Origin of the sequence: Desulfobacula sp. (assembly GCF_014237455.1) — a bacterium.
GTDB lineage: Bacteria > Desulfobacterota > Desulfobacteria > Desulfobacterales > Desulfobacteraceae > Desulfobacula.
On the sequence record NZ_JABZFL010000111.1, the window covers coordinates 57,672 to 115,342 of the forward strand.

At 43.6% G+C, this 57,671-nt stretch carries 45 protein-coding genes (2 of these 45 cut by a window edge); 34 read left to right on the top strand and 11 right to left on the bottom strand.

Going from position 1 to position 57,671, the window contains the following annotated elements:
• Positions 1-1,127, bottom strand: the 5' portion of a protein-coding gene (locus tag HGJ91_RS16085; protein ID WP_291348863.1) for a DUF294 nucleotidyltransferase-like domain-containing protein. Its footprint begins 1,120 nt before the window's first position; only the first 1,127 of its 2,247 coding nucleotides appear in the window; it begins with the start codon at positions 1,125-1,127; its stop codon lies beyond the left edge, outside the window.
• Between the two features lie 303 nt (positions 1,128-1,430).
• Here HGJ91_RS16085 and HGJ91_RS16090 point away from each other — a divergent pair, with 303 nt between their 5' ends.
• The 12 genes from HGJ91_RS16090 (at position 1,431) to HGJ91_RS16145 (ending at position 14,183) form a co-directional block, all read left to right on the top strand.
• A complete protein-coding gene (locus tag HGJ91_RS16090) occupies positions 1,431-2,078 on the top strand; it encodes an ArgP/LysG family DNA-binding transcriptional regulator (protein ID WP_291348864.1) in 648 nt (215 codons plus the stop codon).
• Entirely contained in the window at positions 2,053-2,220 is a 168-nt protein-coding gene (locus HGJ91_RS16095; RefSeq protein ID WP_291348865.1) for a hypothetical protein, read from the top strand. The genes HGJ91_RS16090 and HGJ91_RS16095 overlap by 26 nt, the downstream gene beginning before the upstream one ends.
• A 9-nt stretch (positions 2,221-2,229) precedes the next feature.
• Positions 2,230-3,819, top strand: coding sequence for a DUF2868 domain-containing protein (locus HGJ91_RS16100; RefSeq protein ID WP_291348866.1), 1,590 nt, complete (start codon positions 2,230-2,232; stop codon positions 3,817-3,819).
• A gap of 2 nt (positions 3,820-3,821) precedes the next feature.
• Complete coding sequence (locus tag HGJ91_RS16105) at positions 3,822-5,219, top strand: DUF3482 domain-containing protein (protein WP_291348867.1); 1,398 nt, start codon at positions 3,822-3,824, stop codon at positions 5,217-5,219.
• A 141-nt stretch (positions 5,220-5,360) separates the two neighbouring features.
• Positions 5,361-7,286 (top strand): FAD-dependent oxidoreductase, encoded by a 1,926-nt coding sequence (locus tag HGJ91_RS16110; RefSeq protein WP_291348868.1) that lies wholly within the window; start codon positions 5,361-5,363, stop codon positions 7,284-7,286.
• 63 nt (positions 7,287-7,349) lie between these two features.
• On the top strand, positions 7,350-8,363 hold the full coding sequence (locus HGJ91_RS16115) for an alpha-hydroxy-acid oxidizing protein (RefSeq protein ID WP_291348869.1): 1,014 nt from the start codon (positions 7,350-7,352) through the stop codon (positions 8,361-8,363).
• 35 nt (positions 8,364-8,398) lie between these two features.
• Complete coding sequence (locus tag HGJ91_RS16120) at positions 8,399-9,103, top strand: PAS domain-containing protein (protein WP_291348870.1); 705 nt, start codon at positions 8,399-8,401, stop codon at positions 9,101-9,103.
• Between the two features lie 219 nt (positions 9,104-9,322).
• Complete coding sequence (locus HGJ91_RS16125) at positions 9,323-10,090, top strand: ABC transporter ATP-binding protein (protein ID WP_291348871.1); 768 nt, start codon at positions 9,323-9,325, stop codon at positions 10,088-10,090.
• A gap of 16 nt (positions 10,091-10,106) precedes the next feature.
• Entirely contained in the window at positions 10,107-11,243 is a 1,137-nt protein-coding gene (locus tag HGJ91_RS16130; protein ID WP_291348872.1) for a branched-chain amino acid ABC transporter substrate-binding protein, read from the top strand.
• A gap of 88 nt (positions 11,244-11,331) precedes the next feature.
• Complete coding sequence (locus tag HGJ91_RS16135; RefSeq protein ID WP_291348873.1) at positions 11,332-12,243, top strand: branched-chain amino acid ABC transporter permease; 912 nt, start codon at positions 11,332-11,334, stop codon at positions 12,241-12,243.
• Positions 12,227-13,453, top strand: a complete 1,227-nt coding sequence (livM, locus tag HGJ91_RS16140; protein WP_291348874.1) for a high-affinity branched-chain amino acid ABC transporter permease LivM — start codon at positions 12,227-12,229, stop codon at positions 13,451-13,453. Before HGJ91_RS16135 ends, livM begins: the two co-directional genes overlap by 17 nt.
• Before the next feature lie 7 nt (positions 13,454-13,460).
• On the top strand, positions 13,461-14,183 hold the full coding sequence (locus HGJ91_RS16145; RefSeq protein ID WP_291348875.1) for an ABC transporter ATP-binding protein: 723 nt from the start codon (positions 13,461-13,463) through the stop codon (positions 14,181-14,183).
• A 10-nt stretch (positions 14,184-14,193) separates the two neighbouring features.
• Here HGJ91_RS16145 and HGJ91_RS16150 read toward each other — a convergent pair whose 3' ends face one another.
• From HGJ91_RS16150 to HGJ91_RS16165, 4 genes are read right to left on the bottom strand one after another with little or no spacing between them, the layout of a single operon-like run.
• Complete coding sequence (locus HGJ91_RS16150) at positions 14,194-15,135, bottom strand: inorganic phosphate transporter (protein ID WP_291348876.1); 942 nt, start codon at positions 15,133-15,135, stop codon at positions 14,194-14,196.
• Positions 15,135-15,785, bottom strand: coding sequence for a DUF47 domain-containing protein (locus HGJ91_RS16155; RefSeq protein WP_291348877.1), 651 nt, complete (start codon positions 15,783-15,785; stop codon positions 15,135-15,137). Before HGJ91_RS16155 ends, HGJ91_RS16150 begins: the two co-directional genes overlap by 1 nt.
• A 31-nt stretch (positions 15,786-15,816) precedes the next feature.
• Positions 15,817-16,305, bottom strand: coding sequence for a prolyl-tRNA synthetase associated domain-containing protein (locus HGJ91_RS16160; protein ID WP_291348878.1), 489 nt, complete (start codon positions 16,303-16,305; stop codon positions 15,817-15,819).
• Positions 16,306-16,325: 20 nt separating this feature from the next.
• Positions 16,326-17,201, bottom strand: coding sequence for a MurR/RpiR family transcriptional regulator (locus HGJ91_RS16165; protein WP_291348879.1), 876 nt, complete (start codon positions 17,199-17,201; stop codon positions 16,326-16,328).
• Between the two features lie 226 nt (positions 17,202-17,427).
• Between HGJ91_RS16165 and HGJ91_RS16170 the strand changes: the two genes are divergently transcribed.
• From HGJ91_RS16170 to HGJ91_RS16210, 9 genes are all read left to right on the top strand, one after another.
• Complete coding sequence (locus HGJ91_RS16170; RefSeq protein WP_291348880.1) at positions 17,428-18,651, top strand: FAD-binding oxidoreductase; 1,224 nt, start codon at positions 17,428-17,430, stop codon at positions 18,649-18,651.
• Positions 18,652-18,680: 29 nt separating this feature from the next.
• The gene (locus HGJ91_RS16175) at positions 18,681-18,971 is read left to right on the top strand and encodes a sarcosine oxidase subunit delta (protein ID WP_291348881.1); all 291 of its coding nucleotides are present in this window, start codon (positions 18,681-18,683) and stop codon (positions 18,969-18,971) included.
• Positions 18,968-21,889: a 2Fe-2S iron-sulfur cluster-binding protein gene (locus HGJ91_RS16180; RefSeq protein ID WP_291348882.1), complete on the top strand. Its 2,922-nt coding sequence runs from the start codon at positions 18,968-18,970 to the stop codon at positions 21,887-21,889. Before HGJ91_RS16175 ends, HGJ91_RS16180 begins: the two co-directional genes overlap by 4 nt.
• 10 nt (positions 21,890-21,899) lie before the next feature.
• A complete protein-coding gene (locus tag HGJ91_RS16185) occupies positions 21,900-22,535 on the top strand; it encodes a sarcosine oxidase subunit gamma SoxG (protein ID WP_291348883.1) in 636 nt (211 codons plus the stop codon).
• A 41-nt stretch (positions 22,536-22,576) separates the two neighbouring features.
• On the top strand, positions 22,577-23,914 hold the full coding sequence (locus HGJ91_RS16190; protein ID WP_291348884.1) for an FAD-binding oxidoreductase: 1,338 nt from the start codon (positions 22,577-22,579) through the stop codon (positions 23,912-23,914).
• 49 nt (positions 23,915-23,963) lie between these two features.
• Complete coding sequence (locus HGJ91_RS16195) at positions 23,964-24,731, top strand: electron transfer flavoprotein subunit beta/FixA family protein (RefSeq protein ID WP_291348885.1); 768 nt, start codon at positions 23,964-23,966, stop codon at positions 24,729-24,731.
• Positions 24,728-25,687: an electron transfer flavoprotein subunit alpha/FixB family protein gene (locus HGJ91_RS16200; RefSeq protein ID WP_291348886.1), complete on the top strand. Its 960-nt coding sequence runs from the start codon at positions 24,728-24,730 to the stop codon at positions 25,685-25,687. Before HGJ91_RS16195 ends, HGJ91_RS16200 begins: the two co-directional genes overlap by 4 nt.
• Positions 25,680-27,125 carry a sigma 54-interacting transcriptional regulator gene (locus HGJ91_RS16205; RefSeq protein ID WP_291348887.1) on the top strand — a complete coding sequence of 482 codons (1,446 nt, stop codon included), beginning with the start codon at positions 25,680-25,682 and terminating at the stop codon, positions 27,123-27,125. The genes HGJ91_RS16200 and HGJ91_RS16205 overlap by 8 nt, the downstream gene beginning before the upstream one ends.
• A 306-nt stretch (positions 27,126-27,431) precedes the next feature.
• Complete coding sequence (locus HGJ91_RS16210) at positions 27,432-29,945, top strand: PAS domain S-box protein (RefSeq protein WP_291348888.1); 2,514 nt, start codon at positions 27,432-27,434, stop codon at positions 29,943-29,945.
• On the opposite strand, the gene HGJ91_RS16215 is transcribed toward HGJ91_RS16210, so the two are convergent.
• A complete protein-coding gene (locus HGJ91_RS16215) occupies positions 29,935-30,801 on the bottom strand; it encodes a MurR/RpiR family transcriptional regulator (RefSeq protein WP_291348889.1) in 867 nt (288 codons plus the stop codon). The two genes, HGJ91_RS16210 and HGJ91_RS16215, sit on opposite strands and share 11 nt — an antisense overlap.
• A gap of 338 nt (positions 30,802-31,139) precedes the next feature.
• Here HGJ91_RS16215 and HGJ91_RS16220 point away from each other — a divergent pair, with 338 nt between their 5' ends.
• The 4 genes from HGJ91_RS16220 to HGJ91_RS16235 all read left to right on the top strand — a co-directional run bounded on the left by HGJ91_RS16220 (position 31,140) and on the right by HGJ91_RS16235 (position 35,544).
• A complete protein-coding gene (locus HGJ91_RS16220; protein WP_291348890.1) occupies positions 31,140-32,624 on the top strand; it encodes an ABC transporter permease in 1,485 nt (494 codons plus the stop codon).
• A gap of 14 nt (positions 32,625-32,638) precedes the next feature.
• Positions 32,639-33,748: a betaine/proline/choline family ABC transporter ATP-binding protein gene (locus HGJ91_RS16225; protein ID WP_291348891.1), complete on the top strand. Its 1,110-nt coding sequence runs from the start codon at positions 32,639-32,641 to the stop codon at positions 33,746-33,748.
• A gap of 4 nt (positions 33,749-33,752) precedes the next feature.
• Complete coding sequence (locus HGJ91_RS16230; protein ID WP_291348892.1) at positions 33,753-34,517, top strand: ABC transporter permease; 765 nt, start codon at positions 33,753-33,755, stop codon at positions 34,515-34,517.
• 106 nt (positions 34,518-34,623) lie between these two features.
• Positions 34,624-35,544 (top strand): glycine betaine ABC transporter substrate-binding protein, encoded by a 921-nt coding sequence (locus tag HGJ91_RS16235; protein ID WP_291348893.1) that lies wholly within the window; start codon positions 34,624-34,626, stop codon positions 35,542-35,544.
• A 110-nt stretch (positions 35,545-35,654) separates the two neighbouring features.
• Here the strand turns inward: HGJ91_RS16235 and HGJ91_RS16240 are convergent, their stop codons facing one another.
• The 3 genes from HGJ91_RS16240 to HGJ91_RS16250 form a co-directional block, all read right to left on the bottom strand.
• Entirely contained in the window at positions 35,655-36,458 is an 804-nt protein-coding gene (locus tag HGJ91_RS16240; protein ID WP_291348894.1) for an ABC transporter ATP-binding protein, read from the bottom strand.
• Positions 36,446-37,210: an ABC transporter permease gene (locus tag HGJ91_RS16245; protein ID WP_291348895.1), complete on the bottom strand. Its 765-nt coding sequence runs from the start codon at positions 37,208-37,210 to the stop codon at positions 36,446-36,448. The genes HGJ91_RS16240 and HGJ91_RS16245 overlap by 13 nt, the downstream gene beginning before the upstream one ends.
• Positions 37,211-37,306: 96 nt before the next feature.
• Positions 37,307-38,323, bottom strand: a complete 1,017-nt coding sequence (locus HGJ91_RS16250) for an ABC transporter substrate-binding protein (RefSeq protein ID WP_291348896.1) — start codon at positions 38,321-38,323, stop codon at positions 37,307-37,309.
• 275 nt (positions 38,324-38,598) lie between these two features.
• Between HGJ91_RS16250 and HGJ91_RS16255 the strand changes: the two genes are divergently transcribed.
• Together HGJ91_RS16255 and HGJ91_RS16260 are read left to right on the top strand one after the other, a co-directional pair.
• Positions 38,599-40,641: a transporter substrate-binding domain-containing protein gene (locus HGJ91_RS16255; RefSeq protein WP_291348897.1), complete on the top strand. Its 2,043-nt coding sequence runs from the start codon at positions 38,599-38,601 to the stop codon at positions 40,639-40,641.
• Between the two features lie 7 nt (positions 40,642-40,648).
• The gene (locus HGJ91_RS16260) at positions 40,649-42,007 is read left to right on the top strand and encodes a sigma-54 dependent transcriptional regulator (protein WP_291348898.1); all 1,359 of its coding nucleotides are present in this window, start codon (positions 40,649-40,651) and stop codon (positions 42,005-42,007) included.
• 26 nt (positions 42,008-42,033) lie between these two features.
• Here HGJ91_RS16260 and HGJ91_RS16265 read toward each other — a convergent pair whose 3' ends face one another.
• Positions 42,034-42,966 carry a hypothetical protein gene (locus HGJ91_RS16265; protein WP_291348899.1) on the bottom strand — a complete coding sequence of 311 codons (933 nt, stop codon included), beginning with the start codon at positions 42,964-42,966 and terminating at the stop codon, positions 42,034-42,036.
• A gap of 247 nt (positions 42,967-43,213) precedes the next feature.
• Between HGJ91_RS16265 and HGJ91_RS16270 the strand changes: the two genes are divergently transcribed.
• From HGJ91_RS16270 to HGJ91_RS16300, 7 genes are all read left to right on the top strand, one after another.
• Positions 43,214-44,665, top strand: a complete 1,452-nt coding sequence (locus tag HGJ91_RS16270; RefSeq protein WP_291348900.1) for a trimethylamine methyltransferase family protein — start codon at positions 43,214-43,216, stop codon at positions 44,663-44,665.
• A gap of 64 nt (positions 44,666-44,729) precedes the next feature.
• Positions 44,730-45,362 carry a B12-binding domain-containing protein gene (locus HGJ91_RS16275; RefSeq protein ID WP_291348901.1) on the top strand — a complete coding sequence of 211 codons (633 nt, stop codon included), beginning with the start codon at positions 44,730-44,732 and terminating at the stop codon, positions 45,360-45,362.
• 15 nt (positions 45,363-45,377) lie between these two features.
• A complete protein-coding gene (locus tag HGJ91_RS16280; protein ID WP_291348902.1) occupies positions 45,378-46,178 on the top strand; it encodes a dihydropteroate synthase in 801 nt (266 codons plus the stop codon).
• Positions 46,179-46,322: 144 nt separating this feature from the next.
• The gene (locus HGJ91_RS16285; RefSeq protein WP_291348903.1) at positions 46,323-50,861 is read left to right on the top strand and encodes an SIS domain-containing protein; all 4,539 of its coding nucleotides are present in this window, start codon (positions 46,323-46,325) and stop codon (positions 50,859-50,861) included.
• A gap of 229 nt (positions 50,862-51,090) precedes the next feature.
• Positions 51,091-52,908, top strand: coding sequence for an aldehyde ferredoxin oxidoreductase family protein (locus HGJ91_RS16290; protein WP_291348904.1), 1,818 nt, complete (start codon positions 51,091-51,093; stop codon positions 52,906-52,908).
• A 31-nt stretch (positions 52,909-52,939) separates the two neighbouring features.
• Positions 52,940-54,421, top strand: coding sequence for a trimethylamine methyltransferase family protein (locus HGJ91_RS16295; protein ID WP_291348905.1), 1,482 nt, complete (start codon positions 52,940-52,942; stop codon positions 54,419-54,421).
• Entirely contained in the window at positions 54,422-55,729 is a 1,308-nt protein-coding gene (locus tag HGJ91_RS16300; protein ID WP_291348906.1) for an FAD-binding oxidoreductase, read from the top strand.
• A 19-nt stretch (positions 55,730-55,748) separates the two neighbouring features.
• Here HGJ91_RS16300 and HGJ91_RS16305 read toward each other — a convergent pair whose 3' ends face one another.
• Positions 55,749-57,671 carry the 3' portion of an ABC transporter ATP-binding protein gene (locus HGJ91_RS16305; RefSeq protein ID WP_291348907.1) on the bottom strand. Its footprint extends 180 nt past the window's final position, so 1,923 of the gene's 2,103 nt are visible here — the last part of the coding sequence; its start codon lies beyond the right edge, outside the window; it ends in the stop codon at positions 55,749-55,751.

The window sequence follows — 57,671 nt, forward strand, 5'->3', positions numbered from 1 at the left end:
TCTATATCTCTGATTTGAATCCGGCTTTCCGGTAAAACAGAAACCGGCTCAAAGGATTCTGAAGCTGAATAGTCATCAGCCGGGATCAAAAATCTTAAATAGGGCATATTGTCAAAGTCATTGTGTTCTGAATAAGTCCAGAGGGCGCTTTGGTGTTGCTCGAGGACATCCTTTAAACAGATATTTGAGAATTGGTTTTGGGTGTCAATATTCTGGGAGTCCCATTGTTTAATCAATTTCGGACTTATGGACTCTCCCTTCCAGCAGATATCAAGAAAAACAATCTGATTTTTCATATGAAACAAAAAATGAAATTCCGTCAGTCCTGTTTCGATTTTCAGCCGGTCCAATACAAAGAGCACTGCACTGATAAACGAGTAAGGATCTGCTTTGATTGAAATCTGTTCAGCATCAGAACCCTCTTTTATATGGCACAGGATACCAAGTTTGTCTTGGGACCGTCTTGAAATAGTTTGTATAAGATCCCTGATGAACAAAGGTTTTAAGGATCTATTAACATTAATCAGGCCTGTATATTCATCTGATACCCTGTTGAGGATATCACTGAGAACAATGGATTCCTCATGGATGATGTCTATAAACTGGCGTTGTTTTTTTTCATCCATGTGGGGAAATTCTTTCATCGCTTCAATGGCAGTCCTGATACTGGCCATTGGTGATCTGGCATTTTTTGATAAGGTTTTTAAAAGGGACTCCACCCTTTTTTCGCCCTGACTTTGCCGGGTGATATTATCAAGTATCAGCACAAACCCGGAAAATCTACCGATATGATTTAATACCGGCACAATCTGGACCTGTAATACCAAGTTGTTCTTTTGTAAAATAAAGGTTGAGACCCTGTTAGTGACATGTTGCTTTAATTGTTCATTGATTTCGTCCAGGGCATGTTCAATAAGGTTTTTGTCAATGAATGAAGTAATGGGTTTACCTGTCATGGGGGCAGCGATGGCAGGGGCGCTGTTGTCAGGCAGAAGATATGATTCTGACTGGCTGTCGTACAACAGGATGGCACCGTCGGAATCACAAATAATGATGGCCTCCGGCAGTTTTGAAATAAATGAGGCCAGAATCTGCTTTTCTTCCATGATATCATTCTTATGGCTCATGGTTTAAATAAAAGCCTTTATACTTTGATGTTTAAATGTACGCAGCTCTGAAAATTGCCTATAGAAGATATTTCTGTTTCTATTGTATTAGAATCAGGGCATATGTCAAGTCTTTGAAAAGATTGAAAAAAATGATGAGTTAAAGGGCTGTAAAAGATCGGGTCACCGGTCATAATTCTATGGTAGCCATTTATCATTCAGAATCCTGTTACAAGAAGATCAGACACCCGGATATTAAATCCTGAACTGTTTTAAACAGGATTAATTATTTTTTTATATTATTAGTTATGCTAATAGTACAATATGTTTGACTATAAGCTTTTAGAAGCACTGGCCTGTGTGGTCCATGAGCAGGGGTTTGATAAAGCCTCCCGGAAATTGCACATTACCCAGTCAGCCGTATCCCAGCGTATAAAATTATTGGAAGACCAGGTTGGACAGGTCCTGGTCACCCGGATGATTCCGCCACAGGCAACCCGGGATGGCAAACGGCTGTTAAAACATTATATGCAGGTGAAAAGCCTTGAGACTGATCTTGAAAGGACCATGGAAACAAAAGAAGGAAAAAACTTTCAGGTCTTTCCCATCGGTATAAATGCCGATAGTCTTGCCACCTGGTTTTTTCCTGCCATCGGCAGGTTCTTAAAAGATCATAAAGTCCTGTTGGATTTAAAGGTGGATGATCAGGATGAAACCCATAAAATGCTTAGAAACGGGGAGGTTTCAGGCTGTATCAGTTCTGAAAAATTATCTGTGCAGGGGTGCCGTGTCACAGCCATCGGGACCATGAATTATCGTCTGGCAGCCACAAAGAACTTTATCAAACAGTATTTCCCGCGAGGGGTTGATGAACAAAGTGTGAAAATCGCTCCTGCCGTCATCGGAAAAATTTGCCCGGATGATCATGGACGGACTGGCTTATGGAATGATACCCGATCTTCAGGGGCTTGAGCATATCAGATCCGGTCTCCTTGTTGATATTCTACCATCCTGTCATATCGGTGTTAAGCTTTACTGGCATCGCTGGAGTCTGAAGTCAAAACTTCTGGATGACTTTTCAAGATCAATTGTGAAAAATGGTGTGATCTGTTAAAAATAAATCATGAGAATAAAATTAAAAGATATCATTGATCTGGATTATCTCATCAGCATGGATGATACTCTTGATTTTCAGGAAGATATTCAGTCGAGGGCAATCAAGGATCGCAAGATTTACAATCAATGTAAGAGCGGGTTTCAAACCGAGAAAACCCTTTTGTTTTCATGGCTGGCTTTCAGGAAAGAGGAATTTTTTCAAGATGCGGATAAAAAGAGATTGACCCTGCTGCCGGGCAGAATTTTTTCTTCCCTTTACACCTGGATGGCCTATGCCATGGTTTTTTTAGGGGGTATTACAGGAATATCCCTGGCATATTCATTTCTTGCCTACCATGGAGCCCGTCCAATCAATGTGACAATTTTTATGGCTTTATTTGTTGTCTTACAGGTGATATTGGTACTTTTCACCCTGATACTGGTGGTGCGAAAGACAATAGGAACGGGAAACAGCAAAAACCGGTTTCGCAGTTCAATCGTTCATACGCTGCTGTCATCTTTGTTTTTTAATGTATTGCCCAACATTCTGAAAAAAGCAGGCGGGGGCAGTTTTAAAAAAAATCTTGATGCCATGGAATACACCTCATCTCTTATTCGGATGAAGAACAGGGAGTATAAGGCACTTTTCTTCTGGCCGTTTTTTCTTCTGACATCTGTGTTTGCCTTTAGTTTCTCAGCAGGCGCTCTTGGCGGAACATTTTTCAGGGTCGTTGTCAGCGACATGGCCTTTGGGTGGCAGTCCACGCTTATGGCGACAAGTGCGAAGGTCCATGATCTGGTTTCAATTATAGCCCTGCCCTGGTCCTGGTTTCTTCCGGATTCCCTTGTCCATCCGAGTCTTGAGCAAATAGAAGGAAGCCGGATTATTTTAAAAGACGGTATCTCTGTTCTGGCAACACAGGATCTGGTATCCTGGTGGCCGTTCATCTGCCTGGGAATTTTGTTTTATGCGGCTATTCCAAGAGGGATTCTTATCGTTGCCGGGGTGCTGGCCCAAAGACGAGCCTTAAAGAGTTTTAACTTTGACAGGCCCAGGTTCAGGCAGTTAATTATCAGGATGCAATCACCTGTTCTGGATATTAACGCCAATGAAGCTCCAGTGAGCAAAGCAATTGAAAAGAACTCGATCCTTCTTCATGACAGGGAGATGAAAGAAACGTCAACCTTTAAACCCGACCCTGACATTTTAGGTCAAAAGGCGTTGATCCTTGCCTCAAAAAGGATCTACTCTGAAAAAATAATTAAAAAAATCATCCAAGGGATTGAACAGCACTTATTTTTTGATGTGAAAGAGATGATCGGGGTCAGCTTTGATTATGAACAGGATACAGATGCTGTCCGTCAGATAAACGTCAGTGATGCGGATCAGATGATCCTGCTCCATGAAGTCTGGCAGCCGCCCATAAGAGGAGTACTCCATTATATTACACAGATAAAGGCAGCCATGCCGGAAGGCAAGCCACTGTGGGTATTGTTAACCCGGGATGCCGGGCAGGAAGATCTTGCAGTGGGTAACAATGATATTAATTATGATGTCTGGGAAAAAGCAATAGTTGCACTTGAAAATCCCGATATTCTGGCGAAAAGGTTTATTTAGCTATGATACCGGAATTTGCCGTGCTGGGCCATCCCAATGAAGGAAAGTCTTCCGTGGTCTCCACCCTGACCGAAGACGACCGGATAAGGGTCAGCTGTATTCCCGGGGAAACGACCGTATCAAGGCGATATACCGTAAAAATTGACGGGGAAGACATCATTCGGTTTGTGGATACACCCGGGTTTCAGGTGCCTCGGCAGACCCTTGCCTGGTTTAAAGCATTTGATGGCGATCCGGCCAAAATCGTTAACCGGTTTATCGATACGTTTAAAAAGGATCCTTTTTTTGCTGATGAGTGTGAACTTTTAAGCCCTGTGGCCAGGGGATCGGGTATTATTTATGTGGTAGATGGTTCCCGGCCGGTAAGAGATGACGATCTGGCGGAAATGGAAATTTTAAGGCTCACGGGACGTGCGAGAATGGCCATTATTAATTCCAAAACAGAAAAGAAAGATTATACTTCGGACTGGCAACTTGAGTTTAGAAAGCATTTTAATTCCATTCGTCTGTTTAATTCAAACACTGCCAATTTTACGGAACGCATTAAGATGCTCGAAAGCCTTAAAGCCATTGACCAGGAATGGGAATCTGTGCTTTCCTATGTTATCCTGGTGTTTAAAAAAGATTGGCAAAAAAGAAATCGGCTGGTGACAGCCTTAATGGTTCAAGCCATTGAGAAAAGCCTTTCATTTTTTGTGTCTGAAACCATCACACCATCTTCTGATCAGGAAGAGATCAAAGAAAGGCTCAATAAAAAATACCAGGCCCATATCAAGGAAACAGAGAAACAGATGTTCAAAAAGATCAGGGCCTTGTTTAAGCATCATCTTTTTGAGTATCATCTGTCGGACTATTCAATCCTTAAGCACGATCTGTTTTCAAAACAGACCTGGGAGCTCCTTGGCCTGACAAAGGAACAGCTGGCAGCAGCAGGTGCTGTCATTGGCGGCACCATGGGGGCTGTGATTGATACAGCTGCCGCAGGAATTACCTTTGGTGTCTTTACCGCCATAGGAGGGATCATAGGGGCAGGCTCCGCCTTGTTCGGTGGGAAAAAGATGGCGAAAAAGAAAACAGCCGGTATCCGGCTCGGCGGGGACAAGCTCCAACTGGGCCCCAATAAAAACCTTCAATTCCTTTATATCCTGATTGATCGGGCGTTGATTTACTATTCCCATATCATCAACAGACCCCATGGCCGAAGGGATTTGCAGGATCAGCCTGAGAAAATTAAGAGCAAAAAGAAAGGATATTCCACAGGGTTTACCACAAGCCAGAGAAATATTTGCGCAAAGTTTTTTAAAGTTGTGACCGGTCGCTTGTTTATCAAGGAGAAAAAAGCCATGTCAAATTTTGAAGAATTGATTGAATCCGTTTTAAATGAGATTTCCAAAAAATAACTGCGAGATAAAGGGCCGGTTGTTTTTGCAAAAGATTTATTGAATTTTTAATAAAAAACTTGTATCCGGATGGAAAATTCGCATATATTAACCGCTGGACCTAAAACTTGTTGACTGATAATTCAAAAGGAATTCTATCGCATGCTATCAAATCTTTTCAGGCCGATCCGGATCGGCAATATGACCTCAAAAAACAGACTTTTAATGTCTGCCATGAGTATAAATTTTGGTGTGGACGAAAACTGCTGTGTGACCGATCAATTAATTGAGTATTTTGTAGAAAGAGCAAAAGGCGGGGTTGGCATGATGCTGGTGGGGGGCGGAAGCGTCCACCCCGGAGGACAGGAGCTGCCTGATCTTCCCCAGATGTATAATGATACTTGTATCCCGGCCCTTAAAAAAATGGTTCAAAGGGTAAAGCCGCATAACACCCTTTTCGGGGTGCAGCTCATGCATGGCGGACGTCAGTCCTATCTTCCTGAAAAAGTGGCCCCTTCTCCCATACCCGCGCCTGCCGTTGTGAAGGGCGAAGTCAGAGCATTGGAAATCGATGAAATAAAAGAGCTGGTCTCCTGCTTTGGAGATTCAGCCAGGCGATGCCGGGAAGCAGGGTTTGATTTTGTTGAGCTTCATGGCGCTCACGGATACTTGATCAACCAGTTCATGGCACCCAATTGTAATATCAGGACGGATGAATATGGGGGAGCTTTTGAAAACAGAACACGGTTTTTGTTTGAAATCATAGAGGACATCCAGGCAAAGACAGGCAAAGACTTTCCCATCGGAATACGAATCAATGGAAACGATTATATCGAAAACGGATGGGAACTTAAAGATACGGTAAGAATTGCACCTGAGCTTGAAAAAGCCGGTGTTGTATACCTTCATGTTTCAGGCGGGGTTTACGGATCCACAGAGTTAACCATTCCTTCCATGTATACCCCGCATGGCTGTTTTGTCCATTTGGCGGAAGAAGTCAAAAAACACGTCAGCATTCCCGTGATTACCGTGGGCCGGATTAAATATCCGGACCATGCCGATCAGATTATCAAAGAGGGAAAGGCCGACATGGTGGCCCTGGGAAGGTCTGTCCTTGCAGATCCCTATTATCCTGAAAAAGTCAGGAAGGGGGATTTTTCACAGATTCGACCCTGCGTTGGCTGCTGTCTCGGGTGTATTCACGCCGTACTTGCCAAGGAGCCCGGCTCCTGCGTCGTTAATCCTGACGTGGGAAGGGAATATAAACTCAAGGATGAAAAAATACCTGAGAAATTCTTAAAAATACTTATCACAGGTGCGGGACCTGCCGGGATGGCAGCGGCACGGCAGTTTGCACTTCAAGGCCACCGGACCATTGTCTGTGAAAAAAAACAAGATCCAGGTGGCTTGTTGTCCCTTGCATCAAAAGCGCCCGGCCGCGGGGAACTTAATGATATCCTGGATTTTTTCAGACAGGAAATGGACAGACTTGATGTTGAGATTCGGTATGGCACAGAGCTTTCATTGGATCTGATCAATGAAATCAACCCTGACAAGGTGATTCTTGCCACGGGGTCAATGCCGGATATGCCGGTGATTAAAGGGCTTTTTCAAACAAAAATGGATCTGGTGACCAATGTTGATGTGATCAGTGGTAAAGAGCAGGTCGGAAAGAACGTTATCGTACTGGGTGGGGGCATGACGGGTTTGATCACAGCTGATTTTCTGGCAGAGCAGGGAAAACAGGTTGTTGTTTTGAATCGCAAAAAGAGCTTTGCAGAGGAAATGTCCAGCAATGATCGGTATTACTTGAGGGAACGGCTGAAAAATGGAAATGTCTCCCTGTATAAAAATGTGTCGGTTAAACTATTTGCAGATGACGGGGTTGTCTTTAAAGCCAATGGAGATGAAAGGACATTAACCGGTTTTGAATCAGTGGTGATTTCGGAAAAGCAGAGTTCTATCCGGGATGCTAAAAAATTTGAGAAAAAGGTCAAAGCAAAGTTTCATTTGATTGGTGATGCAAAATCTCCAAGGCATTTGATGTACTGCATCAGTGAAGCCGAAGAAATCGCCAGATCAATATGATATCCGATTAAAGAAATAAATATAATCTATGTGGTTTTGATGTGATGATAAGGAGAAAATATTATGCATAAGATATATGAAACTGCAAAGGATTTAATGAAAGGCTATTGCAGGGTATGCAAAGAATGCAATGGGAATGCCTGTGCCGGTGAAGTCCCTGGCATGGGAGGACTTGGGACGGCATCCTCATTCAAGGCAAATATTAATGCTTTAAAAAGGATTAATTTTAATATGCGCCTGGTTCATGATGTGGTTGAGCCCGATACCATGGTTTCTGTTTTGGGAAAAGAATTTTCGATTCCTGTTCTTGCGGCACCCATTGGTGGTGTGTCCTTTAATATGGGCGGTGGTATCTCTGAAGAAGCCTATATAAAATCCATTATTTTCGGGTGCCGGGAAAAAGGGATTATCGGGTGTACAGGCGACGGTGTGCCGGATTTTATTCATGAAACCGGATTGAGTGTTATCAAAGAGGCTGATGGCCACGGTATTCCGTTTGTCAAGCCCTGGGCGGATGAGGAACTTTTTGAAAAGCTGGATAAGGTGAAAGAAAGCGGTGCCGATATCATGGGGATGGATATTGATGCGGCAGGACTGATTACTTTAAAGAAAATGGGTCGGCCGGTCTCGCCTAAAACAGTCGAAAAATTGGGACAGATCGTTAAAAGCGTTTCAGCCAAATTTATCCTGAAAGGTGTTATGACCATTGATGATGCCCTGTTTGCAGTTGATGCCGGTGCGGATGCTATTGTGGTGTCAAACCATGGCGGAAGAGTTCTAGATTTCACACCGGGTGCTGCCACTGTGCTTCCGGATATATCTGATGCCGTTAAAGGAAAGATAACCGTTTTTGCCGATGGCGGGGTGAGAACGGGTGGAGATGTGTTAAAACTGCTTGCACTTGGCGCCGATGCTGTTATGATAGGACGTCCCTTTTCTGTTGCTGCTGTTGGCGGTCTTCAAGAAGGCGTGGAACTCTATATTGATAAAATCAGGACAGAACTTGAACAGGCAATGGTGTTGACGGGTGTGTCAAAGGCCTGTGATGTTTCAAGAACCATACTTCATGGTTTTTAAGTAAGATAGTTAATATATTTTTTTGGAAAAGTGCTATGGATCAAAAACCCACATATGAAGATCTTGAATTTCATATACAAGAATTAAAAAATGAGCTTTCAAGCATAAAACTTTCGGAAGAAAGACTTCGCCTGGCCATTGAAGCGGTGAATGACGGCATTTTTGATTTTGATTACCAAAGGAATGAAACCTATTTCAGCCCGCGGTATTATACCATGCTTGGATATGAACCCTATGAACTGCCTGCCACCAGAGAAACCTGGAAAAATTTGCTCCATCCTGAGGACAGGGAAAAAAATATCGCCTATGTGGATGAGCAAATTCGTCAGAAAAAGAGTTGGTCCCTGGAATTTCGCTTAAGAACCAAGAACGGAAAATACAAATGGATTCTTGGTCGCGGCAGGGTTTCCCAATGGGATGAAAATGGGAATCCGGCCAGGCGTACGGGGACCAATAAAGATATTACCGAACGGAAAGAGGCGGAATTTGAAAGAGAAGGGCTGATTAAGAAACTGAATAAAGCCCTCAAGGATGTAAAGACCCTTGGCGGACTTATCCCCATTTGTTCAAACTGTAAAAAAATCCGGGATGACAAGGGATACTGGAACCAGCTTGAAAGCTATTTTCAACAGCATTCTACAGCTCTGTTCAGCCATAGCCTGTGTCCTGGCTGCATGGAGGAACTTTATGGGAAGGAGAACTGGTATCTTGAGCTGAAAGAGAATAAAATCAGAGAATGATACGCTGCTGAAAATGAAAACCGTGTTTCATATGGTTGGACCATTTCAAATTTTTATCGCTTTACCAGTTTCGGATTTATGGCAATCATTATATAAACCGGGGCTTTTTTTGATTGACAACATATAGCATATGGGCTACAGAAAACTAAAATCAGGCAATGGAAGGGCTTTTAAAGCTGTTTGCGGGTGTTAAAAAAATTAATGGGTTAAGAGATCTGTATGGCACAACTAGAATTAAAAAATGTTACTGTAAGGTTTGGCGGACTTTTAGCAATATCCAATTTGAGCTTTGCAATAGGTAATGGTGGGGTTGTCGGGCTGATCGGGCCGAATGGTGCGGGGAAAACCACTGTTTTTAACGTTCTTACCGGTGTGTACCAGGCATCTGAAGGAGATGTGATCTTTGACGGGAAAAGTATCCTTGGCAAACGTCCCTATGTGATTTTTGACAAAGGGATTGCCAGAACCTTTCAGAATATCCGCCTTTTTTCCGCCATGACTGCTGTTGAAAATGCCATGGTGGCCAGGCACTGCCGGGCCTCCAAAGGGGTTGTGGGAGCCATCTTCAGAACCCCGTCCCAGAAGCGGGAAGAAGTCTTTATAAAAGAAAAAGCCATGGAAGCCCTGACCTTCATGGGTGTTGAAAAGTATGCCGATGATGTGGCATCCAGTCTGCCATACGGTCTGCAGCGGCGGCTTGAGATTGCCCGGGCTATTGCCTCGGAACCCAAAGTACTGCTGCTGGATGAGCCGGCTGCCGGAATGAACCCCTCTGAATCCTCAGAGTTAATGAAAGACATTACACGTATATCAGAACTGGGAATTGACGTTCTTCTTGTGGAACATGACATGAAAGTTGTGATGGGTGTGTGTGATCATATTGTATGTGTTGATCATGGTGTTAAGATTGCTGAAGGTGATTCTCATGAAATTCAGAATAACCCCAAAGTAATTGAGGCGTATCTTGGTCAGCCTGCTAACCAATAATTTTTAGGAGAAAAATATGAAAAAGAGAGTTTTATCAATTATGGCTATGGGCCTTATTCTGGTTCCATTTCTGTTTGCTACTGTTTCTGCGAAAACTTTGAAAATCGGTTCCATGAGCCCTTTAACCGGCCCCTATGCCTCTGATGGAACAGATATTAAAAACGGTGTCTGGACTGCCATTAAAGTATTTGAAGAAGCGGGTGGAATCCCGGGTTACGACAAAATTGAATTTTTCCCCCAGGATACAGCCTGTGACCCAAGACAGGCTGTTGCCGCAGCTAACAAGCTGCTCAACCTTGGGGTTGTCGGTGTGGTAGGCGCCTATTGCTCTTCTTCAACCATTCCATCATCTGAGGTGCTGGATGAAGAAAGTATTCCCATGATTACGCCTGCTTCTACCCATCAGGATGTTACGGATCGTGGTCTTGAATATATGTTCAGGATGTGTGGAAGGGACGATGACCAGGCCCCTGCAGCTGCCAAATTTATCAAAGAATCGCTGGGAGCCAAAACCATTTTTATTGTGGATGACAAAACCACCTATTCTCAGGGTCTTGCAGACGGTGTTCGTATAGCCATTGAAAAACTGGGTGTCAAAGTCCTGGGTCATGAGCATGTCAACCAGGGAGACAAAGACTTTTCTGCGATTTTAACCATGGCAAAACAGAAAAATGCCGATGTTTTCTACATGTCTCTCCAGGGATACTCTCCTGCCGCCATGATGACACTCCAGGCTAAACGTCTGGGTTTGAAATCTCAGATTGTTACCCAGGATGCCTGTTTCCAGCCCAAATACATGGGGGTTGCAAAAGCTGCAGCAGAAGGTGTTTACCTGACCTATGGGTTTACCGATCCCACAACGCCTGAATACAAAGCCTTTGAGGAAAGATATGTGCCCAAATACGGTGCGATTGCTGCCTATGCAACCTATGCCTATGACTCTACCACAGCTCTTTTGAAAGCGATCAAGGCAGCCGGTTCCACAGAACCGGCCAAAATCAAGGCTGAACTCATGAAACTGGATTACCAGGGTGTCGCAAAACATATCAAATTCGGACCTAAAGGGGATTCTGGATCTTCCTATATTGCCTTTAAAGTCGTTGATGGTAAATTTGTTCCCTATTGGGAACCGGTTAACGGTCTGATCAAGTAGTCCTGTAAAATGTGATGCGGCTGGCATTGTATTCCGGCCGTATCTTTATAGTTTACGTCACGAAGTAAAGTAAAGAAAATTAAATAAAATGGAATATTTTATTCAGCAGTTGATTAACGGTATAACCCTTGGCGGGATGTATGCATTGATTGCACTGGGGTATACTATGGTATACGGTGTGATCCAGCTTATCAACTTTGCCCATGGTGAATTTTTTGCCGCCGGCGGATATGTGGGCGCCATTGCCTTGGGGTATTTTTCCGGCCTTGGATATATGGAAACGCATCCGATAATCTGTTTGACAGCTTCCTTTGCCATGTCAATGGCCTATTGTGCCTATCTGGCCGTCGGGGTTGAAAAAATAGCATATAAACCCCTGCGAAAAGAGTCCAGGCTGGCTGCCCTTTTGTCTGCTCTGGGTATGTCCATTTTTCTTTCCAACGGTTTGATGCTCACCCAGGGAGTATATGATGCGGTTTATCCCAGTGAGCTCTTCCAGGGAAGATTTGATTTCGGCATGGTAACCATATCCTATCTCCAGATCATGATCGTTTCCCTGACCGCCTGCCTGCTGGTGGGCCTCAACCTGCTGGTCTTTAAGACCAAAGTGGGCATGGCCATGCGGGCCACGGCCCAGGACAAGACCATGTCAGCCCTGGTGGCCATCGGCAGCAACAGGATCATCTCCCTGACCTTTGCCATTGGTGCGGGGCTTGCCTGTGCCGCCGGTATTATGTATGGCCTTTACTATGGGTCTGTTCGGTATGACATGGGATTTGTCCCCGGTATCAAGGCCTTTGCCGCTGCTGTTTTGGGTGGGATCGGAAATATTACCGGCGCCATGCTGGGCGGTCTGATTATTGGAATGGTTGAAATATTCGGTGCCGGCTACATTTCAAGCGAGTACAAGGATGTGTTTGCTTTCATCATTTTAATCGCAGTACTTTATTTTAAACCAACTGGAATTATGGGCGAGAATATCGATGATACAAGAGTTTAAAAAAGTTTGGAAACCATATGCTATCGGAATGCTCTGGCTTTTAGGGCTGCTCTGGCCCTTGCTGGGTGTTCATCCCGACGGCACCATGACTTTCCAGACAACATTTATAGTCTGGCGTTATATACTGGCAGGCTCTTTTGTTTGCCTTATAATCTATCTGATTAAGGTCAGCGGGTCCTTAAAATTTATTGCAGATCCAATATCCCGGGCTGTGGGTAATATTAAGACCACTTCCACTGCCCTTCCCACCTGGGTCTGGATTACTGCAGTCCTGATATTTGCATTGATCTATCCCCAGTTCACAGGCCGGTACGGCACTGATGTGGCCATCAATGTGCTGCTGTATATCTGCCTTGGCCTTGGCCTCAACGTGGTGGTGGGCCTGGCTGGCATGCTGGATCTCGGATATATTGCATTTTACGGTGTAGGCGCCTATACTTATGCCATTCTTAATACCACTTACGGCCTGGGCTTCTGGGTCTGCCTGCCCCTGTCAGCCTTAACTGCATGCATTGCCGGCTGCATTGTGGGATATCCCACCCTCCGCATGAGGGGAGACTATCTGGCCATTGTTACCCTGGGATTCGGGGAAATCATCCGGATTATTCTCAATAACTGGATGGAGCTGACCAACGGTCCCAACGGGATCCTCGGGATTAAATCCATTGGTATCTTTTTACCGGTATTTGAAAACGGATTTACTTTTGAGCATTTCTGGATGAAAAAACTCCAGCTTTTTTATTATTTTGCATTGGGTCTGGCCATTGTGGCAGCCATCTGCGTTCAACGGCTGAATTTTTCACGGGTGGGCCGTGCCTGGGAATCCATCCGGGAAGATGAGACCGCAGCCGAACTCATGGGAGTTAATACGTTTATTTATAAGCTGTTGGCCTATGCCATGGGTGCCATATTTGCGGGACTTGCCGGTGCTTTCTTTGCTGCAAGGATGAGATTTGTCAGCCCTGAAAGTTTTACCTTCCTTGAGTCAGCCATGGTTTTGTGTATGGTGGTTCTGGGCGGGATGGGGTCCATTCCCGGGATTATCCTGGGTGTTGCCGCCTTGATTGCTCTGCCCGAAATTTTTCGTGAGTTTGAATCTTATCGAATGCTGATCTTTGGTGCCACCATGGTTATCATGATGCTCTTCAGGCCTGCCGGTCTGATACCGGCCAAGCGTGTGGGAACCCGATCTGAAGAAAAGGAGGGCTAAAAGACAGATGAGTACTCAACCGATTCTTGAATTGAAAAATGTCCACTCGGGATATGGATCCATCAAAGCCCTGAAAGGTATATCCCTCAAGGTCATGCCCGGAGAAATTGTGGCCATTATCGGCGCCAATGGAGCCGGAAAATCCACCACCCTCATGACCATCTGCGGTATTGTCAAAGTTGAAAAAGGAGAAATCCTTTACCAGGGAAAGGTGATTAATAAAGTCCCGCCGGAAAAACTTCCCACCATGGGACTTTGCCAGGTACCTGAAGGAAGACGGATTTTTCCAAGATTAACTGTTATGGAAAATCTAAGGCTAGGAGCCTTTTACAGGGATGATACCAATCAGATCATGAAAGATATCCAGTATTCCTATGAGATGTTTCCCATCCTGGGAGAAAGGAAAAGCCAGAAAGGCGGGACCCTGTCCGGCGGAGAACAGCAGATGCTGGCCATAGCAAGAGCGCTTATGACAAAACCCAAGGTTCTGTTGCTGGATGAACCGTCCCTGGGGCTTGCCCCCATCATTGTGCAACAGATTTTTGATATCATTTCCCAAATTAACAAGGAAGAAGGTGTCACCATCCTGCTGGTGGAGCAGAATGCTAATCTTGCACTTCAGGCAGCATCAAGGGGTTATGTCGTTGAAACCGGCGAAATCACCCTTGAAGATGAAGCCCAAGCGTTGTTGTCCAATTCAAAAATCAGGGAAGCCTATCTTGGCGAGTAGGGCTATTTAATCAATGCCCGGTATATTCCAGGTAAGATCCAAAAGTAATGAGAACAGCGATAAGACAGGCAATAAGAGGTGTGAGAAACCAGGCAAGAAGGATATTTTTTAAAGTTTGAACACGGACCGTACTTGCGCCTTTTATTATTCCAATACCTAAAACACTCCCTACTACTGCCTGAGAACTTGATACCGGCACACCAATAATCGTATAAATATGAATGGTGATACCAACGGCCATTGAGACCATCAGCGCTGAAAAAGGATCAAGCGATACCAGCTTTTTCCCTATGGTTTCCATTACCGGCTTTGAGAATGTAAGAATTCCAAAGGCAATGCTGAGGCCTCCGATAAGTGCTGCTCCAAAGATGCTTAAGGTTCCGGCGCCCACAAAAACGGCGGTTACATTGGCCACATTATTGGCGCCAAGGGCATACGCACCATATGATCCTGAAACAATAAGACACATTCTCAACAATTGATCCGAGCGAAACAAACTGATTTTTAAATGGTTATAACCAAAAGCCAGTAACTTGTACAAAATTATTGTGATTAATGTTCCTCCGACAGGTGTTGTAAACCAGCAGATAAGTACTTTACCAAGACCTGTAAAGCTCAGCTGGCCGTTTATTATACCGATGCCGATAATAGCTCCGACAACCGCCTGGGATGTGGATACGGGTAATCCTAAAAAAGTCATGGCACTAACCGTTAGCGCTGCTGCAATAGAAGATATAACTGCCTGGGAAATATCAAAAGAAGTTAAGCCTTTTAAGGTCTCTATACCTGCCTGGCCTGATATCAGTGCGCCTAAAATTACAAAGATTGATGCCAGCAAAGCAGCGGTCCAAAATTTAATCATTCTGGATGAAACCGCAGTCCCGAAAATATTTGATGCATCATTGGCTCCCAGAGACCACCCTAAGAATATACCGCCAAAAAGAGAATACATTAAACCATCCTCTTCATGCTTAAAATATTAACCATTTTTGATACTCGATCTGCCTGGTCGGAGATATCGCCCATACAAATAATCAACTCTTTGAGCTGAAGTTTAACAAAAGGATCAATATTTGAAGTAAAAGTTTTTTGTATCAGTCTTTTTTCAATGTAGTCACAATGGCTTTCGTGTTTATCAATGGTATTCATAAAATTTCGTGTGCCTGTTTCTTTTTTGATAAACCCTACCACCTGTTTTGAAAGGGTTTCACAGGCTTCCAGACTGATTTTAATAAGCTCTTGAATGTCTTTGAAAAACTTTTCAGGGATGACAAGCTTCTGGTATTTAATCATGAAAAGTACGATTTCGAGGTAACCGGGAATTTTATCCAGGGCATGAAGAAGTTTCATGATATCTTCCCTTGAGTCAGGTATTAATACCTTGCTATACATAAGGTTGTTTATCTCATCAATAATATCATCAGCTTTGGATTCGTATTTATCGGTCTGTTCTTTGAGAAAATTAAATTCCTCACAAAGGGGTTCTCTAATACATGAAAAGACAGCCTTTTCAAAATTTTCACAAATTAATTGAAAATTTTCAAGATACTTGTATATCAAGTCTTCTAGCCTGTTTTCTTGTTTGGAAAAAAATCTGAACATGCTGTCCTCCGCCATTTCCTTTTTATATCTGTTATAATTTGATGATTTCAACCTCTTGGTTGCAGTATTCCATAAATTTTACCAGATCTTTAGAAGCGATAGTGGTGGTTGCCGTATTTTCCAGGGGATGGAAATTGAGAAGTTCGTTCTCCATCATTTCTTCATCCAGTATCACTTTGACAGCATGATTTTTATCATTGATAACGGCAAAGGGAGTCACTGCACCCGGAATGACGCCTAAAACTTCAGCTAAAAGATCCGGCTTTCCAAAGGACGGGCTTTTGGCACCGATTTTTTTTGCCACTTCCTTGATTATAATAGGCTTGTCAGAAAGGGTGACCACCAAAAACAGGTTTTTCTTTTTATCTTTAAAGAACAGGTTTTTACTATGGACGCCGTCTATGCCGGCATGGTGCAGGTTGGCTTCTTCAACCGTATAGACTGCCGGGTGTTCATGGTTTATGTATTCAACGCCGATCTGAGTGAGTACATGGAGCAGTTCCTCCTGAGTTTGTAGCATATTTTCCTCTCTTTTCTTAATTATTTGGGTTCAAGGTTAAACAGGATATCGTTTTCCAGATAAACCTGTTCCAGCTGTTTTTGATACCGGGTCAGTTCCTCTCCTTTTCTATTGGCCAGTTCCTGGACAATAAACTGAATCACTGCCAGCATGCCTGATACATTGCCGATGAACGGAATGGACCTTGCCGGGACCACAAGGGACAGGTCCGCAAACTGGATGACCGGGCAGATGCTGCTGTCCGTCATGGTTAATAAGGTATGTCCACTGCGACGGATCATTTTGCTCAACTTGATCAGCTCGTTGGGATACCGGGTGGTGGCCATCAGAATTACCAGGCAGTTGGAATGGGCATTGGTGAGCATATCCATGGATGTGCTGTCGCTGCCTTTCATGATGTGAACGCCTTTTCTGATTTTTGTCAAAGACCAGCCCAGATAATAAGCAAATGTATAGGATAGTCTTGAGCCGACCACATAGACGGTATGGCTCTTATCCAGGCGGTCAACAAACTGGTTCATGGTATCAATGTTAATGTTTTCATATAAATATTTCAGGTTGTTCAGTTCTTCTAAGATACCTCGGTGAAGTCTGTCTGTCCCTGGTTCTTTAATGCCTTTGATGGCAGCTCTTTCAGGAAGAGAAAGGCCTGTGTTAACAAAATCCTTTAACGCTTCCTGGAACTCTGAATATCCTTTGTATCCCAGGGTGCTGACAAACCGGACCACCGTGGCCTCGCTGATCTGACAGGCTTCTGCCAGTTCTTTTGTGGTCATGAAAACTGCCTTGGAAGGGTTTTGCATGATATAGGTCCCAAGGGTCTGGGCCTTGGGAGTCAAGGAATCCAGTTTGGTTGAAATATCGTTTATTACAGGGTGTGTTGAAGAATCATTCATAATAGATTGTCTTTTTTATGATATATTGTCAAAGTAATTAAATCATTTTTTTTGTTGTAAGTCTCTAAATTTAAGAAAAATTTATAACAAGATGAAAAGCTTGTCAAGTATTTATGAAAGAAAAACTATCATTTTAAAATAAAATTCTTGACAGGATTTCTTTCGCATTGTATTTGCAATGACAGGGAGCAAAATAATATAAATCTTAAATTTTAAGAGAAGGCCAATGTTTTTGAAAAGCAAACCCATGTGGGGAAAAAAGACCAAGCTTAAAACAAGCTATGACATGGTTATCATTGGAGGTGGGCTTCACAGCCTGGCAACGGCATATTTTCTTGCAAAGGAGCATGGCATTACCGATATCGCGATTATTGAGAAGAACTATATCGGATTTGGCGGTGCTGGTCGGAATACGGCAATTGTCCGCGCCAACCAGCGGACACAGTATAATGTCCCCCTTTATAAGGAAGCCCTTGATCTCTGGCCGGTTCTGACAAAGGACCTGGATTACAACCTGATGTTTAACAATTGCGGGAATCTCAACCTCATGCACAGCGAGGCTGCCATGAAGGCGGCAAGAATGACTATTGCCACAGCCCAGTTCCATGGGGTGGAAAGTCATCTTATTGATGCAAAAGAGGCTAAGGAGCTCGTTCCTGCGCTGAATATCTCAGAGGATATTACCTTTCCCATCCACGGGGCAATGTTTCACCCGCCGGGCGGTGTTGTCCGCCATGATGCCGTGGTCTGGGGGCTGGCAAGAGGCGCAGCCAAAAAGGGCGTTGAGATCCATCAGCAGACCGAAGCCCTGGATATTGGCACCCAAAACGGCAGGGTTGCATCCGTGACCACCAACCGCGGGAAGATCAATACCAAGCAGGTTTTGATATCTGCCGGAGGGTATTCTGCCGCCCTGATATATGACATGATGGGAATCAAACTGCCCATCAGTGTTTTGACCATTCAGGCAATGGTCACCCAGCCCTTGAAGCCGGTATTGGATCATGTTGTTTCATCAGGGGCATACCATTGCTATGCCAACCAGACGCTGAAAGGTGAGATTGCCACCGGAGCCCACATGGATCCATGGCCAAATTACACCACATTGAATACTGCTCACTACATCAAACATCAGGCTGAAGCGCTGTCTGAATTTCTGCCCTGTTTGAGAGGGGTCCGCTTTATGAGAATCTGGGGGGGGCTTGCAGATATGACACCTGACATGGCACCAATCATGGATGGTAACGAACAAGTCGAAGGATTTTTCATGGACTGCGGCTGGGGGTATTTTGGATTCAAGTCCTGCTCTGCAGTCGGTAAATATATGGCCCAGTTTATGGCAACAGATCAATGTCCTGACATGTTGAAACCCTTTGCCCTGAACCGATATCAAGAACACAGGCTCATGGGTGAGACTGCGGCGCTAGTAAATTACAGCCCTGATAATTAGCCGGCAATTAGACATAAGGAGAAAAGAAAATGGCATTAACTATCACATGTCCAATTTGCGGGAAAAGAAACGGATATGAATTCAAATTCGGCGGAGAGGAAAAGGGTCCCAGACCTGATGAAAAAGATCTGACTCCTGAAGCCTGGTGCGAATATGTACACATGAATAAGTGTGTCGCAGGTGTACAAGAGGAGTGGTGGTTTCACAAAGACGGATGCGGATCATGGTTTAAGATTCACCGGGATACGACCACAAATCTGGAGAAGGAAGTCAAAGATGAAAACAGAGTTCAGAAGGCAAAATCAGGAGGGCAAAAATGATGAACAGGTTTAATCATTTGCCGACATTGAAAATTGACACAACGAAAAAACTTGCCTTTATATATAAAGGGAAAAAACATTATGGCGTAGAAGGAGACACCGTTGCCAGCGCTCTTTTTGCAAACAAAGTAAGAATTTTTGGGCGAAGTTTGAAATACCACAGACCAAGGGGGCTTTACAGCCTTGATGGAGAATGCAGCAATACCTGCATGGAAGTGGACGGTATCCCCAATGTCAGGTGTGAAAACACTTTGCTTAAAGACGGTATGGTGATCAAAGAGCAGAACGTTAAAGGCTCGGCTGAAAAAGATTACCTGGGTTTTCTGGACAAAATGGACTGGATGATGCCGGCAGGGTTTTACTATAATGTCATGCATAAGCCCGCTAAAGTCTGGCCAATTGCAATGAAGCAGATCCGAAAAGCCGCAGGCCTGGGCAAAATCAGTCCTGATTATGAAATGCCCGGCAAATTTGATGAGATTTTTCTGAACACGGATGTCTGTGTAATCGGTGGCGGGCCCTCGGGAATGACGGCAGCTCTTTGTGCAGCTCAAAAAGGGTTGCGGGTTATCCTCATGGAATCCCGTCCCTGGCTGGGAGGATTTTTTGAATACAGGTCAGGGGAGTATAAAGACGGCCAGAACCTCCACGAAAGAGCCCAAGACCTTGCAAAGGAAGTTGCAGCACAGGATAATATCAGGGTGTTTACCCATACTTCTGCTGTGGGAACCTATAACAACAATCTTGTTACTGGATTTCAGATTGGGAAAAAAGAGGATGTCTTTGATGAGCGGTATCTTGAAATAAGAGCTAAAAGTGTTGTTGCTGCTGCCGGGTGTATTGAAAGGCCCCTGATCTTTGATCATAATGAAAGACCTGGTGTCATGCAGATAGGCTGTGCATTACGTATGGCCAAGACCTATGGGCAGCTGCCCGGCAAAAAAGCAGTTTTCAGTATCGGTCATGACCTGGGACTGGAAGCAGCCCTTGAACTCCATGACCTTGGCCTTACCATAGCCTGCATTACCGATATCAGGGAAGACGGCCAGGATGCTGATCTTTTGAGAAAAATAGAGGATAAAAAAATTCCATTCCTTAAAGGATGGGTGGCCACAAAAGCCCATGGGGCAAAGATCGTGAAAAAGATCAGCATTTCAAGCCTTGATGGCCAGGTTTCTAAAACCCTGGACTGTGATCTGATTGTGGCATCGGCAGGTATGACCCCGGTCACCGGCCATATCACCGTGGCGCAAGGGACCCTCAAGTATGATAATCATACAGGTTTTTTTCTCCCGGACAAAATGCCTGAAAAAATGCATGCCGCAGGGCGTATCCTGGGGCTGAATGATCCCTTATCCATTGAAGCGTCCGGGAAGCTTGCCGGTTTACAGGCTGCCTTTGACTGTGAAAATTGTTCCATCCAGGAAATCGGCGAGGCAAAAAAAGCTTTGGAAAGCCTTCCCGGGCCGGTTCGGGGAAGCAAGCTCGTGACCGCTCCTGTTAAAGGTCGTAAGAGTTTTATCTGTTTTGATGAAGACGCCACCATTAAAAATATCAAACAGGCCATTGAAAAGGGGTTTGATGTGCCCGAACTGATTAAGCGGTTTACTGCTACTGGATTAGGGCCTGGGCAGGGCGGTATCCCCGGGCATAACCTGCCCCTGTATGTCGCCAAATATCAGGCTCTGTCGGATATTTCCATCAGACCCACCAATGTGAGACCCCCTCTGGTCCCCACATTGATCTCCACCTATGCCGGCGTCAATCATAAGATGTTCAAAATAACGCCCATGGATGAGATGCAGAAAAAAGATGGCGGTGTTTTCAGAAATATCGGCGTGTGGCAGAGAGCCCGTTATTTTTCCAATGACTTTACATGCAGAAAAGAGATAGAAAATGTTCGGAACAACGTAGGGATGCTGGACGGGTCCACTCTTGGAAAATTCAGGATTCACGGCCCGGATGCATTAAACGCACTCCAGCGGGTATTTGTATCAGACATGACCAAGGTAAAACAGGGAAGGGTCAAATATTCAGCCATGTGCAATGATGACGGCTGCGTGATTGATGACGGCATTGTTGTCAAGCAGGGAGAAAATGACTACTATTTCACTACGTCAAGCGGCCGGGCGGGACAGACCGTTGAATGGATCAGATACCATGCCCGGTATGACGGATGGGATTTTGCCCTGGTCAACCTGACTGATTCTCTGGGCGTGATCAATCTGTCCGGACCCAATGCAAGAAAGGTACTTGAAAAGATAGTGGATATTGATCTCTCCAATGAAGCCTTTGGATTCTCGGAATACAAAACCTTTGATATCCAGGATACTGTTCCAGTCAGAGCCATGCGCCTAGGGTTTGTGGGTGAGCTTTCCTATGAACTGCATGTGCCGTCTTCATATATGAAGTCTGTCTGGCTCATGCTCAGGGAAGCAGGAAAAGAATTTAATATTCAAAATTTTGGTGTAGAAGCCCAGAACGTGCTTCGCATGGAAAAATGCCATATCATTCTGGGCCAGGAATCTGAGCAGAGAACCAATCTTCTGGATGTGGGCCTGGGGTTTTTGTGGGACCGCAAAAAGTCTGATGCAAAGACTGTTGGTGCGGTAGCGCTTCACCAGGCCGAAGGCGATCAAACCCGTCTCAAACTGGTGGGGTTTAAAACACAAAATAATTCACGGGCTCCTAGAGACGGTGCCTTGGTTGTGGATGACAAGGTTAGAGGTTATATCTGTACTGCCAGGGATAGTTTTTCCTTAAACGAGGCAGTGGGCATGGCCCTGGTTGAAGCTGAGCTTTCCAAGATCGGTACTCGGCTTGAGATTTATGAAGATGAGTGCGGTGATGACCGGATTTACGGAAAAGTGGTCGCCATGCCGTTTTATGATCCTGAAGGTAAACGGATGAAAATGTAAGGGAATAATCATGAAAGAGATACAAAGAATTTCCCCGGTTGTATTTAAAAGCAGTCCTTTAAAAACTGAGAAAAGGGATAACTGGGATGTGGTTATGGAGTATAAGGAAGAAGGTGATGGGCCCTTTCTGGTTGATTTGAGCCACCGCCCCAGGTTTGATCTGCAGGATTCCAATCTTGCAGACAAAAAATCGTTTGAACTTGAACTTCCTGAAACACCCGGTAATAGTGTTCTTGAAAACGGTATTCTTGCCAGCCGCATGAACCGTACCCAGGTATCATTGTTTGATCTTGACGGGCAGGACGATGTCAGCATGCCGGGTGAGTCCTATTACACAGATGTGACTGAATCCACCGTATGTGTGGCATTGTTTGGAAAAGAGATATTTTTAATTTGCGAGAAACTGACAGCACTTGATTTTACTGATCCTCAAAGGAAAGCACCCTTTTTCTTCCAGGGGCCTTTTTCCCATGTGCCGTGCCAGATTGTGACATTGAACAAAGAGGGTGAGAGCTCAGGCATTGTTCTGACCTGCTCAAGGGGATATGGAAGGGATATGATAGATTCCATACTCCATGCAGGAGAAGAATTCGGATTGAAACCTGCCGGAGAAAGCAGGTTCACCCACTGGATTAAAAGCTTATAAATAATGGCCCCGGCCGTTAAATTTAATTTAAAGGAGATAAAATGAACAAAAAATATGATGCAATCATCATTGGTGCAGGAGTCATTGGAACACCCATTGCCTATGAACTTTCTAAAATGGGATATAAAACCCTTAATGTTGACAAGCTTCCCGATGCAGGAGAGGGGTCCACTGCCGGTTCATGCGCCATCGTAAGGGCCCATTACTCTACAGCCGACGGTGTGGCCATGGCTTATGAAGGATTCAAATACTGGTTGGACTGGGAAAATTACCTGGATAATGTAAAAGATGAAAAAGGCCTTGCCAGGTATATGAACACAGGCTCAATCCTTCTCAAGTCCCAGGGGCATGACTGGAAAAAAGTGCAAAAAAATTATGACGAAGTTGGGGTTCAGTACGAAGAATGGGATAATGATAAAATTAAAGAAATGGTTCCCCCTGCAGATCTGCATGAATTCTGGCCGGTAAGAAGGCCTGAAAACCCTAAATTTTTTGATGAGCCGACCAAAGAGCTTGAAGGGGCCATTTTTTGCCCTGAAGGTGGGTATGTGAATGACCCGGCTCTCTCTGCCCATAACATCATGAGGGCTGCCGAAGCCAAAGGCGCCGAGTTTATTTTTAATACAGAAGTGGTAGACGTCAGAAGCGAAAACGGCAAAGTTACCGGCATTACATTGAAAGACGGCACAATGATTGATGCACCAATTGTTGTCAACGTGGGCGGGCCTCACTCATTTATGATAAATAAGATGGCTGAAGGTGTGTGGGAAGGCTGCAATATTAAAACCAAGGCCTTAAGACATGAAGTCATGTACTGCCCCTCACCTGATGAATATGATTATCTCAATGACGGGTATCACATGTCTGATGGAGATATCGGCTGTTATGTACGCCCGGAAGTGGGAAATACATTTCTCATAGGCAGTGAAGACCCGGAATGCGATCCCCAGGAATGGGTTGATCCGGATGAATTCTATGCAGGAAAGGGCGGACATGGCAAGGACAACGTGCTGAGCGAAGAACAGTGGAAAGCACAGTGCTACAGGCTCGGTAAAAGAATTCCAACTCTTCAGGTGCCAAACCAGCCCAAAGGGGTTGTTGATCTCTATGACTGTTCTGATGACTGGATTCCTGTTTATGACAAGTCAGACCTTCCTGGATTCTATATGGCTATTGGAACCAGCGGCAACCAGTACAAGAATGCACCGGTTGTCGGACGCATGATGGCTGAGTTGATTGATGCCTGCGAAAAGGGCCTGGATCATGACAAAGAGCCCCTGCAATACAAGTTCAAATATACTGACAGGTCCACCGATGTGGGTTTTTTCTCAAGAAAACGGGAAATAAATTATAATAGTTCCTTTTCCGTCAATGGATAGGAAGAGGATTCCTAAAAAAAGAAAGGTTAATTTTTAATGGTGAAAATTTATGCAACTCTATATCTGTGTTAAACATGTTCCTGATTCTGCTGCTAATATTACCATTGTTGAGAAAAACCGTATTGATGAAAATTTAACCTTTCTTTTAAACCCCTATGATGAACATGCGGTTACTGAGGCTGTCAGGATTAAAGATAATTTGCCGGGTTCTGAAATTATTGCGGTCTGCCTTGGAAAGGATGATGCAGAAAAAACCCTTCGGTCTGCCCTGGCCATGGGAGCTGACAGAGGGCTTCTGATCGCAAGTGACAAAAATCACGACAGTATTGAGACGGCACAAGCCCTTAAGGCTGCCATTGAGCAGGACGGAAACCCCGGACTGATTTTTACGGGCAAGGAATCCATTGATGCCGAAGGAATGCAGACCATGTTCCGTATCGGGGCCTTGTTTGATTTTCCGGTTGCAACAAACGTGGTCAGGCTGGATATTGAGTCGGGCAGGGCAGTCGTTGACAGTGCGCTATCCGGGGGCACTGCCAATACCTATGAATTGTCTTTTCCCTGCGTAATCGGTGCCGGAAGGGGATTGAACACCCCCAGATATCCGACCTTTCCCGATGTGGTTAAATCCAAAAAAAAGCCAGTCAAAAAAATTGCTTTCCCCGATCTGAAGATTGAACCCTCAACAGCAGGTATGAACATTGTTGAGCTTGAACCCCTGCTGCAATCCCGTGACCCAAAAGAGATAACAGGGGACGCTGGTGAAATTGCAGAAACAATAATGAGAATCCTTAAAGATGAAGCAAAGGTCATATGATGAAAAATATCGGACTCATCATAGAACTGGATAACGGAAAAATCAAAGAGACCAACTTCGGTATGATCACTCTGGCAAGGGAGAAAGACACGGAACTTTTTGCGGTTGTCATGGATGCAGATGCTGCAAGTGTAAAAGAGGACCTGGAATCATTTGGTATCACAAAGATCGTTGAAGTCTGCCTTCCAAAAGACCGGCAGAGCAATCCGGTTGTCAGGGCGAAAGCCATTATAAAGGTCATTAAAACGTATAATATTTGTGCGATTTTTGGCCTTTCAACTGCAATGGGCAAAGACCTTCTGCCCCGGATTGCAGCCTTGCTTGAAGCTCCTCTGGTCATGGACTGTTATGCGGTTGATCTTGAACAAAACCTTGTCAAGACATCTCAGTATTCAGGCAAAACCATTGCCACGATAAAAATAACAGGAGATGTCCTGGTGTTTGGTGTAAGGCCCAATGCAGTTGAGCCGGTGAAGGCCCAGGCTTCGGCCCGGATATGGATATTGAAATTAGATGAAACTAGTCTTGTTTCTAAAGGTTTCAGGGTTATTAAAACAAGCGAAGTTGATGAAAGTACAAATATCAACCTTGCTGAGGCTGATGTGATCATTGCTGGAGGAAGGGGGATGAAAAACGGTGACAATTTTACACTTCTTTCCAAATGTGCAGAAAAGCTCACTGCTGCTGTCGGGGCTTCACGGGTGGCTGTGGATTCAGGCTGGGTGCCCTATTCCATGCAGGTGGGGCAGACCGGTGAGAAGGTAAGCCCCCTGGTCTATATTGCCTGTGGTATCTCAGGATCTATCCAGCATTTTGCCGGCATGAAAACCTCGGGCATGGTAATTGCCATAAACACGGATAAAAATTCAGCTATAATGTCCAATTGTGATTATTATGTTAAGGCGGATGCATTGGAAATTATACCGGAGCTGACCAAATTATTGGAAAATGACTGATTCAAAAAAAAATAAGCCGGGAAGATTTTTGCGGGATCTGGACAATGCAGATTATCTGTCTATTTTTGATGATTTCAGCGATGGTGTGATTGTTACAAATGCTGATGGTGTGATTGTGTATTACAATCGTGCCATGTCACGCATTGACGAACTGCATCCAGATAGTGTTATCTCGTTTAAAATTACAGATGTCTATGATCTTGACAACTCCACCAGTATTATCATGCAGTGCCTGGCAAAACAAAAGTCCATCATTGATGAGCCCATTTATTATCGCACAATCATGGGGAAATTTGCAAATACCATTCACAATGTGATGCCGATCTTTAACAAGAATAAGCTGGTCGGGGCCATCTGTTTTGTAAGGGATTATCATGCCCTTGCTAACACCATTTCATCCATGCCGCTGCCGGGAAAAGACCAGCAGTTTGACAGCGCATCCATTACATTTGACAGGATCATTGGGAAAAATCTGGTTTTTGTTGATGCTATTAATTCCGCACGAATGGCAGCAGGCACCCCCTCTCCCGTGATGCTTTTTGGTGAGACCGGTACCGGTAAAGAGTTGTTTGCAAGGGCTATTCACAACTATAGCTCACGAAGTGCAAAAAAATACACTCCTGTAAACTGTGCGGCTATTCCTGAAAATCTTCTGGAAGGCATTCTGTTCGGTACCTCTAAAGGCGCTTTTACCGGTTCAGTGGACAAAGCGGGGTTATTTGAAAGAACCAGCAGGGGCACTATTTTTCTTGATGAGATCAATTCAATGCCGGTGGGGCTTCAGAGCAAAATATTGCGAAGCATACAGGAAAGCAAGGTCAGAAGGGTAGGTGCCCTCAAAGAGATTGAAACCGATTTAAAAATTATCAGCTCAGTGAATAAGGACCCCCATATCTCCATTTCCGACGGAACATTGAGATCTGATCTTTTTTACCGCCTGGGTGTGGTGTTCATCCATATTGTGCCCCTGCGGGAACGGATGGATGACCTCGGCCTGCTGGTGAAGCATTTTATTGAAAAACATAATGCCATGCTGCGTAAAAATGTGAAAAGAATTTCTAAAGAAGTGATGGAGCTTCTCAAAATTTATAACTGGCCGGGTAATGTCAGGGAACTTGAGCATGTGATTGAGGGGGCAATGAATATTGTGGGCACAGATGAGGTGATCCGGATTAAGCATCTGCAGACCCATTTTTCAAACTGGTCTGTAAAAGCTGTGCCTGCAAGATCCAAAAGAAGGCAGGGGGAGGCATTTTCAGACGACCGCAACATCAATTTGATTAAAAGCAAGTCAGACCATGAAAAAAATATTGTAAAAAACACCCTTTTTGAAAACAAGGGAAATATCACCAAAACAGCCAGGTCCCTTGGGATTTCACGGCAACTCCTCTATTATAAAATCAAGAAATTCAATATCAGTCGAAACAATACAAAGTAAGTTTTATTGTTTTACAAGCACGGGTCACCCATTCCATCATGGCCTTTATCATGGCGGTATTTGACCGTGAAATCAAACCAGACAGGCTTCGAACTGATCCTTCTTTGAAAAGAAGAAATATTAGTTTGGAATTGAATTTGCAAAGGATCACAATTTATTGTACTGTTATTTTAAATGAATTGACCGGAATACCGATAGCATTCTGATGGTTTTATAGTTTGGGATGTGTGTGGAATATGTCAAGTATTCTGATGTCGCGACCTCATCAGACCCCAAAGCTCATTTTCATAATAAAAGAGAATTTATATGACTGAAAAACCAACGTATGAAGAATTGGAAAAAAGGATTCAGGAATTAGAGAGATCAGAATCTAACCGCAAGCAGGCAGAACACGAGCGAGAGCATTCGATGTCCTTGCTGAAAGCAACTCTGGAATCCACCGCAGATGGTATTCTTGTGGTTGATAAAAATGGGTCATGGTCGGGTTTTAATCAGAAATTACTTGATATTTGGAATATCCCGACACACATTCGTGAAAGTGGTAATGACAAAAAGGCATTGGATTATGTGACCGGTTCTCTGGCTGACCCGGAAAGCTTCATCGCCAAAGTTCAGGAGCTTTATAATAACCCTGAGGCCTATTCGTTTGATATGATCGCATTGAAGGATGGAAGAACCCTTGAACGTTACTCCCAGCCACAGTGGTTAAGGGAGGAGATAGTTGGAAGGGTCTGGAGTTTTAGAGACATCACCGAGCGAAAGCAGGCTGAAGAGGTTAACAAAGCTTTGTTTGCCATTTCAAATGCGGTGAATACCACCCAAAATTTGAAAAATCTTTACCCCTCCATCCATCATTCATTAGGCACTGTCATGGATGTTACCAATTTTTTTATTGCCATGGTGGATATCAAAGAACACACCCTGCATTTTCCATATCACGTGGACACAGCGGGTGATGATTTTTCTTCACTCACAAATTTTAATGTTGATAATTCCTTAACCGGTTTAGTCATTTCCCGGCGCAGGCCTGTTTTATTGAAAAAAAAGGAACTTGAAAAACGAGCAGGGCAAAAGGGTGTGTGGGGTGCGGTCCCCCTGATTTGGATGGGAGTTCCATTAATGATTAAAAATGAGGTTATCGGAGTGGTTGCTGTCCAGAGCTACTTGGATTCCAACCTTTACAATGAACAAGATCTGCAGGTCCTTTCGGGGGTCTCAGGTCAGATAGCCATTGCTGTTGACCACAAACGTACTGGGGATGCATTACGGGAAAGTGAGAAAAAATACAGGCAGCTTTTCAAGAATGCCCCATCAGGGATTTACGAGATCGATTTTGAAAAACTCAGATTCATTAACGTGAATGATATAATGTGCAAATATAGTGGTTATTCAGAAAAAGAATTTTTATCCATGAATCCCCTGGATTTTTTAACGGAAGACAGTAAAAACTTATATATCGAAAGACTTGGGAAGCTGTCTGCAGGAGAAAAGCTTTCTGACAGCGTTGAATATAACATTCTTAGAAAAAATGGCCAAAAGTTAAGTGTCCTTTTAAGCAATGATTTTGTTTATAAAAATGGGGAATTGACAGGCGCAAGGGTTGTTGCCCATGATATTACCAAACTTAAAAAGGCTGAAGATGGAAAAATAAAGGCTCAGAAAATTGCAGGAGAACAAGAAAAACTTGCATTGATTGGTCAGGTTGCAGGGAAAATGGCCCATGATTTTAATAACATTCTGGCAATTATTATGGGTAATACTGAGCTTTCGCTAATGGGTTGTAAGGATGCAAAAATTAAAAAGACACTTGAGTTAATTGTTGAAGAGACCATACGAGGTAAAAATTTAACAAAAAATTTGGTGGCATTTGCTAAAACTCAGGAACCAAAACAGAAATTTTTCAAGGTCAGTGACAAAATCACTTTTGTTTTGAATTTGATGAAAAAGGATCTGGAAGGCATTGCACTAGTTAAGGACGATGAAGCTAATGTGCCAGAGCTGCTTGCTGATCCTGGAATGATAGAACATGCTTTAATAAACCTTGTGCAAAATTCAATCCATGCCATAAGCAGGGTTGAACAGCCCAGAATTATTACTCGAACATACTGCCTTGATGGTAATATCTGTTTTGAAATTGAAGATAACGGGTGTGGTATTCCGGAAGAGAGCCTGGATAATATTTATGAACCCTCTTTCACTTTAAAAGGAAGTAAGGATGTGACAGGTTCATATAAAACCGGTATTAAAGGAACTGGCTATGGAATGTCCAATTTAAAAAAATATATCGAGCAGCACAAGGGCAATATTTCAGTTAAGTCAAAATTGGGTTCCGGTACGAAATTCACCATCAGTCTGCCAGTCATTAAAAAAGAATTAACAACTCAAGAAAAAGCAGAAATCCGAAAAGAAACAGCCCATTTTCAAAAGTATATTCTTCTTGTTGAAGATGAGGTCGCTATTTCAGATGTGCAATACAGGATACTCTCGCAAGAGCCCTGTAACCATAAAGTTGATATCGCTAATAATGGGCGGGTTGCAATGGATTTGATTAAAAGGAATGAATATGACTTAATAAGCCTGGATTATATTCTTCCGGGAGATATCAACGGGATGGATGTTTACAATTATATCAGAAAAACAAACGAAAGTATTCCAATCCTGTTTATTTCCGGGAACCTTGAATTCTTAGAATCCATAAAAGAGTTGAACCAAAAAGATCCCAATGTTGATCATTTATCAAAGCCCTGTCAGAATAAAGATTATGTAAACGGGATAAACAACTTACTGGAAAGTTCCTTGACTGCACAACTTAATAGTTAAATAAAATATCATTTTCCAGATAGGCCTGTTCCAGTTTTTCCTGATGATTTTTCAGTTCTTTTCCCATATCTGCAGCCATGGTATGGACCAGATAATTAATCAGGCTGATCAGGGATGTCGGGTTTCCCAGGAACGGAATCGTTTCCAACGGCGCGATAAGGACATGATCGGTGAACTGGACCAGTGGGCATGATAAACTGTCTGTCAGCAGTATCATTTTCAGTTTATAGCGATTTACAAGCTTTCCCATTTTGATTAATTCGTTTGGATATCTTGAAGTCGCAATAATTACCACAGCAGATTTTTGAGAAGCAAATATCAGCCGGTCAATTGTTGTTCTGTCACTCCCTTTAAAAATGTTAACATTCTTTCTTATTTTGGCCAGAGTCCACCCCATGTAGTATGCCGGGGTATAAGAAAGCCTTGAGCCGATAATATAGACAGCCTCTGAATCTTTTAAGATTTTCCTGATTTTTTTTACTTCTGCCAAATTAATATTTTTAGTCATGGCCCTGATATTTTCAATATCCTGGTTGGTTATCCTTTCAAGCTCCGCATCTTCGCTGCGAATAACAGAGTTGGATAGCCTGCTTCTTTCAATCAAAGTCAGTTCGGTATCAATGAGCCCTCTTAAGGCCTTGATAAATAATGCATAGCTCGCATAATCCAATTGCCGGACGAACCTGACAACCGTGGCTTCGCTGGCACCGACGGCAGCGGCAAGTTTTCTTGTTGTCATGAAAACGGCTTTGTCCGGATTGGACAATACAAATTCAGCCAGCACTTTTCCTTTGGAAGTCAACTCAGAATAGTGTCCATTAATAATTTTATGCAGAGAAGTTATTTTTTTGCCCATCGGATTCCTCGTATATTAAAAAGGTGAAAGCCTGGAAAAGCTTGTTACATTTTTACCCTTTCCTGTCAAGTTTTTGCCCGATTTTGACTTTTATAGTTATCAAAAGACGTCAACTAAATTAATTTTCAAGCGTTATTTGATATCTGTTGTTTGGTTGATAGTTTGCTGCTAAATTAGCTAATCTGCAATAATAGATCGAAAATAAACAAAAAAATATTAATTTTTGATTCAGGTTATCGAGAAATTTGTAACAAAACCTATCAAATTTAGTTTTTCCTTGACAAGCATTGTTGATTATGAAAGATTTTGTTAAATTTATTACAAACAAGAGGTGAGAAATGATGATCAAAATTCCAATATGTCCTGAATGTAAAAAGGAATTGCCTTTAAATTCAACCCGGTGTCATCATTGCTCAAAGTCTGTTTCAGCAGTGAAATTCCGGTCGGTTTTCAGCTGGAATTGGGCTGACAGGGCATTCCTGCTTTTTTCAGTTTTAATTTTTGTTTCATTTTTTATGCCCTGGTTTCCCGGAAAATTTCTTTCCAGGGAAAATCCTTTGTCACCGCTTAACCTGCTCCTGCATCTTGTGGACCTGGATGTGGAGTTCCTCGTATCCTATGATGTTTTGAGAATGGTTTTAATTGTCCCTTTGTTTTCTTTTCTTCTTTTTTTAATGGTTTATCTTGGTGACGGCCTGAAAACAACTCCTTTCCCCGGTATATTTCTTATCGTCTGTATACTTGTATCTGTGTTTACGTTTATTTTTCAAACCCTTGGGGGTGTTTTTCAATGGGGTGCGGCTTTTCTTTTTTCCGGTGGATTTTTATATTATCTGCAGCAATGTTACAAAAAAGGAACGCTTGGCAGGATATCTTCTTATCTTTTATTTATCTTTATCCTGGCCTCCATTTTTTTATATCTTTTTGATCTTTCAATTAAATTTTATGCCAGGCTTGATCTCATTATACTGGGCGAAACCTGGGGGTTCTTTATGGCCTGGACAGTTTCATGCCTGCTTGTCCTTCTGGCAGTTCTGTATCATATGCGATCGATTGAGGATTTCTGGATGGTAATCTTTGCCCTGGGTTTTTCTGTTATTGCCTATTCAACTCTGGTTCATCCGTTTTTTGTATCCGGCCCGTTAAAGTTTTTTGCGGATAACCTTCATGAAACTTTTGTCCAGCTTGCCGCCCATATTCGCATTGTCGGTATTGCCCTGATCATAGCCATTGCAACTGGTGTTCCTGTGGGTATCTATATTACACGCCATCCGGGTGCAGCAGGAATTGTTCTTTATATATCAAGTATTCTCATTACCATACCCAGTATTGCCATGTTCGGGTTTATGATGCCGATTCTTTCAACCATTGATAATGCATGGGATGGGGTCAGCGGTATCGGAATCGGGGTTGTCCCTGCAGTCGTGGCATTGTCTCTGTATTCCCTGCTTCCGATTGTCAGAAATACTTATATTGCATTAAAAAGTGTGGACCCTGCCACGATTGAAGCAGGCAAAGGGATGGGAATGACAAATTTCCAGCTTCTTATCCAACTACAGCTTCCTTTGTCAGCACCCATCATTATGGCAGGTGTCAGGACAGCAGTGGTTATGGGGATTGCCATTGCTGCCATTGCCGCCTACATCGGTGCAGGAGGGTTAGGGCTTTTTGTCAGTGAAGGGCTTCAGATGTCAACCAATAACTCGGTTATTGCAGGTGCCATTGCCATGAGTCTTCTTGCCATTGTGGCGGATATTTTTCTGGCAAAAGCTGAGGACTGGATTACACCGACCGGCCTGAAAATCAAACAGGCAACAGAGTAATAAAGGAAAAAATTATGGGAACCATGCTAAGCCTTCAGAAAGTAACAAAAATATATCCCGGAGCCGGGCATATCAAGGCTGTAGATGAACTCTCCTTTGATCTGGAGGAAGGTGAGATCTGTACACTTGTCGGACCTTCAGGATGCGGCAAAACCACTGCAATGAAAATGATCAACCGCTTGATATCCATTACCAGCGGAAAGATCATTATTGACGGCAAGGATATTTCCAGGCTCAACACCATAGAACTTAGAAGAAGCATCGGATATGTGATTCAAAATATTGGCCTGTTTCCCAATATGACCATTGGTGAGAATATTGCCATTATCCCGAAACTTCTAAAATGGGACAGGGCAAAAATTGATGAAAAGGTGCAAAGACTTCTTGAAATCGTTAATCTTGACCCTGACGAGTACAAGGACCGGTATCCAAAAGAACTTTCAGGAGGCCAGCAGCAGAGAATCGGGGTTGCCAGGGGAATGGCGGGTGATCCGCCCATCATGCTCATGGATGAGCCCTTTGGCGCAATTGATCCCATTAACAGGGAGCATCTCCAGAACGAGTTTTTAAAAATACAGGAAAAGGTTAAAAAAACCATTGTATTTGTAACCCATGATATTGATGAGGCCATAAAAATGGGAGATAAGATCTGCCTGCTAAGAGACGGCCACCTGGTTCAGTTCGCATCCCCGGAAGAAATGCTGACCCATCCGAAAAACGATTTTGTCGCTGATTTTGCGGGGGGTGACCGGACCCTCAAACGTCTCAACCTGTTTACTGTAAAACGGGCGATGAAGGACAACCCACCGATTATTAATCAGGATGAAACCATTGAAACCGCCCGTAACCTGTTCTCAGAAATCAACACCCGATACCTGATTGCAGTAAATTCAGAAGGTAGGCTCACAGGGATGATTGACAAACAGGATATTCCTGGTAAAGCACTCTTGGTTAAAGATGCAGTTGCACCGACCAATGCGTGGCTGACGTCGCAGTCGAGTCTCAAGGACGGTCTGTCTGAGATTTTCAGTCATGATTACGGATTCCTGATTGTGGTGGATGACGCGAAAAAGGTGCTTGGGTGGCTTCACACAGAAGATATCAAAGAGACCTTGAAAGGATAGAATCATGATTTTACGGATTTTATTTCAACTGGTCAAAAGGCTGGCGCCGATCTTTTTAACGATTTTTTTTATTGTGTGGCTTTATACTTATTACGGGGCATGGGACTACACAATTAAAAATCTTTCAGAATTTTTCAGATTGATTCTTGAACACTTTATTCTGGTCATCATCAGCATGTTCTGTGCCGTCATTGTGGGGGTGACCCTTGGTACCATAATGACACGAAAAAGCATGGAAAAGGCGTCTTCGGTCATAATGGCCGTGGTTAATGTCTGGCAGTCGGTTCCTTCGCTTGGTGTGCTTGCCCTGGCTTACGGATTTCTGCCCTTTATCGGTCTTTCAGGCATTGGTATGGTACCTGCACTGATTGCACTTTTTTTTCATGCAGTGGCACCCATTGTCAGAAATACCTATGCAGGGATTGAATCGGTGAGCAAAGATGTCATCGAGGCAGCCACAGGGATGGGAATGACCAAAAAACAGATCCTGTTTCAGATTGAACTTCCCAATGCCATGCCTGTTATTGCAGGCGGAATAAGAACATCGACCGCCATTATTGTCGGAACAGCCCCTCTGGCATTTCTCATCGGCGGCGGCGGACTCGGGTTCTGGATATTTACCGGAATTGCCCTGGTTGACATGGGCATCATGATGGCAGGTGCCGTACCGGTTGCCCTTATTGCCATGCTGTTTGATTATTGCCTGGGTGTTTTTGAAAAATTTCTTGTTTCAAGAGGAGTCCGGACTGATGAAATAGAACTGGCTTAATCGTTAAAAGGCTGGGCATAAATCAATTGATATCCGGCCATATGATGCTGTGTGCATTTTGTCCACGGCAATTAATATTAAATAATATTTTCCTGGAGGTTTTATTATGAAAAAATTGATTCTTTTACTGGTAGCACTTACATTTATTGCGCTCCCTTTGTCGGCTTTTGCAAAAGCCCCTGTAAGGGTAGCATCCAAGGGTTTTACCGAACAGGTAATTCTGGGTAAAATCATGGTCAATCTGTTGAAAGACAGGGGAATTCCTGTTGAAGATCGTACCAGCCTTGGTGGGACAAATGTGAATCGTGAAGCCCTGGAACAGGGGCAGATTGATGTTTACATGGAGTATACGGGAACCGCATGGCTTTCATTTTTCAAAAAAAAAGAAGTGGTTCGCGATGCAGATCAGCTCTATGCCAAGGTAAAGGCAGAGGATGAAAAAATTGGTCTCACGTGGCTTGCACCTGCAAAATTTAACAATACCTATGCCATTATCATGAAAGCCTCGACTGCTGATCAACTGGGCATCAGTACCCTGTCCCAATGGGCTGCATGGACAAAAAACAATCCCGGCAAAATGAGCGTTTCCACCAATGCAGAGTTTTATTCCAGGGTTGACGGGTTCAAGGGAATGATGGGATATTATGGTCTTGAATTCGGTAAAGATATCCCGGATGCAAAAGTCATGAAAATGGAAACTCCTCTCGCTAAAAAGACGGTCAGGGATGGTCAGGCCATGTGCGGAATGGCATTTGCCACTGATGGTGAGATCAAGGATTATAACCTGACTGTGCTTGATGATGATAAAAGTTATTTTCCCATCTATAATCCTGCACCGGTTATCAGGGCTGAAGTGCTTAAAGCATACCCTGAAATCAAACTCATTTTAAGCGAGATCGGAGCTTCCCTGGACACTGCCACCATGACAAGACTTAACTACAGAGTTAATGTGAATGGCGAAAAACCAGAAGCTGTGGCTAAAAGCTGGCTTGCAGGTGTTGGGCTTATTATCAAAAAACAAAAATAAACCAGTCTCACTTTAAATGCCCGGGTTTAAAATATCTCCCGGGCATTTAAAATTTTTCAGATTTAATATTTTACAAACTCCAGATGTTTTCTGAAATTTTATTCTCTATTTCAGCCTGTTTCCACTTCCATGCTTTTCAGGACTTCAGCCTGTACACTATCCCAGATTTTTCGTTTGAGTGTCATATAATTGTCTGAGAGCTGAACATCGGCATTGCGCGGGTGAGGAAGATCATTTACAATTTCCTGGGCAATGCGGCCCGGTCTGGCAGTCATTACAGCAATTCGTGACGACAGCAGCAAGGCTTCGTCTATGGAATGGGTGATGAATATGATGGTTTTTTTATGTTTTTCATAAATGCGGACCAGCTGCTCCTGAAGAACCTGACGTGTCATCGCATCAAGGGCTGCAAAAGGTTCATCAAGGAGCATGACTTCGGGATCGTTTGCCAGAGCCCTTGCTATGGAAACCCGCTGCTTCATACCACCGGAAAGATGGTGGGGATAGCTTTTTTCAAATCCATTGAGCGCAACCAGATCAATAAATTTAGCAGCTATGGCTTTTCGTTCGGATTTTGGAATTCTTTTCATCTTCAGTCCGAATTCCACATTCTCCTGCACTGTTTTCCAGGGAAATAAAGCGTATTGCTGGAAAATCATTCCGCATTCCGGTGTTATGCCGGTGACCGGTTTCCCGTCCAGAAGGACTTTTCCGCTGCTGGGAGTGTCAAACCCGGCTATCATGTTAATCAAAGTAGTCTTCCCGCATCCGGACGCACCGACAACAACAAGAAATTCTCCATCCCTGATGTCTAAGGACAGGTCTTTAAGTGCAGTTACTTCACCCTGTTTGCTGGAAAAACATTTGGTAACATTATTAACACAAATTTTGCTTTGGCCGTTTAACGTGTCCACGGCAGCAGTCTCCTTTCGAATTTTTTAAAAACAACATCAATGACCATAACTGTAATGCTGATCATCACCATTCCTAACATAACAGTATCCGTTTGAAAATATTCCTTTCCATTCATAATCATAAATCCCAACCCTTCACGGGCTGCGACAAGTTCTGCAGATATGATACATGTCCAGGCAATCCCCAGCATTACTTTCAGACCTGAAATAATCTGGGGAAGTGCGCCCGGTAAGATAACTTCACGCATTACATCCAGCTTTGAGGCTCCAAGATTACGTGCTGCTCTGATCAGTAAGGGATCAATACTTTTCGTGGCCTCAATAATATATAAAAGAGAAGGCGCAAAAGATCCCATAAATACTATTGAGTATTTTTGTGTTTCCGTAATACCGAGCCAGAGAAGGGAAAGCGGTATCCAGCTCATGGACGGCAAAGGGCGCAACAGTGAAATAAAAGGATCGCATATGGCCATGAATAGCCGTGATGAACCAAGAAAAATTCCAAATGGAATAGCCACCATGGATGAAATCATGAATCCCACCATCACGCGTCGGGTTGAAGCAAGGGTATGCGCCATAAGCTCACCATTACCAATAAGTTTTACAGCTCTTGCAAAAATTTTGGAAGGTGCCGGCATAAAGACCGGGTCAATCAAACCACCTCTGCAGACAAGTTCCCAAATGCCAAGAAAAAGAGTTAGAGAAATGATGCTTATAATAATCGGTTTACTTGAATGGTTTTCTTTATCCATTTGGTTTTAACTCCTTGATCTTGATCAGGCACACCTTAAGAATATTCCAATGGGGAAATTTTTATTCGCCTGGTATGCCTGATCATTCATGCATGTTTATGGCAGCATGTCTGTTGTAACCCAGTCTTTAACCATAGGTGACTGATCGATCTGTCCATGTCTGGTGAGAAAATCTCCAAGTTTCTGCATCCCTTTAACAAAATCTCCGGGATCACTCATGAGTGCTTTTTGTTTACTCCCCGGAATCCATTCAATATCCTTGAGTACGGTCATCTGGTCTTCCATATTCAGGTTGGTCAGCTTGACAAGTACTTGAGCACACTCTTCAGGTTTGTTAATCAACATGTCAATCGCTTCAAAATAACCTTTGACAAAAGCGTTACACGTATTGGGATATTTTTGGGCAAAGTCTTTGCGAACTACAAGCAGATCAGGGCCAGGACCAAGCTTATATTTTTTATATAGACTGAACTCGGTATCGTTGGCAAGAAGATGGTTGCCTTTCATATTAAGAAGTTTGTTAAAATGGGGTGTCCAGGCAGCGCAAGCATCAATCTCGCCGGAACTCATGGCAGCAGGCATTTCATTTACTTTCAGGTTAAGTAAGGTAAGATCTTTTTCAGGGTCCAATCCGGCCTGTTGCAGTAAATCCAATACCAGGACATGGGCGCTGGATGCAAAAGGAGCAGCAAGCTTTTTACCCTTAAGATCTTTCAAGGAATTGATACCGTCCCTTGCAATTATCCCTTCTACTGTTGCATAGGAATCTTGTGTGCCAAAGGCAAAAAAACTTTTGTTACCGACTGCCATCAATGCAATTGCTGAAATACTGCCAGTTGAAGCCACGTCAAGATCACCCGCAATAAGTGATCCCATGCGCCCGGATGAAGCATAAAAATTTTGAAATAAAACTCCCAGACCGTGTTTTTTAAACAACCCTTTTTCCATGCCGACCCAGGCCGGGTAGTGTCCAAGCCAGGAAGAACCGCCATAAATAACTGTAACCTTTTCAGGCTTGTTATCAGCACTTGCAGTGCCGGGTGCCAATGTCAGCATGACCGCCATGGTCAAAGCCAATAAAAGGGTACTAATGTTTACTTTTTTCAATTGCATCCTGTTACCTCCTCGTTATATTTGATTGTAAATTATACTTCCTCGGCCTCGGTACGGCAAAGCCGGGAACGTATCCCAATGAAATTAATAATTAGCAAGAAATGCGCCACTCTCCATACATACTTAAAAACAATGACCTTGCATATAATTGTTGCTTGATAACGGATCTGTCTTGTATATTGCAAGTGCCGATTTCAGCACACTTAGAGCATGGCATGTGTTTGTTTTGGCACAGGCAGAAGATAGGATAATAACAACAAATCAGAGGCTTGAGGATGTTTCAACCCGGGAAATATACCAGTAATACTATTAGAAGTAACGGGTATGGAACTTGCTATACCTTAATAAATATCATGGATAATAAAAGATTCAAAATTTATCAATGCCTGGGGATGTTATTCTTTTGCCTTTTCCTTGTTCTTAAGCCCGGAACAGGTTTTGGTAATGATTCAAAGGTGCTTTGTGTCGGCGTGCCAACCGGATTCCCTCCATTTTCTTTCAAGGGAAAAGGAGAGTATCGTGTTCGGGGTTATGCTGTTGATGTTATCACAACCATCAGTGATATGAACCATAGAAATGTACGATTTCTGGTGGGTGATCCGGAAGATTTATTGGCCGCACTCCGTTTTGGAGAAATTGATGTTGTCAGTGGTATAGTGTTGTCGGAAAAATTAAAGCAGGATTTTGATTTTCTTGAACTCAATGTTTTTGTAAAGCGGTTTTTTTATGTTAAAAAAACAAAAATTGATTCGATAAAACAAGAAGACCTTCCGGGCAAAACAGTTGTGGTGGCAAGGGGGCAGCCGTATATGGATTTGGGCCTGGACTGGCAGGGGTTGACTATTGTCCAGGCAAGAAACTTGCTGGAAGCCTTACAGATGCTGAATAGCAACCATGCACAGATTATGATCGGGACGTCAGAAAGGGTGGTCAACTATCTGGTTGAGAAACACGGGCTGACCGATATCCACCAGGTCGGGGTGACCATGGGGCGCCTCCCTCTGGCCATTATTGTTTCTAAAGGTAATACCAAGCTTTTAAAACAATTGAGTGTCGGGCTTGGAATGGCCATCAGTGACGGAAGGCTTGGAAAAGTTGAAGCAAAGTGGTTCAGCAGCAGAGACTGGGCTTTTGTCTGGTCACAATATAGAATATATCTATTAGGCGGCGCATTTTTTTTACTCATACTTATGATAGGCTTCATCATATGGAACTATATGCTTAAATCTCAAGTTGCCCGTATCACCCGGGATCTACACATATCGGAACAGCGTTACAGGGAACTTATCGAATCCTCACCAGATATGGTTTTTTTAATCAATCCACAAGGATATATACACTTGGCCAACAACACGGCCTATGAAAAGCTTCCCGTTGACCGTGATTGTGAAAAAAAACTTCACATGGAGTCTATTGTTGATCCGCCCTGCATTCAAGCGATGACGGATTTTCTTAAAATGCTGTTCAAAACCGGTTATGGTTCCAATGAAACAAGACTTATATCTTACGATTTCCGATTAATTCGTGTCGAAATGATTGCTGCAACTATTAGACTTGGGAGCGAGGGTGAACAGCTCGCCTGTTGTTTTGCCCGTGACATCACGGAGCGAAAACGGCTGGAGGCGGAACTGGTCCAGAGTGAGAAGCTTGCTATTATAGGGAAAATGTCAGCATGCCTGGCACATGAAATCAATAATCCCATAGGCATTGTACTGGCCCACACCGAAGATATCATCAGTGGGGAACTGGACCTGGAAGAAGTCAACGAAAGCCTGCATTCAATACAGAGAAATGCCATACGGGCAGGACAAATTACCGAAAGTCTTCTGACCCAGGCATCTTTTAAAGATAATGCCTTTAAAAACCTGGATCTCGCTGATGTGTTAGAAGTGTGCATCCATTTTATTAAGCCGAAATTAAAGAATATTTCAATTCATAAAAACCTTTCATCCTGCCAATATTTTGTACATGGAGATGAAATCAGCTTGCAACAGGCTTTTATCAATCTCCTGCTTAACGCAATTGAAAGTATTCCAGGCACCGGAGGTCAAATCAATGTTCAAATAGAACATAAAGCCATTGAAGGACATTTCTTTGTTGAGGCCTGGATAAAAGATACCGGTAAAGGAATTGTAAACAAAGATATCAAAAGAATATTTGATCCTTTTTTTACAAACGGCAAGCACCGCGGATTTGGAATCGGGCTTTTTGTTGCTTATCACATTATCAAAAAACATGGGGGGGAAATTATTCCCATATCTGTTGAAAAGGCCGGAACTGTCATGCATGTGAGGTTGCCAGCAGCCAAAAAGGAGTAAGTCGCAAATGGTGGAAAAAATTCTCATAGTTGAAGATGAACTGGAAATGTTACAGTTTCTGGAACGTTATTATTCCAGGAAGGCGTATAAAATAACGGCGGTTGATTCTACTGAAAAAGCATGGGCAGCCCTTTGTGAAACAGAATACGATCTGGTTATTTCCGATATGGCTTTTGATGGAATGAGTGGTATTGATCTGCTGAAAAGAATCAGAGAGGTTGACAAGGATTTGCCATTTATCATTATTACCGGACAAGGGTCTATAGAAAGTGCGGTTGAAGCAATAAAAATCGGAGCCTTTCACTATGTTACAAAGCCGTTTAAACCTAAGGAACTTGAAATTATTGCCGGTCGTGCCATTGAGTTTGGAAAAATTCATAAAAAATTTGAACGGATCCACAGGGAAGAAGCAGAACGTGAAAATCAATCAGTGGTTTTCGGCAATAACCGCCAGATAAAAGAAGTCATGCAGGTAATCGACAAAATATCTGCTTCTCAGGCACCCATCATTATAGAAGGTGAAACCGGTACAGGTAAGTCTGTCTTTGCACATCATATTCATCAGATCAGTGACCGGAGCAATGGTCCTTTTGTTACCATTGACTGTGGAGCGCTTTCTGAAAATTTACTGGAAAGTGAGTTGTTCGGCCATGTTAAAGGTGCGTTTACAGGAGCTGTCAGGGCGAAACGGGGATTGTTTGAAGATGCTTGCGAAGGGACGGTTTTTCTCGATGAAATCGGTGAGATGACATTAGCGACCCAGGTGAAACTGCTTAGGGCATTACAGGAATTTGAAATCAAACCCGTTGGAGGAAACCAGAGCATTAAAATTGATGTCAGGGTTATTTCTGCCACAAACCGTAATCTTCAAGAAAAGATTGCTAAAGGAACTTTTCGTGAGGATTTGTATTACCGTCTTGCTGTCATCCCTTTATATCTGCCTCCTCTTCGTCAGCGTCCCGAAGATATTCTATTATTTGTCGGTCATTTCGTGCAAAAATTTAATAAACGACATAACCAGAAGATTGTCAAGATCGAGCCAAGAGTTCTTCAGGCATTCAAGGAATCTCCATGGAAAGGCAATATACGGGAATTAAAAAATGTTATTGAGCGGGCAGTCCTTCTTGCTGAATCCCAGGTGATAACATATGATTGCCTGAATCCAACATCATATCAAAACGTTGTGGGAAAAATTGAAATTCCTGAAGAACCGGTTTCCCTGAAAGAGACCCTGGAAATAACTGAAAAAAAAGCCATTCAAACCGCCCTTGCCATTGCAAATGAAAACCGGTCAAAGGCAGCAGATATTCTTGGAATCGGCCGTCGCACCCTTTATACAAAAATGGCTTACTATCGTATCGAGTAAGGTGTTAATTGGTGTAATTTTTTTTGTTAGTATTTTACAAGCCCAAAGTATTTTCTGAGTTTTCCCCGGAGTTTCCGAAAGGGATTGGAAAATATTTTCGCATAACTTTCAATGGTGGTCATGGCTTTTTCCGGCTCAAACACATCCTGGAAAACAAGGTGTTTGTATTTGGTGATCCATATATAGAAGTCTGTTTCCGTCCGGTGGGGAAACCGGGATATGATTCCGTTTTTCCGGATTAAATCCTTCATGGGCGAATAAATATTGTCAAACCAGGATATTGCCGCTTCTTCAATATTGATGTCTTTTTTTTCTTTTTTTGCGAGGTAAAACCTGTGTCGCTGTATATGTTCCATGAGGATAGGATAACCCCCCAGAACAGTCAGATGAAGTTGCGGGTTTCTTGTTTTTTTCAATCCGGTTTCTTTTAAAAACCGGTGATATGTTTCAAGAATGGCAATCTGCTCTATGTCTGTTTTGTCGTCAAGGGAAAGATCACAGTTATATTCAAATACGTTTGCCTCAATCGCGACCTGATTTTTTGCTTTTGCCACCGATACCCTGTGGTGGCCGTCTTTAACAAAATAGGCGTTGCACACCTTGTATAGCTCAACAGGCGGGAGATCTCTGCCGGATTCGACAGCCGTTTCTATTAGTTTCCATCTGTTCCTTAAATTTTCGTCCAAAGGAAGAAAATGCCTAGTAAAATTTCTATAGCGGCCCTGGCTGCCGACGATTGAATCCAGTGGCACAGATTTTAACCCCAAGGCTCTTACATGCCAGAGTTCGAGTTTTTCTTTGACATCATCAAAGGGAAGGAGACGTCTGGATTTTCTGAGCAGCAGATCTTTGAGTTCCTGAATAAACGCTTTTGAGATTGCCTTTGAAAAAGCGATATCCGATTTGTATTTTGATGCTGCCTCTTTATTGGTTTTATCACTAGTGATAAGTGGTTCCATGGCTTTGCTGCAAAAGTGTACGTAATAAATTTCAATTGAATTGTATTTTATACTAATCATATAAGAAACAAAAGTCAACATGTCTTCCGTTTGTTTTTATTGATTAAAAACTTTGATGGGTTTTGTTACATTTTTCTTGACAGATAATAACTGCCATGTCATTTAAACAATGAATCGGAACAAAATTCAGGCAAGAAAAAAATATTTTGGTTTGTCTGGAAAACAAAATTACTTAAAGGAGATCGGAATGAATTTAATGGGCTTACAGGACGGGCAGTATCGCCCCCTGTCACCGGAACAGATAGAAACAGTGCATGAAGCTTCCCTGAAGATTCTTGAAAAAACAGGAATTACGTATGAACAGGGTCTGGAAGATACTGTTCAACTGCTTGAAGACAACGGTGCTGCCATTGACAGGGATAAAAAAAATATTAAATTTTCAAAGGATATGATTGCTGAACAGGTGGCAAGAGCCCCTGAAAAAGTCGTCCTTTGCGGCCAGAACCCGAAGAACGATCTTCACCTGACCGAAAATCGAGTCCATCTGGGGACAGGGGGTGCTGCCATAAAGATTCTGGACCCGAAAACAGGTAAAGTCAGATCCACAACCCTCAAAGATCTCTATGATGTATCACGGCTTGTGGATCAACTGGATAATATTCATTTCCTGGTAAGGCCCTGCATTGCCACAGACATTGATAAGGCAGACTATGATATCAATATGTTTTATGCATGCCTTGCAGCATCTTCAAAACATGTCATGGCCGGAGTGAATGATGAACAGGGGCTGCACAATGTCATTGAAATGGCATCCATGATTGCCGGTGGCCCGGATAAGCTTGCCGAAAAACCTTTTATCTCCGTGATTACTTCCTTTGCCATCAGCCCGTTAAAACTGTGCACCCAGTCCACCCATATCATGCAGGAAGCAAACCGCAACCGCATCCCTGTTGCACTTTCCAGCGCACCCATGGCCGGGTCAACTTCTCCTCTGACCATGGCAGGCACCCTGGCCCAGCTTCATGCGGAACAGCTCGCCGGCATCACCATATGTCAGTTAACCCGTCCGGGGGCACCCCTGCTTTATGGCGGAATACCGGGCATGGCAAACCTTAAAACCATGGGATACTCAGGCGGTGCTGTGGAATGCGGCATGATGAATGCATCCATCCATCAATTATCAAATCATATAAAAGTACCCAATTACAATTCAGCAGGACTTTCAGATTCCAAGGTTCCGGATGCCCAGGCCGGGTATGAAAAAGCGTTTACTGTACTGCTTGCATCCATGGGCGGCGCAAATTATATCCATCACAGTGCCGGCATGCTTGAATCCATGCTCACCATTGCCCATGAGCAGTTTGTCATTGATGATGAAATTATCGGAAACGCCTGCAAGGTTCTCAAAGGCATTGATATTGATGCAGAACATCTTGCCCTTGAAGTGATCGACTCAGTAGGACCTGGAGGGAATTTCATGACCTCTCCCCATACCATGGCCCATATGAGAAAAGAATACTATAACGGCAATGGCGTGACCGACAGGAAAAGTCGTGAAAAATGGGAACAAGACGGCAGCCTTGATATCAGGCAAAGGGCACTTGCCATGGCCAAAAAATTGCTTGCAGGTCCTAAGCCGTCTCATATCCCTGAAGAGATTGACAAGGAAATAAAAGAAAAATTTAACATATTATTATAGTGCCGGAATAAAAACATGAGTGCGATGTAATCGTTCGGATACTATTTAAAAAAAGGAAACAGGCATGACTGATTTTAATGAAATAAAAGAGACACTGGTTAACCTTGATGAGCAACGCCTGATTGAACTGGTGAATGAGGCGCTGGAAAAAGATATCCCTCCCGGTGATATCCTCAATAAAGGATTGATTGCCGGCATGGATATTGTCGGCGAAAAAATGGAAAATGAGGATATGTTCATTCCGGAAGTGCTGATGGCTGCCAAGGCTATGAGTAAAGGAGTTGAGATCCTGAAACCCCTTCTGAGCGATAAAGAGACACAGACCCGGGGAAGTGTGATCATCGGTACTGTTAAAGGGGATCTTCATGATATTGGAAAAAATCTTGTGGCCATGATGATGGAAAGTGCCGGTCTGACCGTCCATAACCTGGGTGTGGATATTGCTCCTGAAGAATTTGTGCGAATGATCAAGGAAAAAAATGCGGGCATACTCTGCCTTTCAGCACTTTTAACCACCACCATGCCAATGATGAAACAGACCATTGATGCCGTGGTTGAAAGCGGATTGAGAGACCAGGTTAAAATCATGGTGGGGGGCGCACCGGTCACCCAGGCCTTTGCCGATGATATCGGAGCCGATGCCTTTGCATCTGATGCAGGATCTGCTGCAAAAAGCGCCAAAGCGCTGGTTGCTTAATAAAGGGGGAAACAGATGTTTCAAGTAATCGGGGAAAGGATAAATACATCCAGAAAAAAGGTCCAGGCTGCAGTCGCAGATCGTAATGCAGCATATATTGAGGAAGATGTTAAAAAACAGCAGGCGGCAGGTGCTGATTTTATTGATGTTAATGCCGGTGCCAGAATAGGGCATGAAAAAGAGGATATGAAATGGCTTCTGGATACGATAGGGCCTATAGCTACAGTGCCGCTCTGCCTGGACAGTCCTGACCCGGCTATTCTTGAAATGGCCTATGGCATGGTTGACAAACCCCCCATGATCAACTCCATAAGCCTTGAAAAAGACCGGTTTGACACCATGATGCCTTTTTTAAAAGGAAAAGAATGTAAAATTATTGCCCTCTGCATGGATGACAGCGGTATGCCGGCATCGGCTGATGATATTGTTGCAAGAACCGTGGAACTGGTTACCAGGCTTGAATCCATTGGAATGAAACAGGATGCCGTTTACATTGATCCCCTTGTTCAGCCCATTAGCACGGATTCAGTAAAAGGCACCATGGTTCTGGATGCAGTAAGGCAGATTAAAAACCAGTACCCTGATGTCCATATTACAGGCGGGCTTTCTAATATTTCATATGGTCTGCCGGAAAGGAAGATCATCAACCGGACCTTTGTGACGTTGATGATGGATGCTGGCATGGATTCGGCCATTATTGATCCTTTGGATGCCAAAATCATGGCTGTCATAAGAACCGCAGACATGCTTCTTGGCAATGATAACTTTTGCATGTCCTATCTTAAAGGGGTCCGTTCCGGCATGATCAAATCCTGACAGATGGAGATAAGAAGATGAGCAAAAAAAAGGATGGTCTAACACCTGAAAATATCCTTCAGATCCGAGTGTTTGCCTTTATTTGATTTATGTATTAAATAATTCAAACAGGCATTAAAAATAACAAAAAGGGAAGTATCTGATATGTGCGGTATTGTTGTGTATTACGGGGATGCTGAAAACAGGTTGACACGGGTGTTTACCGGGATGTGGGCCATTGTTTACAGGGCACCTGACAGCACAGGAATCGGTCTGATCGGAAGTGATCTGGAGCCTCTCAAGATCCGACGGGAGTTAGGATCTGTCGACGGTCTCATTGACCGGCTCATTAAGTCTCCTGTATTTGACGAGAGTGAACTCCGGGTGGTTTCAGTCATGGATGATGCTTTTCACAGCTATTCGGATTTCATGGTTCAAAATCAGGAAAAACTTCTTGCATTTGAGGGCTTTTTACCAAAAAAACGTTTCATTGATAAACCGGAAAACAAATCCTTTTTAAGATGGTCAGCGTTAACAGACATTAAAAATATTCTACAGGTGGAGCCGGGAACCGCAGGAAATCCTGAAATTCAGGAATATTTTAAAATAGGCTCCCCTAAACAATTCAAGGTCACCATCAACCGTCTGGTCATGGACTTTGATCTTCCCCTGCCCATTGCTAAAAAATTCATGCTTACAGGGTTTGAGACCCTGATTCGCAGTAAACGGGAAAATGGGTCGGCACCAGTTAATGAAAATGATCTTGTCTATGAGTTCCAGCAGATATTTGATAGCTATGCCTATGATGAAGACCCAGGTCGACCTGTGCGAGCCACTTATAAATTTGGTCCAAAAAATCCCTATGCAAGAAAATATGTCTGGCAGTATCTCAAGGACGTGGTTGTCACACTGCCGCCGGATTATACCATGGACGGCATTGCCAATCTTTTCAGGAGCATTGACAGTTCTGTTCTGGCTAACAGCATCCATACCCCTGAAATGGATGACAGGATACAGTTAATATTTGAGAATTTCTGGGGTGTGAATAAAACCACGCCTCCTGTTTACTGGCGAACCCTGTACCGGACAGAGCGGATCTATAATGTGTACGGAATTGCAGCTGCCTCTGCTCTGGCTTATTTCCAGATAGATGTTTATATGAAAAAAATGTTAAAAACCGGCAAGAAAAACAATCTGCCGCCAGGCCACATCCCGGGTCGTACGCATCCTTTATTGCTTAAATATATGGTTCAGCCGGTAATTGGTCAGGGCAGGTGGGCAATACAGTCGTCTACCTCTGTTCGTAATGCCCATCCTTTTATAGATGAAAAAAAATTAAGGGCTGTGGTGTTAAACGGACAATTCAGTACTGATATTGAATCCAGGGTCAGGGAGTATCTGACCCAGGTAACAAAGATGAATTTGAGAAGTGATAACTCAACCGAATTGTTTGTTATGCTCTGGGGACATTATTTTGATACGGCTTATATGGCAAGCCAGCGGTATGAGGTGATCGAAAAACAACATCGTCTTGGTCTTGAGGATGTTTCCGTGTGCAGCCAGTCTGTTGATTATGGTATTTTTACAAAACTGAGTAACAAGACAAAGCATGATATTGACGAAATGTCATTTATTCAGGCAATGGAAACCATGATCAGGTCAGGGGGGCAATTTGCCGTTTCCGGGATCAGCATGGTATCCACTGACCGGCTTTTTGTAGCTGCCCATAAACGACCGGTGTATATTGTCAAACGGCAGGATACATCGGATTTCATGGTGGTGTCTGATATAAATGCCGCCCTGGGACTTTTCCCCCAGACTCTGATTCAGTCCACCAGCATTAAATTGCGGAAATTAATGAATACGTATTCCAAAAAATCGGTGATAGTTGAGCCAGATTTTTTTGATGATGAGTCCGACAGCCGGGAGTCATGGTTCAGACGGGAAAAAATGGCTCTTCTGGCACCATTCCAGGTGGAGATCTATGCTTTGGATCAGGAACGAGTGTTTGCTAAAATTCAGACAAATGCCGGTACAAACAATGTGCTGCGGGAACTTACAATCATGGATTTCTCAGGAAAGGTTAAAACCGATATCCGGCCAGACCATATCTTTCTGACTCCCATTACCTTTAAAAAAGATTTCGGCAGGACTTTTTATGAAGAACATTTGTTTGAAATACCAGGGTTGCTTACGGATGTGCTGGATCGGTATTCTCCTGACCACCACATACCAGTATTTGACATCAGAGAACGCCTCTTAAAAAAACGATTTGGAGATGGTTTTGCTTCCTTGAATCGGATCATTCTGGTCAGCACGGGTTTTAGTTATCTTTTGACTGAGGTGGTTGAAAAAACCATGGAGCGGTTTTTTACCGGGATTAATATTATCGTAGCCACCCCTCTGGAAATCGACATGGTGGAAAAATCCATTAATCCTGACGGGGATCTGGTGATAATGGTATCATGGTCAGGTACCACTTCGGATATGGTTGCTTTTGCATCCCATCTTTTGACCCGGAATGTCCTCATGGTCGGGGTTACTGAAAAACCGTTTTCCGACCTGGCACTCATCACCAGAAAAAGTGCGGGTGTTATACCCGTGCTCAGCGGAGAAGAAGTGACTGTAGCTCCGCTTAAAAGTTCTATATGCATGCTTTTGGTTCTGGAACTTTTTTGCATTCATATTTCTGTGTTAACCTCGGATGATACAAAAAAGGCAGCTGATTTTTGTGAGGAAATAAACCAAATTCCAGAAAAAATTAATGCCATGTTAACAGATGAAAAAGTAGTTACCTTCTGCCAGGAGGTTGCAAAAAAGACCCAAAATACAAATATCCATTATATTGTTGATGCTCTTCATGATGTCGGATCTGCTGAAATAGGGGCATCGAACCTCGAACTGAATGCCTGGACATCCATGGGAAATGCTGTTGATTATTCTGAGATGGATGCATTCATTCACACCCCTCTGGCAGACAATGACCTGATTCTTGTGAGCGCTACCAATGCCAAACGGCTGACCCAGGGAGTCGATTTCATGAAAGGTCTTTATGAAAATAGAAAACGTTTTTTTGCAATGAGTTATAAAAACAGGGAGAAAAAAGAGATTCAAAAATATGCTGACCAGGCCGTGTTTCTGCCCAAGGTGTCAGATTATTTTCAGCCGTTCATTGATATTACATTCATGTTTTTGTTTGGATTTTATTTCGGGTTGGCACGGGGCAGGCTGTCTGGTCAGATGCCCAGAAATATGACCAAATCCGTGACTGCAGGTCGGGCAAAGAGCAGCATTGACTGGTCTGTCTCAGATGTTGTGGATGACATTGCTGTTAAAAATAAAGCAGGGGATGGTCTGCCTGCCGACCTATTGACCCCGGTAGACAGACCCTGCTGGATCGATCTTGCCGGTAATGATCTGGAAAAACTATATTATACGGATTTAATCAGGCTAAGCGCTGCCTTCCATGATCCAGAGCCCTTTTCAACTTTCTTTTCAACCCAGGCAGGTGCGCGCCTTGAGGCCGTATCAACCCTTATATTCAAGTATCTGACAGATGATGGGATCATCATTTTTGTGCCAATGGACAAGCAGGCTGAAGCTGGGTGTAGAAATTTTTCCCGGTTGTGGGAATTCTGTTTTGATCTTCCCCTTCAGGTGGAATTTCCTGAAAAAATAAAAGGGATCAGCACAGAGGACAGCCTGGTGATAGTTGTGGCTTCAGAACCATCGGATAAAGATTTATTGTCAATGGTATGCCGATATTCCCATAAAAATCTGCTCTGGATTGGTCCTGAAAACGGAAAAGTGGGGTTTCAGACATTTTCAAATTCTTTTGGAGCTTATTTTTTTAATAATCCGGATCTTTTATGTAAATACGAGCATGTCTATTATGCCCTGTCCCTGTTTTTTTCAACACTCATGAAGTACAAACACCCCATGCGCGCCAGGATATTCCTTGATCATTTCAAGCTTTTTTTGCCGACTGTGAATACTATCCTCGGGGATAAAGGATTCAGGCAGACAATTCAGGATATGCTAAAAGAAAATCAGACCTATAAAAAAGGACTTTTCATCACCAGCCTGAAAGGAAACAGTATCTCATGGAAGAACAAATTCCGTACTCATAAAATTCGGGGGCTTGAAAGTGAAACCTTTGGTGTCAGTGCCTATTCTCACCTGGTTATGGTGGATCCTCTGGTGGAAGGAAAGTATGTAAAGCTGGAACCCAGACATATTATGGTCAAAACCTGTTCTGAACAGGATGTTTATGCATGGGAAAAGCGGTATCTGGGCGGTGCAGATGTAGATGATTTTTTACAGGAATTCTCCATGCCCTTTCATCCTGAGTCGGTTCTGCCGTTTATGATTGATAACCAATGGTATCTGCCGGTATTAAAGTCGGATTATGACACAGATCAAGACTGCCTTGTCATTATTGATGCTACCAGTGAAAAATATTTTGACTCAGCACTGGACGAGCTGGCCACATTCGGCAGCCGATATGCACGACTTGTTATTATCACCCAGAAAGGCTTTACCACTGATGCACGGCTTGCTACCCTGAAAAAATATCCCTTGAGCAATATCATCCTTGTCCCGGGGATGACAGATCCGAACGGTAATTCTCAGGTACTCTCGGATTATATTCTTCCTGTGGTGATTAGTATTATTGGTTCAGCCATGAAGTTCCTTGACCAATGACCAGGCAATCCTTTTAGTTTTCGCTGCCAATGTCCGGACATCCGGTTAGCAGGCAGAAAGGGTTTTTTTATAAAAATCGGGTTTCCGCTGGCTGGCGTTGACATACAAGAATACACAAAAATTTTTCACCGAATAATGAGTTTGTAAATTTTTGCTGAATTCAAATGTAGATAAAAGACAGGCCATTATAACATACAGTCTGGAGATGAATGGAGACAGGAAGGTGGGTTTGACAAAACAATTTGGACAATTGCTCAATGTAGATTTAAGTTCAAGTCAGTGCTATCTTTCAGCATTCCCTGAAACTGTATTGGAGTATATCGGAGGGCGCGGATTTAATATCTGGTACCTCTATCATCATCTTGCTTCCGGAACAGATCCTCTGGCCCCTGAGAACATGCTGCTGATATCCTGCGGCCTTTTTACAGGGTCATCTGCTCCGACCTCATCAAGGCTGCACATCAATGCCCTGTCTCCTTTGACCGGGATATTAGGCAGTTCAAATATTGGGGGGTATGCAGGCGCCTGGCTCAGGTCCTGTAACATTGCCTCCATCATCATCACGGGGAAATCGCAAAAACCAGCCACCCTTTATATTGATTCCAGTGGTGCCCGTCTTGAGGAAGCATCTCATCTCTGGGGGCATGATGCCTTTGAAACCCAGGAGATTATCAAACAATCCCATAATAATAATAAATTAAGGATTTTGACCATCGGGCCTGGAGGAGAAAGCAGGGTCAGGTTTGCCACAATTATGAGCGAACGGGACCATGCTGCCGGCAGAACCGGGATGGGATCGGTTATGGGATCAAAGAATCTTAAAGCCATTGTGATTTCCAAAGGAAGCCATAAACACTTTCCTGCTGCCACACCCTTGCAGAAAAAGGCTGTTAAAGCCTATACGTCTGAAATAAAAGAATCATCTGAATTCAATTTTTTCTCAAAATACGGCGGTGCAGGATATGTTAAATGGGTGAATGACTTTGGGATCATGGGCAGCAAAAATTATAGCAGAATCGGGGTCAAGCACATTGAAAAAATAGATTGCAGGCAACTTGAGAAAAATATTGTCCGGTCCAGTGGCTGCTTTCGATGTCCTGTGCAGTGCAAGGCCGATCTTAAGTTAGAGGGAATGGGAAAAAATGAGGGCTTCACACGGCCTGAGTTTGAACCGGTTATCAACCTGGGGCCGAAATGCGGTCTTAATGATCTGAATCAGATCATTAAGCTGGATAATCTCTGTAACCGCCTGGGAGTGGATTCCACATCAGCCGCCAGTGTTATTGCCTTTGCCATGGATCTTTTTGAAAAAAAATTATTACCCGACAATTTGGTTGGAGATCTCGATCTTTCCTGGGGTAATGCCACCACTATGGAAAAATTACTTTACCAGATGGTTGAAGGCAAAGGGCTTGGCAAAATTTTAAGTCTTGGCGTCAGAAAGGCGGCTGAACTCATCGGCAATGGCGCATCTAAATATGCTGTCCATATCAAGGGGCTGGAACTGACCGCCTATCATCCGGCAGCCATTATGGGTACTGCCCTTGGATATGCTGTATCAAGCCGGGGTGGTGATTATAATAATGTTTATGCATCCCTTGAATACAGCTGGACTAAAGAAGAGGCAGAAAAAGAGTTTGGAACTAAAGAAGCAGTTAATATTAAATCCATTTGCGCAAAAGGGCTGTTGATAAAAAAAGCCGTTACCACCAATATCATTGTTGATTGTCTGGGCCTTTGCAAGGTACCGGTTTTATCTCTTTTAAGATCCTTTAACTTTGAAAATGAAGTAAGACTCATCAATGGGTTGACGGATTTAAACGTTTCAGAAAAAGATTTTTTTAGGGTAGGGACAAAAATTGCAGCCCTTGAGAAACTTTTTAATATCCGGCATGAAAAAGGAGATAGTGAAGACAAACTTCCTGAAATGTTTATCAACAAAGACAATAGTCAGGGATTAACCCTGCAAAATTTTGAAGTCATGTTACAGGAGTACTACACTGCCATGGGGTGGGACGAAAATGGAACTCCTCCTGAACCGGCATAGAAAATGAATTTTATATATTGGAGGGGAAAAAATGATTCAGTCTTCAAACATTCAAACAAGATCCGTTGGTATGAAGATTCTCACGGATGACCAGATTTGGGAAATAAAACAGGCCGCTTTTGATATTATTGAAAGGATCGGTTTTAAATGCCGGCACAAAGAAGTTCATAAAATGATGAAACAGGCCGGTGCATGGGTCAAGGACAATAATATCAAAATTCCAAGGCATATTGTTGAAGAATGTCTGGTCACAACCCCCAATGGCTGGACAATATATGACCGGAACGGCAGGCGGGCAATGGAAGTGGAAGGTGAAAAAAGCCATTATGGCACATCCACTGCCAGTCCCTTTACACGGGATGCATTTACCGGTGAAATCCGGAATACCAGTATCAAGGATATCGAACTGGGTGCAAAAGTGGCGGACTACCTGGATGGCATTGATTTTGTCATGCCCATGGGAACGGCTCAGGATGTACCGGCAAATGCTGCCGAAGTTCATGAATTCTCCGCCATGGTTTCCAACACGACAAAACCGGCTGTTTTTATCGGATATACCGCTCTTGGCATTGAGTATGTTTACGAGATGGCGGCCGTGATTGCAGGGGGACAGGAAAATTTAAGCCAGAAACCATTTATTATTCTCTATCCAGAGGCTATAGCACCGTTTTTTTTCCCCGATGAAGTCATAGAGCGTATTTTTATTGCAGCCGATCGGTTTATGCCACAGTTGCCGGGTTCCACTGTCCAGGCAGGTGCCACAGGCCCCGTTACACTGGCAGGAGTTATCACTCAGATCACGGCAGAAGCACTTATCCATATCACCATTGCCCAGTTGCGGAAAAAAGGATGTCCTGTCGCCATGAGCGGCAATGTCGGTATTCTTGACATGCGAACAGCACTCATGACAATGGGGGCACCTGAAAATAGTCTGGCCATTGCTGCCCAGGCAGAAGTCGCATTGTCCTTTAATCTGCCGACCTGGGGCTTAGCGGGTGCAACTGATTCAAAAATGCTGGATGCCCAGGCAGGCATTGAAAGTGCTTTTTCAATATTGAGCCAGGGGCTTTCCGGCCTGAACCTGATCCATGATGTCGGTTATATGGCCTCGGGCATGGCCTGTTCCCTTGAACAACTGGTCATGGGTAATGAGGTTGTCGGTATGACCAAGCGGTTTGTAGAAGGTATTTCAGTAACCCGGGAAACCATTGCAAGGCAGATTATAGAAGATGTGGGACCAGGGGGGCATTTTCTCGTACAGCAGCATACCATGGATCATTTTAAAAAAGAACTGTGGAATGCCAAACTTATGAATCGCCAGACCATTGATGTCTGGAATGATGCAGGCAAACCCTCAATGGAAGACAGAGTGAAAGAAGAAGTCAGGATGATCTCAGAAACACACAAATCAGAACCTTTAAGCGATAAGATCTTATCGGAACTGGACCGGTTGAAAAGAGAAGGCGAAAAGGAGATTCTTGCGAAATTAAAAAAGGATAATGGAGAGAAATAAATGGCCCCAAAAGAATATGATGCCATTATCATTGGTGCAGGTATTATTGGCAATTGTATTGCCTATGAACTGGCCCTTAAAGGGTTCAAAACATTAAATGTGGATAAACTTGGCGGCTCCGGATTCGGATCTACATCCGGCAGCTGTGCTATCATCAGGTTGTATTACTCCTCTCCGGAAGGGGTTGCCCTTGCCCGGGAAGGGTATTATTACTGGCTTGACTGGCCCCGGTATTTAAATATCATGGACCCCGATGGCATGGCCTATTATAAAAATACCGGCGCCATGGTGTTTAAATCCAAGGTCAACAACAATCTGGTAAAGGTTATGAAATCCCTTGATAAACTGGGTGTTGGATATCTTGAACTTTCCCCGGAGGATATGGAAAAGTATCTTCCCAGCCCGGACCTGCGTGCTTATCATCCGCAAAAGCTGATGGATGACCCGGAATTTGGAAAACCTACTGGTGATAGTATCAACGGAGCTGTCTTTGTGCCTGAATCAGGCTATGTGAGTGATCCCAAGCTTTCCACTCATAATGTGGAAATGGCAGCAAGAAATGTGGGATCGGATTTTATGTTCAATACTCAAGTTGTGGATATTTTAAAAAAGGACAACAGGGCAGCCGGTGTGGCCCTGAAAGACGGCAGCAAAATTTACGCCCCAGTGGTGGTCAATGTGGCAGGCCCCCATTCATACCTCATCAACCAAATGGCGGGTGTCGAAGATCAAATGAATATCAAAACGAAGGCGTTGAGAGTTGAAGTGGCCCATGTGCCAAGCCCTGAAGGTGTGGACTGGGAGAAAACAGGAATTATAACGTCTGACAGTGATCTCGGTGTCTATACCCGGCCTGAAATCGGCAATCATTTTTTGATCGGCAGTGAAGAACCAGAATGTGATCCTTTGGACTATGTTGATCCTGATAATTACAATACTGATTTTACAGACCAGATAAGAACTCAGGCTCTGCGGGAAGCCATGCGGATTCCAGATCTGCCCATCCCCAACAAGAATCAGGGCCTGGTGGATCTCTATGATGTTTCAGATGACTGGTACCCCGTTTATGATAAATCCAGTCTGCCGGGATTCTATCTGGCCATCGGCACCAGTGGTAATCAGTATAAAAATGCCCCGGCAGTGGGTTCATTTATGTCAGAACTCATCCAATATTGCGAAAAAGGCAACGATCATGATACAGATCCCTTGCACTATCAGATGAAGTATATCAATCATAAACTGAACATCGGTTTTTTCAGCCGGAACCGTGAAATCAACAAGGATTCGAGTTTTTCAGTTATTGGATAAGAAGAGCGAATACTTTCCTTTATTTTGCATGAATACGTTCTGATTCATCCGGTACTATGATAACCGGCTTTATCTTACTCAATTCTTCAATGGGGATATGACATTTGATGACGTGGCGGTCACTCACCACCTGATCCTGCGGCGGTTCATTATCACAAATATCACCAATTTTTCGATGGCACCGGGTACAGAACGGGCATCCTTTTGGGGGATTTATTGCACTGGGCAGATTGCCTTCCAGAACGATTCTCCGTTTGGTTATTTCCGGATCAGCAATGGGAACGGCTGATAATAGAGCCTCTGTATAAGGATGATAGGGTGGAGCAAAAATTTGTTCTGTTGTGCCTCTCTCAAGGAGATGTCCCAGATACATGACAACAATACGATCTGACAGATAGCGGACAACACTCATATCATGACTGATAAAAAGCAGCGTGGTTTTATGCTCGCGCTGGATATCCATCAAAAGCTCTGTCACAGCTGCTGCCACAGATACATCCAATGCAGACACCGGCTCATCACAAATTACCAGATTCGGGTTCCCGGCAAATGCCCTGGCAATACCGATACGCTGCTTCTGCCCACCGGATAACTGCCGGGGTTTTCTGAAATAAAAATCTCTGGGCAGTTTGATGGTATCCAGCAAGGTCATCACACGGTCAAAAACTTTCTTTTTATCGGTCTCAATACCAAATTGCCTGATAACCCGTGATATCTGTCCACCAATGGTATGGCTGGGGTTCAATGTGTCAAAGGGATTTTGAAAAACCATCTGTAGAGAACGGATCTGTTTCGTGGAACGGTCCCGGACCTCTATATCTGAAATATCTTTGCCTTTATGGCGTATCTCTCCTTCGGTTCCTGTCTCCAGCCCCATGAGAACTTTGGCAAAGGTTGATTTGCCACAGCCGGATTCACCGACAATAGCAACAGTTTCACTTTCATGGGCTGTAAAGTTCAGCTCTTCATTTGCCTTGACATGACGAACACTTTTCCCGGCAATCAAAGCCATCAACGAAGCATCTTTTACCTCGTAGTATTTTTTCATACCATCAACATTAAGGACCCGTTTGCCGATCTCAAGAGATTCCTTGGCGGTATCACCCGAGGCCTCTTTTGTATGGTCAATATCTTTATATCGCAAGCAGCGGACACGATGATCCGGTGCACTGCCTTCTACATTTTCCATTCTAAAATGATCTTTATCACACAATCCTTGCTCGAAATGATCGCAGCGGGGACCAAAATAACACCCGGAAGGCCGTTCAAAAGGCAGGGGCAGCTGTCCTTGGATCGGCTTAAGAGGAGCTGCATTCTTATCTGTCGTGGGCAGGGGGATACATGAAAAAAGGCCGTGGGTGTAGGGGTGTTTTGGCCAGGTAAAAAGAGAATTTATGGTTCCTTCTTCTACCACTTCGCCGGAATACATCACAAAAACCCGATCACAGGTTTCTAAAATCAACCCTAGATTGTGGGAGATATATATCTGGGAGGTGCCGAATTTTTTGCTGATATCTGCAATTAACTTAACAATTCCAGCTTCCACGGTAACGTCCAGGGCAGTGGTTGGCTCGTCTAACAATAACAAAGACGGATTGGACAAAAGCCCCATGGCAATAACGGCCCGTTGCTGCTGTCCGCCGGATAACTGATGAGGATAAGATTCCATAACCCGTTCAGGATCGGGCAGGTTGACATCCGTCAGCATTTGTACAGATCTCTTACGTGCTTCTTCCTTAGAAATGTTTTCATGTGCCAGGGGTACTTCCATGAGCTGGGTGCTGATTTTAAGGCTTGGATTTAAAGATGCAAACGGCTCCTGATAGATCATCGATATCTCTGATCCTCTTATGCTTCGCAACTCATCTTCGTTTAAAGTGGTTAAATCACGGCCTTTGAAGGTTATGGATCCGCTTTTAATACCGCCGTTGGCACCCATGTA

Coding starts and splice junctions, on each gene's coding strand:
- HGJ91_RS16155 (WP_291348877.1), bottom strand. CDS start 15,785: ATGTTCAGATTTTTTTCCAAACAAGAAAACAGGCTAGAAGACTTGATA.
- HGJ91_RS16145 (WP_291348875.1), top strand. CDS start 13,461: ATGAGTACTCAACCGATTCTTGAATTGAAAAATGTCCACTCGGGATAT.
- HGJ91_RS16280 (WP_291348902.1), top strand. CDS start 45,378: ATGTTTCAAGTAATCGGGGAAAGGATAAATACATCCAGAAAAAAGGTC.
- HGJ91_RS16120 (WP_291348870.1), top strand. CDS start 8,399: ATGGATCAAAAACCCACATATGAAGATCTTGAATTTCATATACAAGAA.
- HGJ91_RS16210 (WP_291348888.1), top strand. CDS start 27,432: ATGACTGAAAAACCAACGTATGAAGAATTGGAAAAAAGGATTCAGGAA.
- HGJ91_RS16195 (WP_291348885.1), top strand. CDS start 23,964: ATGCAACTCTATATCTGTGTTAAACATGTTCCTGATTCTGCTGCTAAT.
- HGJ91_RS16300 (WP_291348906.1), top strand. CDS start 54,422: ATGGCCCCAAAAGAATATGATGCCATTATCATTGGTGCAGGTATTATT.
- HGJ91_RS16235 (WP_291348893.1), top strand. CDS start 34,624: ATGAAAAAATTGATTCTTTTACTGGTAGCACTTACATTTATTGCGCTC.
- HGJ91_RS16135 (WP_291348873.1), top strand. CDS start 11,332: ATGGAATATTTTATTCAGCAGTTGATTAACGGTATAACCCTTGGCGGG.
- HGJ91_RS16180 (WP_291348882.1), top strand. CDS start 18,968: ATGATGAACAGGTTTAATCATTTGCCGACATTGAAAATTGACACAACG.
- HGJ91_RS16090 (WP_291348864.1), top strand. CDS start 1,431: ATGTTTGACTATAAGCTTTTAGAAGCACTGGCCTGTGTGGTCCATGAG.
- HGJ91_RS16175 (WP_291348881.1), top strand. CDS start 18,681: ATGGCATTAACTATCACATGTCCAATTTGCGGGAAAAGAAACGGATAT.
- HGJ91_RS16220 (WP_291348890.1), top strand. CDS start 31,140: ATGATGATCAAAATTCCAATATGTCCTGAATGTAAAAAGGAATTGCCT.
- HGJ91_RS16260 (WP_291348898.1), top strand. CDS start 40,649: ATGGTGGAAAAAATTCTCATAGTTGAAGATGAACTGGAAATGTTACAG.
- HGJ91_RS16150 (WP_291348876.1), bottom strand. CDS start 15,135: ATGTATTCTCTTTTTGGCGGTATATTCTTAGGGTGGTCTCTGGGAGCC.
- HGJ91_RS16110 (WP_291348868.1), top strand. CDS start 5,361: ATGCTATCAAATCTTTTCAGGCCGATCCGGATCGGCAATATGACCTCA.
- HGJ91_RS16295 (WP_291348905.1), top strand. CDS start 52,940: ATGATTCAGTCTTCAAACATTCAAACAAGATCCGTTGGTATGAAGATT.
- HGJ91_RS16105 (WP_291348867.1), top strand. CDS start 3,822: ATGATACCGGAATTTGCCGTGCTGGGCCATCCCAATGAAGGAAAGTCT.
- HGJ91_RS16245 (WP_291348895.1), bottom strand. CDS start 37,210: ATGGATAAAGAAAACCATTCAAGTAAACCGATTATTATAAGCATCATT.
- HGJ91_RS16100 (WP_291348866.1), top strand. CDS start 2,230: ATGAGAATAAAATTAAAAGATATCATTGATCTGGATTATCTCATCAGC.
- HGJ91_RS16255 (WP_291348897.1), top strand. CDS start 38,599: ATGTTTCAACCCGGGAAATATACCAGTAATACTATTAGAAGTAACGGG.
- HGJ91_RS16200 (WP_291348886.1), top strand. CDS start 24,728: ATGATGAAAAATATCGGACTCATCATAGAACTGGATAACGGAAAAATC.
- livM (WP_291348874.1), top strand. CDS start 12,227: ATGATACAAGAGTTTAAAAAAGTTTGGAAACCATATGCTATCGGAATG.
- HGJ91_RS16095 (WP_291348865.1), top strand. CDS start 2,053: ATGATACCCGATCTTCAGGGGCTTGAGCATATCAGATCCGGTCTCCTT.
- HGJ91_RS16285 (WP_291348903.1), top strand. CDS start 46,323: ATGTGCGGTATTGTTGTGTATTACGGGGATGCTGAAAACAGGTTGACA.
- HGJ91_RS16115 (WP_291348869.1), top strand. CDS start 7,350: ATGCATAAGATATATGAAACTGCAAAGGATTTAATGAAAGGCTATTGC.
- HGJ91_RS16205 (WP_291348887.1), top strand. CDS start 25,680: ATGACTGATTCAAAAAAAAATAAGCCGGGAAGATTTTTGCGGGATCTG.
- HGJ91_RS16160 (WP_291348878.1), bottom strand. CDS start 16,305: ATGCTACAAACTCAGGAGGAACTGCTCCATGTACTCACTCAGATCGGC.
- HGJ91_RS16125 (WP_291348871.1), top strand. CDS start 9,323: ATGGCACAACTAGAATTAAAAAATGTTACTGTAAGGTTTGGCGGACTT.
- HGJ91_RS16190 (WP_291348884.1), top strand. CDS start 22,577: ATGAACAAAAAATATGATGCAATCATCATTGGTGCAGGAGTCATTGGA.
- HGJ91_RS16275 (WP_291348901.1), top strand. CDS start 44,730: ATGACTGATTTTAATGAAATAAAAGAGACACTGGTTAACCTTGATGAG.
- HGJ91_RS16165 (WP_291348879.1), bottom strand. CDS start 17,201: ATGAATGATTCTTCAACACACCCTGTAATAAACGATATTTCAACCAAA.
- HGJ91_RS16270 (WP_291348900.1), top strand. CDS start 43,214: ATGAATTTAATGGGCTTACAGGACGGGCAGTATCGCCCCCTGTCACCG.
- HGJ91_RS16170 (WP_291348880.1), top strand. CDS start 17,428: ATGTTTTTGAAAAGCAAACCCATGTGGGGAAAAAAGACCAAGCTTAAA.
- HGJ91_RS16265 (WP_291348899.1), bottom strand. CDS start 42,966: ATGGAACCACTTATCACTAGTGATAAAACCAATAAAGAGGCAGCATCA.
- HGJ91_RS16225 (WP_291348891.1), top strand. CDS start 32,639: ATGGGAACCATGCTAAGCCTTCAGAAAGTAACAAAAATATATCCCGGA.
- HGJ91_RS16185 (WP_291348883.1), top strand. CDS start 21,900: ATGAAAGAGATACAAAGAATTTCCCCGGTTGTATTTAAAAGCAGTCCT.
- HGJ91_RS16230 (WP_291348892.1), top strand. CDS start 33,753: ATGATTTTACGGATTTTATTTCAACTGGTCAAAAGGCTGGCGCCGATC.
- HGJ91_RS16130 (WP_291348872.1), top strand. CDS start 10,107: ATGAAAAAGAGAGTTTTATCAATTATGGCTATGGGCCTTATTCTGGTT.
- HGJ91_RS16215 (WP_291348889.1), bottom strand. CDS start 30,801: ATGGGCAAAAAAATAACTTCTCTGCATAAAATTATTAATGGACACTAT.
- HGJ91_RS16250 (WP_291348896.1), bottom strand. CDS start 38,323: ATGCAATTGAAAAAAGTAAACATTAGTACCCTTTTATTGGCTTTGACC.